At 62.6% G+C, this 56,624-nt stretch carries 49 protein-coding genes (1 of these 49 running past the window's edge); 25 read left to right on the top strand and 24 right to left on the bottom strand.

Annotated elements, in window-relative coordinates; genetic code table 11:
* From rnc to pdxJ, 4 genes are all read left to right on the top strand, one after another.
* On the top strand, positions 1-156 hold the end of the coding sequence (gene rnc, locus ACIPO9_RS27040) for a ribonuclease III (RefSeq protein ID WP_274135519.1). It extends 534 nt beyond the left edge of the window; only the last 156 of its 690 coding nucleotides appear in the window; its start codon lies beyond the left edge, outside the window; the stop codon is at positions 154-156.
* On the top strand, positions 149-1,051 hold the full coding sequence (gene era, locus ACIPO9_RS27035) for a GTPase Era (protein ID WP_274135518.1): 903 nt from the start codon (positions 149-151) through the stop codon (positions 1,049-1,051). Before rnc ends, era begins: the two co-directional genes overlap by 8 nt.
* A gap of 180 nt (positions 1,052-1,231) precedes the next feature.
* On the top strand, positions 1,232-1,921 hold the full coding sequence (recO, locus tag ACIPO9_RS27030) for a DNA repair protein RecO (RefSeq protein WP_274135517.1): 690 nt from the start codon (positions 1,232-1,234) through the stop codon (positions 1,919-1,921).
* Between the two features lie 58 nt (positions 1,922-1,979).
* The gene (gene pdxJ / locus ACIPO9_RS27025) at positions 1,980-2,726 is read left to right on the top strand and encodes a pyridoxine 5'-phosphate synthase (RefSeq protein WP_274135515.1); all 747 of its coding nucleotides are present in this window, start codon (positions 1,980-1,982) and stop codon (positions 2,724-2,726) included.
* 121 nt (positions 2,727-2,847) lie between these two features.
* On the opposite strand, the gene cmoB is transcribed toward pdxJ, so the two are convergent.
* The 4 genes from cmoB to lon all read right to left on the bottom strand — a co-directional run bounded on the left by cmoB (position 2,848) and on the right by lon (position 7,638).
* Positions 2,848-3,807, bottom strand: a complete 960-nt coding sequence (gene cmoB / locus ACIPO9_RS27020; protein WP_400784409.1) for a tRNA 5-methoxyuridine(34)/uridine 5-oxyacetic acid(34) synthase CmoB — start codon at positions 3,805-3,807, stop codon at positions 2,848-2,850.
* Positions 3,804-4,547, bottom strand: a complete 744-nt coding sequence (gene cmoA / locus ACIPO9_RS27015; RefSeq protein WP_400784407.1) for a carboxy-S-adenosyl-L-methionine synthase CmoA — start codon at positions 4,545-4,547, stop codon at positions 3,804-3,806. Before cmoA ends, cmoB begins: the two co-directional genes overlap by 4 nt.
* Positions 4,548-4,639: 92 nt before the next feature.
* Positions 4,640-5,032: a protease inhibitor I42 family protein gene (locus ACIPO9_RS27010; RefSeq protein WP_274135509.1), complete on the bottom strand. Its 393-nt coding sequence runs from the start codon at positions 5,030-5,032 to the stop codon at positions 4,640-4,642.
* 188 nt (positions 5,033-5,220) lie between these two features.
* Positions 5,221-7,638, bottom strand: coding sequence for an endopeptidase La (gene lon / locus ACIPO9_RS27005; protein ID WP_274135508.1), 2,418 nt, complete (start codon positions 7,636-7,638; stop codon positions 5,221-5,223).
* A gap of 268 nt (positions 7,639-7,906) precedes the next feature.
* On the opposite strand from lon, the gene ACIPO9_RS27000 reads away from it, so the two are divergent.
* From ACIPO9_RS27000 to ACIPO9_RS26985, 4 genes are read left to right on the top strand one after another with little or no spacing between them, the layout of a single operon-like run.
* The gene (locus ACIPO9_RS27000; protein WP_400784406.1) at positions 7,907-8,578 is read left to right on the top strand and encodes a methylamine utilization protein; all 672 of its coding nucleotides are present in this window, start codon (positions 7,907-7,909) and stop codon (positions 8,576-8,578) included.
* Entirely contained in the window at positions 8,575-10,926 is a 2,352-nt protein-coding gene (locus tag ACIPO9_RS26995) for an EAL domain-containing protein (RefSeq protein WP_400604591.1), read from the top strand. The genes ACIPO9_RS27000 and ACIPO9_RS26995 overlap by 4 nt, the downstream gene beginning before the upstream one ends.
* 13 nt (positions 10,927-10,939) lie before the next feature.
* On the top strand, positions 10,940-11,830 hold the full coding sequence (locus ACIPO9_RS26990; protein ID WP_274135503.1) for a DUF3034 family protein: 891 nt from the start codon (positions 10,940-10,942) through the stop codon (positions 11,828-11,830).
* Positions 11,830-12,261: a group 1 truncated hemoglobin gene (locus tag ACIPO9_RS26985; protein WP_400784405.1), complete on the top strand. Its 432-nt coding sequence runs from the start codon at positions 11,830-11,832 to the stop codon at positions 12,259-12,261. Before ACIPO9_RS26990 ends, ACIPO9_RS26985 begins: the two co-directional genes overlap by 1 nt.
* Before the next feature lie 417 nt (positions 12,262-12,678).
* Here ACIPO9_RS26985 and ACIPO9_RS26980 read toward each other — a convergent pair whose 3' ends face one another.
* From ACIPO9_RS26980 to ACIPO9_RS26970, 3 genes are all read right to left on the bottom strand, one after another.
* Positions 12,679-15,096 (bottom strand): glucose/quinate/shikimate family membrane-bound PQQ-dependent dehydrogenase, encoded by a 2,418-nt coding sequence (locus ACIPO9_RS26980; RefSeq protein ID WP_400784403.1) that lies wholly within the window; start codon positions 15,094-15,096, stop codon positions 12,679-12,681.
* Between the two features lie 117 nt (positions 15,097-15,213).
* Positions 15,214-16,578: a carbohydrate porin gene (locus ACIPO9_RS26975; protein WP_400784401.1), complete on the bottom strand. Its 1,365-nt coding sequence runs from the start codon at positions 16,576-16,578 to the stop codon at positions 15,214-15,216.
* Between the two features lie 405 nt (positions 16,579-16,983).
* Positions 16,984-19,014: a TonB-dependent receptor gene (locus tag ACIPO9_RS26970; protein ID WP_400784399.1), complete on the bottom strand. Its 2,031-nt coding sequence runs from the start codon at positions 19,012-19,014 to the stop codon at positions 16,984-16,986.
* A 278-nt stretch (positions 19,015-19,292) separates the two neighbouring features.
* On the opposite strand from ACIPO9_RS26970, the gene ACIPO9_RS26965 reads away from it, so the two are divergent.
* Together ACIPO9_RS26965 and ACIPO9_RS26960 are read left to right on the top strand one after the other, a co-directional pair.
* On the top strand, positions 19,293-19,520 hold the full coding sequence (locus ACIPO9_RS26965; RefSeq protein ID WP_274135493.1) for a VF530 family protein: 228 nt from the start codon (positions 19,293-19,295) through the stop codon (positions 19,518-19,520).
* A gap of 23 nt (positions 19,521-19,543) precedes the next feature.
* Positions 19,544-20,206: a Pr6Pr family membrane protein gene (locus ACIPO9_RS26960; protein ID WP_400784398.1), complete on the top strand. Its 663-nt coding sequence runs from the start codon at positions 19,544-19,546 to the stop codon at positions 20,204-20,206.
* A 178-nt stretch (positions 20,207-20,384) separates the two neighbouring features.
* Here ACIPO9_RS26960 and ACIPO9_RS26955 read toward each other — a convergent pair whose 3' ends face one another.
* The 4 genes from ACIPO9_RS26955 to ACIPO9_RS26940 all read right to left on the bottom strand — a co-directional run bounded on the left by ACIPO9_RS26955 (position 20,385) and on the right by ACIPO9_RS26940 (position 26,504).
* A complete protein-coding gene (locus ACIPO9_RS26955; protein WP_400784396.1) occupies positions 20,385-21,155 on the bottom strand; it encodes a siderophore-interacting protein in 771 nt (256 codons plus the stop codon).
* On the bottom strand, positions 21,152-21,745 hold the full coding sequence (locus ACIPO9_RS26950) for a PadR family transcriptional regulator (protein WP_400784395.1): 594 nt from the start codon (positions 21,743-21,745) through the stop codon (positions 21,152-21,154). The genes ACIPO9_RS26955 and ACIPO9_RS26950 overlap by 4 nt, the downstream gene beginning before the upstream one ends.
* Positions 21,746-21,953: 208 nt before the next feature.
* A complete protein-coding gene (locus ACIPO9_RS26945) occupies positions 21,954-25,079 on the bottom strand; it encodes a transglycosylase domain-containing protein (protein WP_400784394.1) in 3,126 nt (1,041 codons plus the stop codon).
* 282 nt (positions 25,080-25,361) lie between these two features.
* Positions 25,362-26,504, bottom strand: coding sequence for an OpgC domain-containing protein (locus ACIPO9_RS26940; RefSeq protein ID WP_400784393.1), 1,143 nt, complete (start codon positions 26,502-26,504; stop codon positions 25,362-25,364).
* A 283-nt stretch (positions 26,505-26,787) separates the two neighbouring features.
* On the opposite strand from ACIPO9_RS26940, the gene ACIPO9_RS26935 reads away from it, so the two are divergent.
* The 3 genes from ACIPO9_RS26935 to ACIPO9_RS26925 are packed head-to-tail and all read left to right on the top strand — an operon-like array spanning position 26,788 to position 29,640.
* The gene (locus ACIPO9_RS26935; RefSeq protein WP_274135058.1) at positions 26,788-27,159 is read left to right on the top strand and encodes a GtrA family protein; all 372 of its coding nucleotides are present in this window, start codon (positions 26,788-26,790) and stop codon (positions 27,157-27,159) included.
* Positions 27,156-28,136, top strand: coding sequence for a glycosyltransferase family 2 protein (locus ACIPO9_RS26930; protein ID WP_274135060.1), 981 nt, complete (start codon positions 27,156-27,158; stop codon positions 28,134-28,136). The genes ACIPO9_RS26935 and ACIPO9_RS26930 overlap by 4 nt, the downstream gene beginning before the upstream one ends.
* Positions 28,117-29,640: a glucosyltransferase domain-containing protein gene (locus ACIPO9_RS26925; RefSeq protein ID WP_400784391.1), complete on the top strand. Its 1,524-nt coding sequence runs from the start codon at positions 28,117-28,119 to the stop codon at positions 29,638-29,640. The genes ACIPO9_RS26930 and ACIPO9_RS26925 overlap by 20 nt, the downstream gene beginning before the upstream one ends.
* Positions 29,641-29,682: 42 nt before the next feature.
* Here the strand turns inward: ACIPO9_RS26925 and ACIPO9_RS26920 are convergent, their stop codons facing one another.
* On the bottom strand, positions 29,683-31,296 hold the full coding sequence (locus tag ACIPO9_RS26920) for an FMN-binding glutamate synthase family protein (protein WP_400784390.1): 1,614 nt from the start codon (positions 31,294-31,296) through the stop codon (positions 29,683-29,685).
* A gap of 78 nt (positions 31,297-31,374) precedes the next feature.
* Positions 31,375-32,187 carry a response regulator transcription factor gene (locus ACIPO9_RS26915; protein WP_400784388.1) on the bottom strand — a complete coding sequence of 271 codons (813 nt, stop codon included), beginning with the start codon at positions 32,185-32,187 and terminating at the stop codon, positions 31,375-31,377.
* Between the two features lie 132 nt (positions 32,188-32,319).
* On the opposite strand from ACIPO9_RS26915, the gene ACIPO9_RS26910 reads away from it, so the two are divergent.
* From ACIPO9_RS26910 to ACIPO9_RS26895, 4 genes are all read left to right on the top strand, one after another.
* Entirely contained in the window at positions 32,320-33,141 is an 822-nt protein-coding gene (locus ACIPO9_RS26910) for a carbon-nitrogen hydrolase family protein (RefSeq protein WP_274135066.1), read from the top strand.
* A gap of 146 nt (positions 33,142-33,287) precedes the next feature.
* Complete coding sequence (locus ACIPO9_RS26905) at positions 33,288-34,613, top strand: APC family permease (RefSeq protein ID WP_400784387.1); 1,326 nt, start codon at positions 33,288-33,290, stop codon at positions 34,611-34,613.
* 211 nt (positions 34,614-34,824) lie between these two features.
* Positions 34,825-35,916: a D-alanine--D-alanine ligase gene (gene ddlA / locus ACIPO9_RS26900; protein ID WP_400784385.1), complete on the top strand. Its 1,092-nt coding sequence runs from the start codon at positions 34,825-34,827 to the stop codon at positions 35,914-35,916.
* Positions 35,913-36,314 carry an NUDIX domain-containing protein gene (locus ACIPO9_RS26895; protein ID WP_400784384.1) on the top strand — a complete coding sequence of 134 codons (402 nt, stop codon included), beginning with the start codon at positions 35,913-35,915 and terminating at the stop codon, positions 36,312-36,314. The genes ddlA and ACIPO9_RS26895 overlap by 4 nt, the downstream gene beginning before the upstream one ends.
* Before the next feature lie 109 nt (positions 36,315-36,423).
* Here the strand turns inward: ACIPO9_RS26895 and metR are convergent, their stop codons facing one another.
* A complete protein-coding gene (gene metR / locus ACIPO9_RS26890; protein WP_274135070.1) occupies positions 36,424-37,341 on the bottom strand; it encodes a transcriptional regulator MetR in 918 nt (305 codons plus the stop codon).
* Between the two features lie 251 nt (positions 37,342-37,592).
* Here metR and ACIPO9_RS26885 point away from each other — a divergent pair, with 251 nt between their 5' ends.
* The 6 genes from ACIPO9_RS26885 to ACIPO9_RS26860 all read left to right on the top strand — a co-directional run bounded on the left by ACIPO9_RS26885 (position 37,593) and on the right by ACIPO9_RS26860 (position 43,898).
* Positions 37,593-38,585, top strand: a complete 993-nt coding sequence (locus ACIPO9_RS26885) for an alpha/beta fold hydrolase (protein WP_400784383.1) — start codon at positions 37,593-37,595, stop codon at positions 38,583-38,585.
* Positions 38,586-38,757: 172 nt separating this feature from the next.
* Positions 38,758-39,426: a DsbA family oxidoreductase gene (locus ACIPO9_RS26880; RefSeq protein ID WP_400784381.1), complete on the top strand. Its 669-nt coding sequence runs from the start codon at positions 38,758-38,760 to the stop codon at positions 39,424-39,426.
* A gap of 182 nt (positions 39,427-39,608) precedes the next feature.
* Complete coding sequence (locus ACIPO9_RS26875; RefSeq protein ID WP_274135074.1) at positions 39,609-40,322, top strand: GntR family transcriptional regulator; 714 nt, start codon at positions 39,609-39,611, stop codon at positions 40,320-40,322.
* On the top strand, positions 40,319-41,335 hold the full coding sequence (locus ACIPO9_RS26870; protein WP_400784380.1) for an ADP-ribosylglycohydrolase family protein: 1,017 nt from the start codon (positions 40,319-40,321) through the stop codon (positions 41,333-41,335). Before ACIPO9_RS26875 ends, ACIPO9_RS26870 begins: the two co-directional genes overlap by 4 nt.
* A gap of 177 nt (positions 41,336-41,512) precedes the next feature.
* A complete protein-coding gene (locus ACIPO9_RS26865) occupies positions 41,513-42,982 on the top strand; it encodes a cytosine permease (RefSeq protein WP_274135076.1) in 1,470 nt (489 codons plus the stop codon).
* Positions 42,972-43,898: a PfkB family carbohydrate kinase gene (locus ACIPO9_RS26860; protein ID WP_400784379.1), complete on the top strand. Its 927-nt coding sequence runs from the start codon at positions 42,972-42,974 to the stop codon at positions 43,896-43,898. Before ACIPO9_RS26865 ends, ACIPO9_RS26860 begins: the two co-directional genes overlap by 11 nt.
* A 112-nt stretch (positions 43,899-44,010) precedes the next feature.
* Here ACIPO9_RS26860 and ACIPO9_RS26855 read toward each other — a convergent pair whose 3' ends face one another.
* Genes ACIPO9_RS26855 through ACIPO9_RS26830 form a run of 6 tightly spaced genes read right to left on the bottom strand, consistent with a single transcriptional unit; the run spans position 44,011 to position 51,292 of the window.
* Complete coding sequence (locus ACIPO9_RS26855) at positions 44,011-45,408, bottom strand: sigma-54-dependent transcriptional regulator (RefSeq protein ID WP_400784378.1); 1,398 nt, start codon at positions 45,406-45,408, stop codon at positions 44,011-44,013.
* Positions 45,405-47,174, bottom strand: a complete 1,770-nt coding sequence (locus ACIPO9_RS26850) for an ATP-binding protein (RefSeq protein WP_274135079.1) — start codon at positions 47,172-47,174, stop codon at positions 45,405-45,407. The genes ACIPO9_RS26855 and ACIPO9_RS26850 overlap by 4 nt, the downstream gene beginning before the upstream one ends.
* Positions 47,171-48,298, bottom strand: coding sequence for a GNAT family N-acetyltransferase (locus tag ACIPO9_RS26845; RefSeq protein ID WP_400784376.1), 1,128 nt, complete (start codon positions 48,296-48,298; stop codon positions 47,171-47,173). Before ACIPO9_RS26845 ends, ACIPO9_RS26850 begins: the two co-directional genes overlap by 4 nt.
* Positions 48,299-48,301: 3 nt before the next feature.
* A complete protein-coding gene (locus ACIPO9_RS26840; protein ID WP_400784374.1) occupies positions 48,302-49,210 on the bottom strand; it encodes an alpha/beta hydrolase in 909 nt (302 codons plus the stop codon).
* Positions 49,207-50,601, bottom strand: a complete 1,395-nt coding sequence (locus ACIPO9_RS26835; protein ID WP_400784373.1) for an aspartate aminotransferase family protein — start codon at positions 50,599-50,601, stop codon at positions 49,207-49,209. Before ACIPO9_RS26835 ends, ACIPO9_RS26840 begins: the two co-directional genes overlap by 4 nt.
* Entirely contained in the window at positions 50,594-51,292 is a 699-nt protein-coding gene (locus ACIPO9_RS26830; RefSeq protein ID WP_400784372.1) for an HAD-IB family phosphatase, read from the bottom strand. Before ACIPO9_RS26830 ends, ACIPO9_RS26835 begins: the two co-directional genes overlap by 8 nt.
* 252 nt (positions 51,293-51,544) lie before the next feature.
* On the opposite strand from ACIPO9_RS26830, the gene ACIPO9_RS26825 reads away from it, so the two are divergent.
* Both ACIPO9_RS26825 and ACIPO9_RS26820 read left to right on the top strand, forming a co-directional pair.
* Entirely contained in the window at positions 51,545-52,330 is a 786-nt protein-coding gene (locus ACIPO9_RS26825) for a MipA/OmpV family protein (RefSeq protein ID WP_400784370.1), read from the top strand.
* A 63-nt stretch (positions 52,331-52,393) separates the two neighbouring features.
* Positions 52,394-53,263, top strand: coding sequence for a fatty acid desaturase family protein (locus ACIPO9_RS26820; protein ID WP_400604496.1), 870 nt, complete (start codon positions 52,394-52,396; stop codon positions 53,261-53,263).
* A gap of 250 nt (positions 53,264-53,513) precedes the next feature.
* Here the strand turns inward: ACIPO9_RS26820 and ACIPO9_RS26815 are convergent, their stop codons facing one another.
* Genes ACIPO9_RS26815 through ACIPO9_RS26800 form a run of 4 tightly spaced genes read right to left on the bottom strand, consistent with a single transcriptional unit; the run spans position 53,514 to position 56,379 of the window.
* Positions 53,514-53,927 (bottom strand): EamA family transporter, encoded by a 414-nt coding sequence (locus tag ACIPO9_RS26815; RefSeq protein ID WP_400604494.1) that lies wholly within the window; start codon positions 53,925-53,927, stop codon positions 53,514-53,516.
* Positions 53,920-55,080 (bottom strand): peptidogalycan biosysnthesis protein, encoded by a 1,161-nt coding sequence (locus ACIPO9_RS26810; RefSeq protein WP_400784368.1) that lies wholly within the window; start codon positions 55,078-55,080, stop codon positions 53,920-53,922. Before ACIPO9_RS26810 ends, ACIPO9_RS26815 begins: the two co-directional genes overlap by 8 nt.
* Before the next feature lie 7 nt (positions 55,081-55,087).
* Positions 55,088-55,462 (bottom strand): transporter, encoded by a 375-nt coding sequence (locus ACIPO9_RS26805; RefSeq protein WP_400784367.1) that lies wholly within the window; start codon positions 55,460-55,462, stop codon positions 55,088-55,090.
* A complete protein-coding gene (locus tag ACIPO9_RS26800) occupies positions 55,459-56,379 on the bottom strand; it encodes an arginase (RefSeq protein ID WP_400784365.1) in 921 nt (306 codons plus the stop codon). The genes ACIPO9_RS26805 and ACIPO9_RS26800 overlap by 4 nt, the downstream gene beginning before the upstream one ends.
* Positions 56,380-56,624 lie beyond the last annotated feature (245 nt).

Genomic DNA, 56,624 nt, shown 5'->3' with positions numbered 1-56,624 from the left:
CAGGGCGAGCCGCATTGCCGGACCTTCTTCGTCGAATGCGAAGTTACCTTACTGAATGAAAAAAGCCGGGGACAGGGTGTCAGCCGTCGCATTGCCGAACAGGTAGCCGCGGCCGCAGCACTTATCGCCCTTGGTGTGGAGAATGGCAATGACTGATACAACTGCAACACGCTGTGGCTATGTCGCCATCGTTGGCCGGCCAAACGTGGGCAAGTCGACGCTGCTCAACCACATCCTCGGCCAGAAGCTGGCGATCACCTCGCGCAAGCCGCAGACCACCCGCCACAACATGCTGGGCATCAAGACCGAAGGCGACGTGCAAGCCATCTATGTCGACACCCCCGGCATGCACAAGGGCAGCGACAAGGCGCTCAACCGCTACATGAACAAGACCGCTTCGGCGGCGTTGAAAGACGTCGACGTGGTGATCTTCGTCGTGGACCGCACCAAGTGGACCGACGAGGACCAGATGGTTCTGGAGCGCGTGCAGTACGTGACCGGCCCCCTGATCGTCGCGCTGAACAAGACCGACCGCATCGAAGACAAGGCCGACATGATGCCGCACCTGGCCTGGTTGCAGGAGCAGTTGCCCAACGCCCAGATCATCCCGATTTCCGCGCAGCAGGGGCACAACCTGGAAGCGCTGGAGAAGGTGATCGCCGAGCAGTTGCCGGAAAACGATCACTTCTTCCCGGAAGACCAGATCACCGACCGCAGCAGCCGCTTCCTGGCCGCCGAACTGGTGCGCGAGAAGATCATGCGCCAGTTGGGTGCGGAGCTGCCGTACCAGATCACTGTCGAGATCGAAGAATTCAAGCAGCAGGGCAAGACCCTGCACATCCATGCGCTGATCCTCGTCGAACGTGACGGCCAGAAGAAGATCATCATTGGCGACAAGGGCGAGCGCATCAAGCGCATCGGCTCCGACGCCCGCCGCGACATGGAAGTGCTGTTCGATTCCAAGGTCATGCTCAACCTGTGGGTCAAGGTCAAGGGCGGCTGGTCCGACGACGAACGTGCCCTGCGTTCGCTGGGTTACGGCGACCTGTAATCCCGTCCGCCGTCCTGACGTCATTTGATGGTTGCGGGACGGCCCAATATCCGTAGCAGCACGGCTTGCCGGCGGGAGCGGTGTGTCAGTCCAGGAAAGGGTGTCTGACACACCGCCCCGCCGGCAAGCCGTGCTGCTACGGGGCTCGCCGGGCAACTGTGTTCGTTCATCGAGAAGTGCATGTCCCCAAACGCTCCCGCCAGCCAACTCGCCTACGTGCTGCACAGCCGGCCCTACCGGGAAAACAGCGCGTTGGTGGATTTCGTCACGCCTCAGGGCCGGCTGCGTGCCGTGCTGCGCAGCGCCCGTGGCAAGGCAGGCTCGCTGGCGCGGCCTTTCGTGCCGCTGGACGTCGAGTTTCGCGGGCGCGGTGAACTGAAGAACGTCGGACGCATGGAGAGCGCAGGCATCGCCGCCTGGCTTGAAGGCGATGCGCTGTTCAGCGGCCTGTACCTCAATGAGCTGCTGATTCGTCTGCTCCCCGCCGAAGATCCCCACCCCGGTGTGTTCGAACACTACGCCGCGACCCTGGCAGCCCTGGCCGAAGGGCGCGCGCTGGAACCCTTGCTGCGATCTTTCGAGTGGCGTCTGCTGGACGACCTGGGTTACGGTTTCGCCCTCGATGCGGACGTCAACGGCGATCCGCTTTCGAGCGACGGCATGTATCGCCTCCAGGTGGACGCCGGCCTTGAACGGGTGTATCTGTTGCAGCCCGGCCTGTTCCAGGGTGCCGAGTTGTTGGCCATGTCCGAGGCCGACTGGGATGCGCCGGGCGCGTTGTCGGCGGCCAAGCGCCTGATGCGCCAGGCCCTGGCGGTGCACCTGGGTGGCCGCCCGCTGGTCAGCCGTGAACTGTTTCGCAAGCCCTAACCAACAAGACCCAGGCAGGCGCGATTCGCCTGTCCAGATGAAGTTTCAGGAGAACAAAGTGACCCACAGCACCCGCATCCTGCTCGGCGTGAACATCGACCACGTCGCCACCCTGCGTCAGGCCCGTGGTACCCGTTATCCCGATCCGGTCAAGGCGGCACTGGACGCCGAAGAAGCCGGGGCCGATGGCATCACCGTGCACCTGCGTGAGGACCGTCGTCACATTCAGGAGCGCGACGTGCTGCTGCTCAAGGACGTGCTGCAGACGCGCATGAACTTCGAGATGGGTGTGACCGAAGAGATGATGGCGTTCGCCGAGCGTATTCGTCCGGCGCACATCTGCCTGGTACCGGAAACCCGCCAGGAACTGACCACCGAAGGCGGCCTGGACGTCGCAGGCCAGGAAGCGCGGATCAAGGCCGCGGTCGAGCGTCTGTCGGCCATCGGCAGCGAAGTGTCGCTGTTCATTGACGCCGACGAGCGCCAGATCGAGGCCTCGGCGCGGGTCGGTGCACCGGCCATCGAGTTGCACACCGGGCGCTACGCCGACGCCGAGACCCCGACCGAGGTGGCCGAGGAACTCAAGCGCATCGCTGACGGCGTGGCCTTTGGCTTGAAGCAGGGACTGATCGTCAACGCCGGCCACGGCTTGCATTACCACAACGTCGAAGCGGTGGCGGCGATCAAGGGCATCAACGAACTGAACATCGGCCACGCGCTGGTGGCCCATGCGCTGTTCGTGGGCTTCAAATCGGCGGTGTCGGAGATGAAGGGGTTGATCCTGGCGGCTGCCAGCAAGGCCTGATCGCGTATATCGCTGAGCCCTGTAGGAGCGCGCTTGCCCGCGACTGCGGCGTGTCAGTCAATCTGGCTGTGACCGACATGACGCAATCGCGGGCAAGCGCGCTCCTACAGGTGGGCGGCCCTCAGGCCTTGCGCCCGACGATCACCGCTCTGCGCGGCGCAGGCAGGCCTTCCACGGTCTTGCTGTGGGCGTTCGGATCGAGGAAGTCGCTGAGCGACTGATACTTCATCCATTCGGTGCTGCGCTGTTCTTCGACAGTGGTAGTGCTGACATCCACGCAACGCACATCGACGAACCCCGCCCGGCGCAACCACAATTCCAGCGCAGGCACCGACGGCAGGAACCAGACGTTGCGCATCTGCGAGTAGCGGTCCTCTGGCACCAGCACCTGGTGCACGTCGCCTTCGACGACCATGGTTTCCAGCACCAGCTCGCCGCCCTTGACCAGGCAATCCTTCAACGCCAGCAAGTGATCGATCGGCGACTTGCGGTGGTACAGCACGCCCATGGAAAACACCGTGTCGAACCCTTCCAGCCGAGCAGGCAGGTCTTCCAGCGCGAACGGCAGGTGCCAGGCGGGCAGGTCGGGCAGGTAGCGCTGCATGGCCTGGAACTGGCAGAAGAACAGCCAGTTCGGATCGACGCCGATCACGCTGTCGGCTCCCGCGCCCAGCATGCGCCACTGGTAGTAGCCGTTGCCGCAACCCACGTCCAGCACGCGCTTGCCCACCAGATCCAGATGGGGCGCGACCCGCGACCATTTCCAGTCCGAGCGCCATTCGGTATCGACATGCACGCCGAACACGTCGAACGGCCCCTTGCGCCAGGGCGACAGGCCCATCAGCGCGGCGCGAGTCTGCTCGCGGGTGGCGTCGTCGCAGTCGGTGTCGAGGATGAACGCATCCTTGAGTTCGACCCGGCTCGGCGTCAGTGCGGGCAGGGCGTTCAGCGCGCCTTGCCAGCGCTCCAGATCGCCATGGCCTTTTTCCATCTTGGCGTCGAGCTGCGCTTGCAGGCCTTGGGCCCAGTTGGACAGCGGGGTGCCCGCCAGGCGGCGGACCAGTGGGGCGAGATCAATCATGGCAGGGCAATCAGAGAGGCGAAATTGAGGCACTGGAACCAGGGCACGACTTTACTGAACCCTGCGGCCAGCAGGCGTTCGCGATGCTGTTCGAGGCTGTCGGGCTTCATCACGTTTTCGATGGCGCTGCGCTTCTGGGCGATTTCCAGTTCGCTGTAGCCGTTGGCACGCTTGAAGGCCACGTGCAGGCCGGTGAGCAGGGCGTGTTCTTCGCTGTCGTCGAAACGCAGCTTCTCCGACAGGATCAGCGCACCGCCGGGCAGCAGCGACTGACGAATGCGCGTCAGCAAGGCCAAGCGTTGTTCGGGGGCGATGAACTGCAGGGTGAAGTTCAGGGCCACCACCGAAGCCGGCTGGAATTCGAGGGCGAGAATGTCGCCTTCGATGACGTCCACCGGCAGCAGTTCCTGGAACATCGAATCCTGTGCATTGAGGTACTCGCGGCAGCGCTCGACCATGGCGGCAGAATTGTCGATGGCGATCACTCGGCAATCGTCGGTGCGCACGTGGCGGCGCAGGGCCTGGGTCACCGCGCCCAGGGAACTGCCCAGGTCGTAGAGCACGCTGTGGGGCTGGGCGAACTGCGCCGCGAGCACGCCAAGGTTCTCGACGATGGTCGGGTAACCGGGCACCGAACGCTTGATCATGTCCGGGAACACCCGCACCACGTCCTCGTTGAAGGCGAAGTCAGGCACCTGGCCCAGCGGCTGGGCGAATATGCGGTCGGGTTCTTGGCTCACGGCGATTCCGAAGGATGAGGCGAAAAGTGCGGCATTTTAGCCAAATGTGCCGCGATGCTGAAACCTCATCTCATCGTTCGGGCGTTTGCCACTCAATTGACCGTAATTGCGCAATCGAAGGTGCGCTCGGGGCGGACCTCGGGTGCCCAGGGTTGTTGATAGACCATCATCAGATGCCCCGTCCCTGCACTGGCGGCCTTGTAGCGCCACACCGACTGCCCGGATGTGCCGACCATGCCGATGTCCTGCGGGCTGTTGAACACTTCCGGCCCCATGGCGTTAAGGATCGAGGGCGCAGGGTTCTGCATCAGCCAGCGGTGCCCGGTGGTGGGGTTGCTCGGCAGCATGAGCATCAGGGTCTGGCCGGTCTTGAGGGTGATGGGGCAGTCTTTCTGATCTTCCAGGGACACGATCTGTTTCGGTTGCTGGGCACAGGCGGCCAGCAGGGCGAGGCTGAACGGGACGAGCAGACGGGCAGGGGACATGGAGGCTCCGGACGTGGGCTACTTGCGTCGGAGCATAACTGAAGAACGTGTGAATGCTAATCGCATCTCGGTACGAACTGTAGGAGCGCGCTTGCCCGCGACGGCGTCGTGTCAGTCAACCAAGCTGTGACAGACATGACGCAATCGCGGGCAAGCGCGCTCCTACCGGTCTTGTGGAGGCCGGAAGGTTAGAACAACACCTTCGAAACATCCGAAAAACGCTTGGCGAAGTGCACGGTGATGCCTTCCTTGAGGTAGTCCGGCAGTTCTTCGAAGTTGCCGCGGTTGGCTTCCGGCAGGATCAGTTCGAAGATCTTCTGCCGCCGCGCCGCGATCACCTTCTCGCGCACGCCGCCAATCGGCAGGACATGCCCGGTCAGGGTCAGCTCGCCAGTCATGGCCACGCCTTTCTTCGGCGCCTGGTTGCGCGCCAGGGAAAGCAGCGCGCTGGCCATGGTCACGCCGGCGCTAGGGCCGTCTTTTGGCGTGGCCCCTTCAGGCACGTGCAGGTGAACGAAGGCTTCGTCGAAGAAACCCTTGTCGCCGCCAAACTTGGCCAGATTGGAGCTGACGTAGCTGTAGGCGATTTCCGCAGACTCCTTCATCACATCCCCCAGTTGCCCCGTCAGCTTGAAGCCACGGTTATGGGTGTGAATGCGCGTGGCCTCGATCGGCAAGGTGGCGCCGCCCATGCTGGTCCAGGCCAGGCCAGTAATCACGCCGGTGCCGGACAGCACCTGCTCGTTGCGGAACACTGCCATCCCCAGGGAGGCTTCGAGGTCTTTCGGCCCGATCTTGACCACGGTATCCGGGTTGTCCAGCAGCTTGACCACCGCCTTGCGCACCAGCTTGCCCAGCTGTTTCTCCAACTGGCGCACCCCGGCTTCACGGGCATAGCCGTCGATCACCGCCCGCAGGGCGCTGTCGCTGATGGTCAGGCTGGACTTCGACACACCGGCCTTTTCCAGCTGCTTGGGCCACAGGTGGCGCTTGGCGATGGCCAGTTTTTCTTCGGTGATGTAACCGGACAGGCGAATCACTTCCATGCGGTCCAGCAACGGGCCGGGAATCGAATCCAGGGTGTTGGCGGTGCAGACGAACAGCACCTTGGACAGGTCCAGGCGCAGGTCCAGGTAGTGGTCGAGGAATTCGACGTTCTGCTCCGGATCCAGCGTTTCCAGCAGCGCCGAGGCCGGGTCGCCCTGGTAGCTCTGGCCCATCTTGTCGATCTCGTCGAGCATGATCACCGGGTTCATCACTTCCATGTCCTTCAACGCCTGCACCAGCTTGCCCGGCTGGGCGCCGATGTAGGTGCGACGGTGGCCCTTGATTTCAGCTTCGTCGCGCATGCCGCCGACGCTGAAACGATAGAACGGACGACCCAGGGATTCGGCGATGGACTTGCCGACGCTGGTCTTGCCCACACCGGGCGGGCCCACCAGCAGCACGATGGAACCGGCGATCTCGCCCTTGTAGGCGCCCACCGCAAGGAATTCGAGGATGCGGCTCTTGATGTCATCAAGGCCTGCGTGGTGCTGGTCGAGCACCTTGCGCGCGTGTTTGAGGTCCAGCTTGTCTTCGCCGTAGACGCCCCACGGCACGGAGCTGGCCCAGTCCAGATAGTTGCGGGTGACGGCGTATTCCGGCGAGCCGGTTTCCAGCACCGAGAGCTTGTTGATCTCCTCATCGATGCGTTTGCGCGCCTGGGGCGGCAGGGTCTTGCCTGCCAGGCGTTCTTCGAACTGTTCGATGTCGGCGCTGCGGTCGTCCTTGGTCAGGCCCAGCTCCTGCTGGATGACCTTGAGCTGTTCCTTGAGGAAGAACTCACGCTGATGCTCGCCGATCTTGCGGTTTACTTCGGCAGAAATCTCTTTTTGCAGCCGCGCGACTTCGACTTCCTTGCGCAGCATCGGCAAGACTTTTTCCATGCGCTTGAGCACGGGCACGCAATCGAGCACTTCCTGCAGCTCAACGCCGGTGGCGGAGGTCAGGGCGGCGGCGAAGTCGGTCAGCGGCGAAGGATCGTTGGGGCTGAAGCGGTTGAGGTAGTTCTTCAGCTCTTCGCTGTACAGCGGGTTGAGCGGCAGCAGCTCCTTGATCGCGTTGATCAGCGCCATGCCGTAGGCCTTCACCTCATCGGTGGGCTCGTTGGGCTGGTGCGGGTATTCGACTTCCACCAGGAATGGCGGGCGATGGTGCTTGAGCCAGGTCTTGATGCGCACGCGGCTCAGGCCCTGGGCGACGAACTGCAGCTTGCCGTTTTCGCGGCTGGCGTGGTGCACCTTCACCAGGGTCCCGTACTCGGGCAGTGCCTTGGTGTCGAAGTGGCGCGGATCTTCTGGCGGCGTGTCCATGAAGAACAGCGCAAGGGAGTGGTGATCGGATTTGCTCACCAGCTCCAGAGTCTCAGCCCAGGGCTCTTCATTGACGATGACCGGCAGGACCTGGGCCGGGAAGAAGGGGCGGTTGTGAATCGGGATGATGTACACCTGGTCCGGCAGATTCTGCCCAGGCAGGGCGAGGCTTTTGCTGTCCGAGTGAAGAATTTCGTGCTCGTGATCGACGTCGTCTGAGGCGTGGTTCGAGTCGCTTTGCTGGTCGCTCATGGGGCACCTGCATAAATGGAGTTGAGGCTTAGATGGGGCAGTCTTGCTCAGGTTTCAATAGTTGAGGCCGATAGCATTGAATACGGACGTCGATAGAGAAATATAGGTGGCTTGTGCCATTCGTCGGCGACCGTTGAGTGATGGCTTTATAGTGGCCTTTATTGCATGATCTTTCTGCAGGGTGAGGTTACTCTGCGCGCGACGCTGCAACACAAAGCCAAGGCCGGCGCTATTCTTTTATCGACCACGCCGTTCTTGGATCCCACGTATGAATCCGGTTGTATCTACGTTCCTGCTGGCAGCGACCCTTCTGGGCGCCTGCGCCAGCCATGCTGCAGGTCTCACGGCTGACTTCGTCGATGCTCAGGGCAAGCCCCTGAACGATGTCGTGCTGACGCTGCAAGGTCCGGCGGGCAAGCCGGACCCGGCGCCCAAGGCCGACATGGACCAGCGCGACCAGCGTTTTGCGCCTCACGTGCTCGCAGTGCGCACTGGCACACAAATCAAGTTTCCCAACAGCGACAACATCCGCCATCAGGTGTACTCCTTTTCTGCGGCAAAACGTTTCGAACTGCGCCTGTATGGCGGTACGCCATCGGATCCGGTGCTCTTCGACAAGCCCGGCGTGGTGGTGCTTGGCTGCAACATCCATGACTGGATGCTCGGCTACGTGTATGTCACGGACGATCCATGGTTTGGCGTGAGCGATGAAAAAGGCACGCTGACCCTCGACCAGATGCCAGCCGGCCACTACGTGGCTACGCTCTGGCATCCCCAAGCGGTGGACATGCAACCGGTATCAGGCGGTGAAATCGACATTCCGGCCGCAGGCCTGCACCAGCACTTCAAGCTGGCGGTGCAGCCCAAGGCCGACGACATGCCCGCAGCGCCGCCGTCCAGCGCATTCGGCGATGCCTTTCACAAAGCAGCCCACGAATGAAATTGCGTATCGGCTTCCAGGCCCGCATCGCCAGCGTGCTGATTTTGCTGCTGCTGATCGTGGTCGTCGCGGTGTTCGTGGCCGTCAAGGCCGCGACCCAGGATGCCGTGCGCAAACAGGCCCAGGTTCAGTTGGAGGTGGGCACCCGGGTGTTCGAGGGCTTGCTGGAGATTCGTGGCAAACGGTTACGCGATGCCGTGCAATTGTTGTCCAGTGATTTCGGCTTTCGCGATGCGGTGGCCTCCGCCGACTCTGCGACCATTCGCTCGGTGCTGCTCAATCACGGTGCCCGCATCGATGCCTCGGACATGTTCCTGCTGGGCATGGACGGCAAGGTCCTGGCCAGCACCGTGGCGCAGATTCCCGAGGGCTCGCCGTTCCCGTACATGCAGGCGCTGCGTGAACTCAAGAGCAAGAACCAGTCGATGCTGATCGTGCCGCTGCAAGGCAAGCCGCACCTGCTGGTGGAAAGCACGGTCATGGCGCCCTTGCCCATTGCCCGGGTGGTGATGGGGTTCAGCATGGATGACGACCTGGCCCGGGAGTTGCGCTCGCTCAGCGGTTTGCAGGTATCGTTTCTGTCCATCGTGCATCAGGCCCCGGGGCAGATCATCAGCACCCAGCCAGAGGCCCTGTACGACAGCCTGCAAGGGCTGATGCTCACACCCGCCAGCGACCAGATGCAGATGACCACGCACCAGGATCAGAGCTTTCTGAGCAAGACCCTGCACCTGGGCACCATCAGCGACACCGACGGCGAGGTCGTGGCGCTGCTGCAGAGCCCGCTGGACACCGCCATGAAGGCGTTCGCGCCGCTGGACGAAAAACTCTACTGGATCACCCTGGTGGCGCTGGCCGGTTCCCTGGTGGGCACGCTGTTGCTGGCGCGCAGTGTGTCGCTCCCGGTGCGTGCCCTGGCCCGGGCCGCCAAGCGGATCGAGGAGGGTGACTACCTGACGCCGGTCATGCTGGCCCGCAGTGACGAACTGGGACTGCTGGCCGGCGCACTCAATTCCATGCAGACAGGCATCGCAGAGCGCGAGCAGCAACTGGCTCACAACGCCCTGCACGACGGCCTCACCGGGCTGCCGAACCGGGCGCTGGCGATGGAGCGGCTGGGCAGCGCAATTGCCGCTCAAAGGCCGGTGGCGCTGCTGTATCTGGGCCTGGAAAACTTCCGCGCAATAAATGACAGCATCGGGCCTGAGGGCGTCGAGCAGCTGTTGCAGGTCATCAGTGAGCAACTGCAACTGCCGCTGCGGCCGGGCGATACCGTGGCGCGGCTTTCCGGTCATGAGTTCCTGTTGCTGGTGCACCACGCCGAGACCGATTCTGCGGTGGCGGTGGCCGACCGCTTGCAGCGCTTGCTGCTCAAGCCCCAGCGCATCGCCGACCACGATATTTCCCTGGACGCCTGCATCGGCATCGCCGCCTACCCGCTCAACGGCGATTCGCCGTCGGAGCTGGTGCGCCGCGCCTCCATTGCCCACCAGGATGCAACGCAAATGCCGGGGCGCCTGCAAGTGTACGAAGACGGCCGCGACCTGGCCCACCAGCGGCAGATCTGCCTGATTCGCGATCTGCGCCACGCCGCCCGCAATGGCGAACTGGCGCTGCATTACCAACCCAAGCTGGATATCCGCAACGGCCGCGTGCGTCAGGCCGAAGCCCTGCTGCGCTGGCAACATCCGCAGTTCGGCAATGTTTCGCCGGCCGAATTCATCGTGCTGGCCGAGCGCACCGGCAGCATCCAGATACTCACCGGCTGGGTGATCGAAGAAGCCATGCGCCAGTTGGCCGAGTGGGGGCGCCGCGGCCTGCACGTGCAGCTGTCGGTGAACATCTCGGCGGACGATCTGCTCAGCGGCGATCTGGCCCACCGCGTCTCGAGCCTGCTCAAGCTGTACCGCGTGCCTGCCGAACAACTGGTCTTCGAGATCACCGAAAGCGCCGTGATGCGCGAGCCCGAGCATGCCCTCAAGGTGCTCAATGGCCTGCGCGAGTGCGGCATTAGCCTGTCGGTGGATGACTTCGGCACTGGCTACTCTTCCCTGGCGCACCTCAAGCGGCTGCCGGTGCAGGAGCTCAAGATCGACCAGTCGTTCGTGCGCAACCTGGACGAAACCAGCGAGGATGCGGTGATCGTGCGTTCCACCATCGAAATGAGCCATAACCTGGGGCTCAAAGTGGTCGCCGAGGGCGTCGAGTACGAACACAGTTTGCGCCTGCTGGAGCGCTGGCATTGCGACACGGCGCAGGGCTATCTGATCAGCCGGCCACTCACGGCGGTCGCGTTTGAAGCATGGATCGCCAAATCCCACCATTCCCCGAGCATGATGGTTCACTGATTGGTTCACGTTTATGGCACGTAGTCTCTCGGCTGTTTTCAGCCCTGTGGTGTTGGCAAGTCTGGTGGGCGGTTGCGTGACAGCAACAGCGCCTTTTGTTGCGGCCGATCAGGGGCGCCTGATCGCGACCGGGGGCGCCAGCAGTATCGAAGGCGCCGCCGGTGGCGGGATCATCCCGTGGGCGGTGCTGGCCAATTACGACGAAAAGGGCGAGTGGGGTGCAAATGCCTTCGCCACCCACGTCAATTTGCCGGACTACACCCTGGACGTGGTCGGGATGGCCGCTTCCTACGGTAACCGCGTGGAAGTGTCCTACGCCCATCAGCGGTTCGACCTGGGGTCACTGGTCAATAAATTCAGCCTGCCCGAAGACAACCTCACCCAGGATGTCTTTGGTGTCAAAGTGCGCCTGTTCGGTGACCTGATCTACGATCAGTTGCCGCAAGTTTCCTTGGGCGTCGAGTACAAGCATCAGAACGATTTCCTGATCCCGAGCCTGGTGGGCGCCCGGCGCGATTCGGACGTCGAAGGCTACCTCACCGCCAGCCGCCTGTTCATGGGCGCAGCCTTTGGCTACAACCTGGTGGTCAACGGCGGCGTGCGTTACAGCCGGGCCAACGAAACCGGCTTGCTGGGCTTCGGCGGTGATCGTCGCGACACGCGCAGCGTTTTGAAAGAAGGCTCGGTGGCGCTGCTGTTCAACCCGCGCTGGGCGGTGGGCGTCGAGTACCGGGAGAAGCCCGACAACCTGTCATTTGCCGGGGAGAGCGATTGGGCCGATATGTTTGTCGGCTGGTTCCCCAACAAGCATGTATCCGTGGTACTGGCCTACGCACGGCTGGGAGAAATCGCCACGCTGGATAACCAGAACGGCACGTATCTGTCTGTGCAGGGGAGTTTCTGATGGGTTGGCCCCTACGTTGGTTCGGTGCGCTGGGCCTGGCGCTGCTCGTCGGCTGCGCCCAGCAGCCGCCCAGGGATGACAGCCTGTATCAGGCCCTTGGGCAGCGCGCCGGGATCCAGAAGATCGTCGAAGGCATGTTGCTGCACATCGCGAAAGACGAGCGCATCGTCGAGCATTTTCGCAAGATCGATATCGTCCGCCTGCGCGACAAGCTGGTGGAGCAGTTTTGCGTCGAGGCGGGCGGCCCCTGTCGGTACACCGGCGACAGCATGGCCGAAACCCACAAGGGTCAGAACCTGACCCGCAGTGATTTCAATGCGCTGGTGGAGGACCTGATCGATGCGATGGACGAGCTGAACATCCCGGTAGCGACCCAGAACCGTCTGCTCGCGCGGCTCGCGCCGATGCGTGGGGATGTGATCGAGAAGTAACCACCGCACCACAACCCCGTAGCAGTCCGGCTTGCCGGCGATTGCGACCTTGAGTACGCCGTCGCGGGCAAGCGCGCTCCTACAAGGGTGGGGTACACACATCCGTAGCAGCACGGCTTGCCGGCGGGGGCGATCTTGCGGACGCCATCGCGAGCAAGCTCACTCCTACAGGGTTGAGGTCAGCCACACCCGTAGCAGCACGGCTTGCCGGCGTCGGCGCTCTTGAGGACGCCATCGCGGGCAAGCGCGCCCCTACAGTAACAGGCACCACACACCCGTAGCAGTCCGGCTTGCCGGCGTCGGCGTTCTTGCGGACGCCCCCGCCGGCAAGCCGTGCTGCTACGGGATTGGCGGCGGCAATGAAAAAGGCGGTCACCTTTCGATGACCGCCTTTTTGTTTACCGCGCTACCGAATCACTACGGCAGTTTGTAGGCAATGATGTAATCGCCCATGCGGGTGCCCAGCGAGCCGTGGCCGCCTGCAACGATCAGCACGTATTGCTTGCCGTCCTTGCCGGTGTAGGTCATCGGGGTGGCCTGGCCGCCTGCTGGCAGACGTCCGGCGAACAGCTCCTTGCCGGTTTTCACGTCATAGGCACGCAGGTACTGGTCCAGGGTGCCGGCCAGGAAGCCGACGCCGCCTGCGGTGACCATCGAACCGCCCATGCTTGGCACGCCCACTGGCAGGCCAATCGGCACTGGCGTGTTGTCGCGGCTGGTGCCGTTCTTGTGCTTCCACACCACCTGGTTGGTGGTCAGGTCGACAGCGGCCACGTTACCCCACGAAGGCGCCTGGCATGGCATGCCGAACGGCGACATCAGCGGGTGCATGATGACCGCGTAAGGCGCGCCGGTGTTCGGCTGCACGCCGCTGGTTTCGCTTTCACGCTTGCTGCCGGCTTCCACTTTGGCGCGCGGCACCAGCTTGGAGACGAAGGCCATGTAGTTGGGGCTGGTGAACATCAGCTGACGCACCGGATCGACCGAAACGGCGCCCCAGTTGAACACGCCCACGTTACCCGGATAGATGATGCTGCCCTGTTCGGACGGAGGCGTGTACTGGCCCTCGTAACGCAGTTCCTTGAACTGGATGCGGCACAGCATCTGGTCGAAGGCGCTGCCGCCCCACATGTCTTTCTCTTTAAGCTCCGGCGGCAGCATGTTCAGCTGCGAACGCGCTTGGGTCGGCGAGGTGTGGTCGCCTTGTGCGGCACCGCTCGGCGCAGGCACTTCGTCGATCGGCACGATCGGCGTACCGTCGCGGCGGTCCAGTACGTACAGGCTGCCTTGCTTGGTCGGCTGAATCACGGCCGGCTTCACGCCGTCCTTGGTTTTCAGGTTGATCAGGGTTGGCTGGCTCGGTACGTCCATGTCCCACAGGTCGTGGTGAGTGAACTGGTAGTTCCAGCGCACCTTGCCGGTGTTGACGTCCAGCGCGACCAGGCCTGCGCTGAATTTCTCGGCGCCAGGGGTACGGTCGCCGCCGTACTGGTCAGGCATCTGGTTGCCCAGAGGCAGGTAGACCAGGCCCAGTTTCTCGTCGACGCTGGCCAGCGACCACATGTTCGGCGCGTTGCGCGAATAGAACTGGTCCGCCGCGATAGGAGCGGTGGCGTCCGGGTTGTTCGGGTCCCAGTTCCACACCAGCTTGCCGTCGTGCACGTCATAGGCGCGAATCACGCCGGAAGGCTCGTTGGTGGACTCGTTGTCAGTGACGTGGCCACCGATGATCACCAGGTTACGGGTGATCGCGGCAGGCGAGGTGGAGTAGTAGCCACCAGCAGTGAACGGACCGATGTTGGCGCGCAAATCGACCGCGCCCTTGTTGGCGAAGTCTTCACAGACTTTGCCGGTGTCGGCGTTCAGGGCGATCAGACGGGCGTCGGCGGTCGGCAGGTACAGGCGGCGTGGGCACGACGTGGCAACGGCCTTGCCGGCGTCCGACAGCTCGGCAGCCGGAGCGCCTACGTCGGTCTTGGAGTAGGCATCTTCGTCGTAGTACGAAACGCCACGGCAGGTCATGTGCGCCCAGCCGGTGAAGTTTTTCGCGCCTTCCTTGGAGATCTGCGGATCGTAGCTCCAGATCGTCTTGCCGGTGTCAGGGTCCAGCGCCAGCACCTTGCTGTGCGGCGTGCAGGCATAGACCATGCCGTTGACCTTGAGCGGGGTGTTTTCGTTGGTCAGTTCGACCGGGTCTTCAGCCGTTGGCAGGTCGCCGGTGCGGATGCGCCACGCTTCCTGCAACTTGCCGACGTTTTCAGGGGTGATCTGCTTGAGCGGCGAGTAGCGGTTGCCGTGCTCGGAGCGGCCATAGGCCTGCCAGTCGCCTTCAGGCATCGGCTGCGGGTCGTAGGCGACGCCTGCGTCGTCACGGTCCAGCGTGCCCTTGATTTCACCGGGGTTGGTGAACTGGCTGGCCAGTGCGGTCAGGCCTGCCAGCACCACGGCGATGCTCAGTGCAGTGCTCGGCATGCCGCCAGGCTGACCACGCAGCAGCGGGCGGCGGAACCATGGCAGCAGCATCACCAGGCCCAGCACGAACCACAGCGACAGGCGCGGCACCAGTTGCCACCAGTCCAGGCCCACTTCCCACAAGGCCCAGACGGTGCTTGCGAACAGCACCAGCGCGAACAGGCCCAGCGCCGAGCGACGGCCCATCACCAGCAACACGCCGGTGCCGATAAAGCCGATGCCGGCCAGCAGGTAGTACAGCGACCCGCCCAGTGTCAGCAGTTTGATACCCCCGGCCAGCAAGGCCAGGCCCATGACCAGAATCACCAGTCCGAGCAAGCTCGGCAACAGGCGACCCTTACTGAAAGCACCGTCAGTGCTCATAGTGTCGTACTCCGTAACGATTAATTGGTTGACGCCAAGTCCCTTTGCAGCGTGGGGCTGAAGCTTTGAAGCCACAGCCTTCACGCTAGTTCCTCAAATGCGGTATAGAAAGGTGGATCAGAACGAGGACTGAATCTTCAGGCCGGCCACCAGCGCGTCATCGACCTGGCTCACGCCGCCCGGATGACGAATGAATTGCAGGTTGGGGCGCACGGTCAGCCAGTTGGTGACGTGCACGCCGTAGTACAGCTCGGCGTTGTATTCGGTGTCCTGAACGGGCAGGAAAGACGAATCGTTGTAGTCGCTGAGGTTTTTGGCCTGGTTCTGCAGGTTGATGTTCTTGCGGTAGGCCGGGTTTACGTGGATGCGGCCGACTGCCAGGCCGACGTCATCCTTGGGACGCGCGTCGAACGGGCCGGTGTAGGTGGCGCCCAGTGCGACGTAGTTGTCGATCATGTTGGTTTTCTTGTCGTGCAGGGTGCCGTTGGCGAACAGGCTCAGGCCCCGGCTGTTGTCGCTGGCCTGGCTCGTCACCTGCTGGCGCAGGGTCAGCCACATGCCGTGCTTGCTGGACGACGACGCATGCTCTTCACCGCTCAACGCTGCGTAACCACCATTGCTGTCCTTGTAGACGTCCGTGCTGTCGGCGGTGCTGTAGTAGTAACCCAGGCGGTATTCGCCCGGCAGGTCATTGACCTTCGGCGCCCAGACCAGCTCCACCGGCAATACGGCGCCCTGGGTGCCGCTGCCGCTGAGCTTGAAGTTGTTGTCGTTTTCCAGGTTCGACGGGTTCTGCTCGAACGCACCGACCTGCACGAACAGCTCGGGAGTGAGCTGGTATTTGACGCGCATGGCCCACTGGCTGATCGGCCAGTTGTACCAGATGCCGCCGCCCCAGTTGCCCACTTGCGAACCGCAGAACGACAGGTTCTGGAAGTCGCAGGGGAAGGTGTTGAAGTCTTCGCCTTCGTTGAAGCGGCCGACCTTGACGCTGAGCTTCTGGTCGAAGAATTTCTGCTGGTACCACAGGTCGGTCAGGCGCGTGACGTTGCCACGGCCCCAGACTTCCTGGGACGAGGAGATAGTGCCCACGCGCGGGTCGCCGATGCGGTCGTTGCTGATGTTGTCGCCGTTGCGGTTGGTCAGCGTCACCTGGAACTCGGCGTCCTGCCAGCCGAGGATCTTCTGCAGGTCCATGTGCGCGCCGAGGGCGAACTGGTCGGCGTAGCGGGTCGCCTTGTCATGGCTGTAGCCGCCGTGCAGGTTGGAACCCACTTCCACGACCGTGTCGAGCTTGAAGTCATAGCCCTGCTGCGAAAGCTCCGTGCGCTTGCCGCCCCAGTCGCCCAGCATCCAGGGAGATTCACTGTCGAACGCGGGTGTGGCCTGGGCGCAGGTGGCGAGGGTCAGCGTGGCGAGCCCCAGAAGGTGGCGATGACGAATCGGGCGAAGGTGGGTGCAGCGTTTCGAATGGAAAGGCATAGGGCGATGAATTCTTTTTGGTGATCTGGATACGGCGCAGCCGCGTGCTGCGTCGATAAGCCGCGTGGCAAAACTTGACAGATTGCGAAGAGAAACGATTCAGCTCTCAACGCGGCGCGATGATAGGGGGCTAATCATTTTTTAAAAAGACGATTTTGCGACATGAATAGTTACATATCGCGCAACAGTGTTGAAACGGTGGGGTAGCGCTGTCCCTTAGTGTGGGTAAGGGTTGGGCAGAGCGACAGATGTAATGGGGGATGGATAACCTTTACAAAGGCTGACACCAATCCCCGTAGCAGCACGGCTTGCCGGCGGGGGCGGTGTGTCAGTGACGAATGTTCTGTCTGACACACCGCCCCGCCGGCAAGCCGTGCTGCTACGGGGCCGAGGTGAATTCGCGAATCAGAACGTTGTGCGCAACCCCACTTCAATGCTGCGCCCCTGCGCCGGGGCGATGTCGCGCAGGATGGAGCTGGCGTAGCGCACGGTCTGGTTGGTCAGGTTCTCGCCGTTGACGAACGCCAGCCACTGACTCTCACCCACGTTGAATTTGTAACCGGCGCTGGCCCCCAGCGTTGTATAGCCGTCGGTGCCGCTCTCGTTGCCCGGCACCCGGCCTTGGGAGGCGGCGTGTTCGACGTCGATCCGCGCCTGCCACTTGTCCAGCTCCCATACCAGACCGCTGTTCAAACGCAGCGGGGCGATGCGCGGCAGGGCTTCGCCAGTGTCCAGATTGGTAGCGCGGGTATAGTCGCCCGAGAGCTCCAGCGCGAATTTTCCGTACTGGCTTTCGCCCAGTTTCCAGCGATCTTGCGCCTCGAATCCGACAAAGCGCGCCTTCACGCCCGAGTAGGTGTATTCCGGAATGCCGTCCGCGTCCTCCTCGCCGTCATCATTGAGCGTACGACCTGTCCCCAACAGCCCGATGTAATTGGAGAAGCGGCTGTAGAACACGCCGAAGCTGCCTTTGTGCGTGCCATTGTCGAAGCGCAGCGCCAGGTCGCTGGAGACGGCCTTTTCCTTCGACAGATCGGCGTTGCCGAGTTCGTAGGTGCCGGTCGCGACGTGGGCGCCGTTGGCGTACAGCTCGTAGAAGGTCGGCGCGCGTTCGGTGTAGCCCAGGGTTGCTGCCAGCGACCACACCGGTGTCAGGGTATAGACCGCACCGGTGGACAGGCTGCCGGCGGTGAAACTGCTGGAGCTGTCGGCGTTGGCGAAGCGTTCCTTGCCTTGGGCGTCCGGATCCACCGTGGTGTGCTCCAGGCGTCCACCCAGGCTCAGTTTCAGGCGTTCGGTGGCTTGTAGTTCTTCGAGAATGAACAGAGCGCCGGTGTCGGTATCGGTCTGCGGCACGAAAGCTTCTTCGCCCAGCGCCGAGAACTCGCTGCGGCTGACCTGCGCGCCGATCACCCCGTTCAACGGACCGATGGGCTGGTGGCGCGCTTCGACACGGGCCTCGTAACCCTTGTTCTTGAAGGTGGTGCCGACTTCGCCGTCCTCGATCTCCATGTGCTTGTATTCGGTGTAACCGGCGTCGAGCTTCACCGAGCTGAAGGGGCCCGCCAGGTTGCGGATTTCCGAAGCGAACGCGTAGTGATCCTGCTTCATCCGGATGCGCACGTCCTGTTCGGCGGGCGATCCGTAGTTGGCGTCGTAGTTGCTGTAGGAAAGCCCCGCGTAGCCATCGTCCCAGGTGTAGGAACCACCGATGGCTCCGCCGTCCTGACGCCCGTCGCTGTTGCCCAGGCGATGTTTCTTGTCGCCGCCATCGGGGTCGCGGGCGCGTTCGTCGGCGGTGCGGGCGTAGCCTGGAATCTTCAGATCGTTGAACTCTCGGGCATTGGCGTCCAGGTGCAAGGCAAAGGTGCCATTGCCCGCTTCCAGCTTGCCCGCACTGCTGCGGGTAGTGTCAGCGCCGCCGTAGCGCAATTCGCCGGCACCGTGAATGCCTTCGATGGCCTCGGTGGGGATGCGGTTGTCGAAAGTGTTGACCACGCCGCCGATGGCGCTGCCGCCGTACAGCAACGCAGCCGGCCCGCGCACGATTTCGATGCGGTCAACGTTCACCGGGTCCAGCGGCACCGCGTGGTCGTAGGACAGCGACGAGGCATCCAGCGCGCCCACGCCATTGCGCAGCAGGCGAATGCGGTCGCCGTCCAGCCCGCGAATGATCGGCCGGCTTGCACCGGGTCCGAAGTACGACGAAGACACACCCGGCTGCTTGTTCAGGGTTTCGCCCAGGCTGCCTTTCTGTTGCAGGGTCAGGTCGTCACCGGTGAGCACGGTACTGGGTGAGGCCAGTTGATCGCTGCCCAATGGGTTGGCAGTGATGGTTTGCTGTTCAAGCTCGATGGCGAATGCGGGGGAGGCGACCAACAGGGCGGTGGCCAGTGGCGTGAGGCGCCAGAGCCGGGATTTCGAGGGGCGGGACATGCAGCGGTTCCTTGGCGGGGGTGAGACTCAATGGTTAGTTTTTTATTGTTATAACATAACATTAAAAAAGCAATCATTTTGCAATTGCCCGTTTCCGCGCGATGCCTGTAGGACCGCGCTTGGTCTGGGCCGCATTCGGACGACCGCGGTGCGTCAGACACTACATCGGCGACTGCCACACCGCACCGCGGGCAAGCGCGCTCCTACAATGTCTTCACACCCATCGCGTGCTCCGCTAAGGTGCGCACCTCTCGACCTCATCACTGCACAGGCCTGCCATGACCACACCCAACACCGACCCGCTGCACGGCGTGACCCTCGAGCAGATTCTCAACGCGCTGGTCGAGCACTATGAGTGGTCGGGCCTGGCCGAGCGCATCGACATTCGCTGCTTCAAGAGCGACCCCAGCATCAAGTCGAGCCTGACCTTTCTGCGCAAGACGCCCTGGGCGCGGGAGAAGGTCGAGGCGTTGTACGTGAAACTGGCGCGCACCAAGCGTTGGTGATGCCTGTACAGGGATCGCCCGTGATGCACAGCCAGACACTGCAACTGAGGCCAGGACAACGCACCTACGCCACCGCCGCCATGCTGCTTGGCTGGTTCGCGCTGGCGGTGCAGTTGTATCTGGTGCTATGGGGGCGCTGGACCGATCAGGCCAGCCTGCTCGGCGGGCTGGTGAAGTTTTTCAGCTATTTCACGGTGCTGACCAACACCCTGGTCGCGACCGCGCTGACCTGCGCCATCACCGACCGGCACTCGGCGGGCCATCGTTTTTTCAGATCACCTGCTGCGTGCAGCGGCATCACCGCAAGCATTGTGGTGGTCGGCATTGCCTACAGCCTGCTGCTGCGCCATTTGTGGAGCCCGCAGGGCTGGCAGTGGCTGACCGATGAACTGCTGCACGACGTCATGCCGCTGGTGTTTCTGGGGTATTGGTGGCTGTTCGTGTGCAAGGGCATGCTCAGGTTCAAACACGTCCTGGCGTGGATGCTGTATCCGGTTTTGTATTTCGGTTATTTGCTGTTCCGGGGCGACATGATTGGCGATTATGTCTACCCGTTCCTGGACATTGGCACGCTGGGCCTTGCGGCGGCCATGACCAATGCGCTGGGTGTGCTGGCGGGGTTCGTGGGGGTCGGTTTGCTGATCTGGCTGGTAGATAAAGCAAGATCGCCCCACCCAGCCCCGTAGGAGCGCGCTTGCCCGCGATTGCGGTGTGTCAGACGACACACACCTCCCTGAACTGACTCGTCCGTAGCAGCACGGCTTGCCGGCGGGAGCGGTGTGTCAGTCAACTTATTCATCGCTGACACACCGCCCCCGCCGGCAAGCCGTGCTGCTACGAGATGGCGCTGAGTTCAAGGGCGGTTTATTCTTCCTCGGAACCCGCAATACGCCAATAGCCCGCCGCCTTCACCGCCGCTTCATCGAGCTTGAACTCATCGAGCAGCACCCGGCGGACCTTGCGCGACAGCGAGGACTCCGTCGCCACCCAGGCGTAAAGATCACCCTCGGGCAGCGTCAGTTGGCGTGTCACGTCCAGCAGGTCCCGCTCACCGCGCACCACCCAGATCACCTCCACCTGGGCCTGGCTTTCCAGCGTCTGGCGCTCGGCATTGTCTTCGATTTCCACCACCACCAGCGCACGGCGATTGCCTGGCAATTCCTCCAGGCGGCGGGCGATGGCGGGCAGGGCGGTTTCGTCGCCGATCAACAGGTAGCTGTCGAACATGTCCGGCACGATCATCGACCCGCGGGGACCTGCGATGAACAGAAACTGACCGACCGCAGCCTGCGACGCCCAGGTAGCGGCAGGCCCGTCACCGTGCAGCACGAAATCGATGTCCAGCTCGCCCGATTGCGCATCGTAGCGGCGCGGCGTGTAGTCGCGCATGGCAGGACGAGGGCCGTCGTTGTTCGAACCGGGCATGAAGTCCTCCAGCGCGGCCTGCTCTTCTGGCGTGGTCGCGAACAGCAGTTTGACGTGATCGTCGCTGCCCAGGCTGATGAAGCCTTGCAGTTGCGGACCGTGGAGGGTAATGCGGCGCATGCGCGGGGTGATGTCGGTGACGCGCAACACTTGCAGTTTGCGCCGCTTGATTTCATGGCTGACGCGATGGATCGATTGCTGTGAATTCATACCGGCTTCTCCGAACGGGTGTGGGGGCCGTCGACAACGGCTTTGGCGGTTTCGTTGAGCAGGTCGCGCACGCGGATGATTTCGTCCGGAGTCCAGCGACCGTGATGCATTTGCAGGGCATGGCGCAGGTTGTGCACCGCCTCGTGGATCTCCGGCGGGCGGTCATGGCCGCGCAGTGAGCGTTTGCTGACCTCGATGCGCATCTTCACGCCGTCCAGCGCCACGGCCTGTTCCACCAGGAACTGCTGGCCGGCTGCGGTGATCTGGTAACGCTTCTTGCCGCCTTCGGCGTCGCCGGTGATCAGCTCGCTTTCTTCAAGAAAGGTCAGGGTCGGGTAGATCACGCCGGGGCTTGGGCTGTAGGCACCGTCGAACAGGCCTTCGATCTGGCGGATCAGGTCATAGCCGTGGCAGGGCTGGTCGGCAATTAATGCCAACAGCAGCAGCTTCAGGTCGCCGGGCGCGAAGACCCGGGGGCCGCGTCCACCGCGCTCGCGGCCGGTACGTTTCTCGAATCCATCACGCCCGTCGCCGTGATCGCCGAAGTGCGGGCGGTGGTGATGAGGGTGGTCGTGTGAGTGGTCTCTCATCGTCTTTCATCTCTCTCTCGTTACGTTAGATATACCTTAAGATATATCTTAAGAAAGATGCAAGGTGCCTCAAGACGAACGGTTCTCATTTGTGGGAGGTGCAGGGGGCTCGTAGCAGCACGGCTTGCCGGCGGGAGCGGTGTGTCAGTCAACTCATTCATCGCTGACACACCGCCCCCGCCGGCAAGCCGTGCTGCTACGGGGGGAATTATTGCGACAGGCTTGCCACCTGCATCGCAGCAGGCGCCTTGCACTGGGTGTAAGTGCCCGCCTGAAGGTACGGATTGAGAATCGGCGCCATGCCCTTGAGCACCTGGACGGGCAGGGCCGAGGTGAACTTGAAGGCCTCAGCGGCGCGGCCCGGCACGTAAGCCGTCAGCGTGCCGAAGTGGTTGTCGCCGATGTAGAACACGAACGTCGCCGTGCGGTTGATCGCCTTGGAGGCCAGAATCCGCCCGCCCGAGCCAAAGCTTTCGATGCGGTTGTCACCGGTCCCGGTCTTGCCGCCCATGGCCAGCGTGGTGCCGTCCGGCGTCTTGAACGTGCCCGACACCCTTCGCGCAGTACCGGCGTCCACCACCTGCGACAGGGCCTCGCGCATGGCCCCGGCTACTTGCGGCGACAGCACGCGCTTGCCCAGTTCCGGGTTGTTGTTGAGCAGCGTTTCATAGGGCGTATCGGCGGCGAAATGCAGACTGTCGATGCGCAGCACCGGCAGGCGAATCCCGTCGTTCTGAATGATGCCGATCAGCTCGGCCAGCGCCGCAGGACGGTCGCCCGAACTGCCAATTGCGGTCGCCAGCGAGGGCACCAAGTGGTCGAACGGATAACCCAGGCGCCGCCAGCGCTGGTGGATGTCGAGGAAGGCTTCGATCTCCAGCATCGTGCGAATGCGGTTGTCACGGGCGCTCTTGTGCCGGCTCTTGAACAGCCAGCTGTACACCTCCTGACGCTCGAAACGGCTGGCGGCCACGGCGTCCTTGAAGCTCGCTTCGGGGTTCTGCAACAGGTAACCCACCAGCCACAGGTCCAGCGGGTGAACGCGGGCGATGTAGCCTTGATCGGGCAGGTCGAACTTGCCGGGGCCGTAGGCGTAGTACAGGTCGTCGAGGCGCTTCTCGGTGAGCGGCGGCTGGGTCTTGTCGATCACCACATGGGCTTTGACAAAGGCGCTGAAGGCACTCTGGCTGGCGTTGGGCAACAGGTAACGATGCACCGCCGCAATACGGCTGGCGGACGGATGAACGCCATCCATGAAGGTATCGAGTCGATCCTGTGTGGTCTTGTTGCGGTAGCGCTTCCAGAACTTGAGCAGGAAGGAGGTGCCCTCGCGGTCAGCGAAATCCGCGAGATACTCCTGACGCCGAGGGTCGCTGTCGTCCTTGAGCAGCACGGCGCTGTTGTTCGGGCCCTGATAGGTGACGTAGCGCACCACATCGCGCATCAGGCGAATGAACGGCAGGTTGATCGACTCGCGCAGGGCTTCGCGCAGGGTCGGGTTGCGGGCGTTGTCTTCCTTGCGGAAATTGTTGAAGTGATGCAGCCCGCCGCCGGTGAAAAAGTTCTCGCCGGGGCTGGCCGAGTATTTGCGGTCCAGGGCTGCGGCCAGCATCTTCGACAGGTCACGGTCGTTGTTCTGCATCAAATAGTCCAGCGCCCAGCGGCTCAACTGGTCGGGGGGCTCGACCGGCACTTTCTTGAGATCGGCAGTGCTCATGCCCGAGTACTTGTCGTGCAGTTCCTGAATGATCTGCAGGTAGGTGGTCAGCACTCGCATCTTGGCGGTCGAGCCAAGCTCCAGCTTGCTGCCTTCGTTGATGTCGAACGGCTGGTCGGTGCTGTCGGTCTGCACCCGCACGCGGGAGCCGTCGATGTCGCGCTCGAACAGGGTGAAGCTGTAGCGCACAGCCTGGGTGCTGGTAGGTGTCAGCAGGTGTTCGCCTAGCAGCCCCAGTTTGCCAGCCACTTCCGGATTGGCGAGGTCACGCAGGTACTGGCCGACGCTGACTTGCAGATCATTCTGCAGGGTACTGGTGGCCGACAGGTCCAGGCGGTCGAGGTCGTACAGTGGCCGGTCGAGCATGTTGGACAGGCGCGTGCGGGCGACGGTGATGCCCTTGTTGGTCTCGATGGGCTGCACGGTGGGTTGCTGCACCCAGTCGCGATAGGTGACGGTGGCGCCCAGCGCGGCATCGGCCAGGGATTGCTCGATCACATTGTTTTGCGCCAGCACACGAATGTGGCTGTCTGTCAGGTCAGCTAATTCCTTGCGGCCCTTGGCCAGGTAATGCGAAGGACGGCGTTGGGCGATCACCAGCGACAGCACTTCGCGCAGGGCCAGGCCTTGCGCGGCGAGGGTCTTGGCGTCCTTGGCGGGGCTTGCCAGCAACTGGTTGGTGCGGTCGAAATCAGCGCCATACCAAACCCGCAAACCCTCGGCCATCCCGTGCACTTCGCCGTGGCCTGGCACTGCCGAGAGCGGCACGCTGTTCAGGTAATCGCGCACCACCCGCTGGCGAGCCTCCATGGTTTCCTGACCTGGCTGGTAGGCTCGCACACTGGCCGACACCATCTGGCGGATTTTCTCGGCGCCGGATTGAGTCAGGCCGTCGGGGGAGTGGCGGTACTTCTCCAGTTGGGTGGCCAGGGTGCTGCCGCCTGCCGACTGACCGGGCAGGCCGACCAGTTTGGCGACCTGGGAAACGGCAGCCTTGAGAAAGCGCGGCCAGTCCACGGCGGGGTTGGCCAGCGGATGTTTGCTGTCGAGCAGGTCGCGGTTTTCGATGAACAGTAGGCTGTTGACCAGCACGGGCGGGATCGAGGCGAAATCCGGATAGAGCTGTTGCGGGTAGGTGAATTGATACAGCGCATCGCCGCGGCAGTCGGAGATGGTCAGGCCGGACTGGCTTTTCTCCTGATAGGGCACGAAAAAACCGCGTTTCACGTAGGAAACCAGTTCTGGTGAAAAGCGCGATTGCTCGGTGACGCGGTAGTCGCGCTTGAGCAGGCGCGGCAGGAAGTCGCCCAGAGCCGAATAGCCCAGGCGCTTGTCGAACGGGCCATCACCGGGATAGATGATCGCATCGCTTGGGCCGCTTTCGACGCGATAGTTCAGGTCCCGGGCCAACTGGCTGAATTCCCGGGCCTGCAGCCTTGAAGAACGGCTTTCCGTGGCGATCACAAATCCCAGGATCACCAAGGCCACCAGAATCAACACCAGCAGCGCCCGCCACACATGACGACCATGGCCTGAGCCTGCTGGCACCGGAACCTTCCCCTGACTGTCAGCCTTGACCGCAGCCTTCTTTGCATCGGAATGCCACAAAGCGCCCATATCGTTGGCCCGGTTAAACCTGTTAATCGCACCTGACTACAAGCTTAGACGCTGGGCGGGGAGGGTGAAAAATTTGTGAACAAGTTGTACCAGAGCGGGCTGCGGATTAACGCCACGACTGGCCAGCGATGCGCCCTCAAGATCGCTCCCGCCGGCAAGCCGTGCTGCTACGAATCTGCGGCGTTACACAAATCCCAAGCACACCCCAACTCCCCGTAGCAGCACGGCTTGCCGGCGGGGGCGGTCGTGAATTCGCTACCTGCGGTCAGCCGTGCGGGGGCCTCAAACCTTCACCACCTGCGCAACCTTCGGGCTGCCCAACCGCTTGTTGAGTTCCAGCCAGTTGGACAGCAGCAACATCAGCCCCAACCCGAGCAGAGCGGTGATGACGCGCATTTGCCATACGTCGCCTGCCAGCGCATTGACCCCGTCGGCCAGTGGCGCGAGGAGCACGCCCAGGCAGAAGATTTCCAGCGAATAGCGGCCCATGCGGCAGGTCTGCCGGGCGGGCCAGTTGTCCAGCCAGGTCTGGGTGGCGGGCAGCAGTTTGGCGACGACGTACACCAGCGCGATGAAGTGGATCAGGCGCAGGGGCGAGAGGTCGGTTTTGCTGATCGGGTAGATCAGGTCGGTGAACGCCTTGGGCAGCAGAGCGTCGTGGACGGTCGGGAATTTCCACAGGAAGGTGATGCTGCCCGCGATCAGCATGTACAGCGCAGCGATCAGAAATACCGGCTGTTGCCACACTGGCCGCGCCGCCGGACGAGGCTCTACAGCACGCTGGGTGTACATGGCAAAAGCGCCACCGAGCACGAAAATCAATTGCCAGGCCACCGGGTTGAAGTACCAGTACCCACCACCTTCATAGGCGCGCAGGTTCCAGCCGAACAGCGGCACCATCAGGTACAGCGCGAACGACAGCCCCACCGCGACCGCCGCGTTGCGCAGCATGATCGGCAGGATCAGCGGCAGCGCACCCATCAGCAGGATGTACAGCGGCAGCGGGTCGGTCAGGTTGGGTTTGAAGCGCAGCAGCAGTTCGTCTGCCAGCGCCTGTTGCGGGTTGCCGACGAAATACTCCAGGCCCATTTCGCGCACCATGTCGCGGGTGTCGACATGGTTGTTGGCGACGAACACGATGCCCATCAGCAAGGTCAGCAAAAAGATGTGCGCGACGTAAAGCACCCAGGTCCGCTTGAGGATTCTCAGGCAGGCGACCACGTAGCCATCACGCTGCGCCACTCGGCCATAGGCCGTCACGGCCGCGAAACCGGCCAGGAACACGAAGACCTCCGCCGCATCGCTGAAGCCGAAGTTACGCAGGGTCAGCTGCGCGAAAGGGTTTTCCGGTACGTGATCCCAAAAAATGAAGATCAGCGCCAAGCCTCGAAAGAAGTCGATTCGATGGTCGCGTCCGTTCGTCATGACGGTGAACTCTTGCAAGACTGTTTAAAGAAGATAGCCATCAGTGGCTCAGGTTCAACGCCGGCCAGGGAGGCTGATCGGCGGCGCGAAGGGTGGCGGTTTTGTCACATAATTGCAAAGATTGCGTATTACAGGATGTCTCCGGCCCCAACGGGCACAGCCGACAGCCGGTCATGCGCAAGTCATGCCGAGCGACTTCACTGCAAGGACTGGACGATCATGATCCGGCCCCGCACCGGATCAGCAGTTGACCAGGACGGTCACCCACTCCGGAACGTCAATCATGGCACCGCTGCACAGGTTCGCGCGCTACAGCCTGGTCGGGTTGGGTAATACCGTTCTCCATGCGGCCGTTTTTGTCGCGCTGCATGGGGGCTTCGGCCTGTCGCAGACCCGCAGCAACCTCGCGGGCTTTCTCGCCGCCGCCTCCCTGTCGTTCTGCCTCAACGCGCGTTTCACCTTCCAGACTTACCGCTCATGGCGTCGCTATTGGGTGTTCATGGCGTTTATGGCCTTGCTGAGCCTGGTGATCGGCGCTCTGGGCGACGCCTTTGCCTGGTTGCCTGCGGTGACGATTGTGGTTTTTTCAGCCAGCAGCCTGGTGATCGGTTACCTGTTCTGCAAACGCGTCGTGTTTGCCGGAGGCCAGTCATGAAAGTCTCGCTGGTGGTGCCGCTGTACAACGAGGAACATACGGTCGAGCTGTTTTATCAGGCCATCCGGCAGGATCGCGGCCTGCAGGGTTGGCGCATTGAAATCGTCTTTGTCGACGACGGCAGCCAGGACTCCACCGGTCGCCGCGCCAAGGCCCTTGCCGATGCTGATCCGGATGTCGTGCTGCTGACCTTTTCGCGCAACTTCGGCAAGGAAGCCGCGCTGTTTGCCGGCATCGAGTACGCCACTGGCGATGCGGTGATTCCGGTGGACGTGGACTTGCAGGATCCGGTCAGCGTCATCGGCCAGCTCATCACCGCCTGGCAGGCAGGTGCAGAGATCGTGCTGGCCAAGCGTCGCCATCGTGATGCCGAAAGCTTCTTCAAGCGGCATTCGGCCGCTCTGTTCTACAGGGTACTGCGCCGAATTTCCTCGACCCGGATCGAAGAAAACGTCGGTGATTTCAGGTTGCTGGATCGCAAGGTCGTGGATGTCATCAAGGGGATGCCCGAACAGCAAGTGTTCATGAAGGGCATGCTGGCCTGGGCCGGATTCGACACTGTGACCGTGGAATACGACCGTGTCGCCCGGGTCGCGGGACGCAGCAAGTACAACGTGTGGAAGTTGTGGAATCTGGCCCTCGACGGCATCACGTCTTTCAGCACTGTGCCATTGCGCATGTGGACGTACATCGGCGGTCTGATTTCCATGTCCACGCTGTTGTTCGCCGGATACCTGCTGCTCGATTACGCCGTTAACGGCAATCCGGTGCCGGGTTATTCCTCACTGATGGTTTCGATTCTGTTTCTGGGTGGGACGCAACTGATCGGTATCGGCATTCTCGGTGAATACATCGGGCGGATTTATCTGGAGAGCAAGCATCGGCCACGGTATGTGATCAAGGACGTTGTTATCCATAGAGGTGATTTCCCGGCCGGCGATAACCTGACAGACAGAGATGCCAGTCGCCATGTTTGACAAGTGCCTGAATCCCTTGGGTTCGCGACAGTTGATCATGGTATTTGCCATCGCGACGCTGTTGTTTGTCTACCCGATCATCCAGGCGGACTATCCCTACGGCGATGATGTGCCACGTCAACTGTTTCTGGGGGAAGACCTGTGGCGAAGTCAGGGTCGCGGGTTGATGCAGGTATTCCAGACTGTAGTGGGCTTCAGTTCGCACTCAGTGGATGTATTTCCATTGCCGCTCTTGTTGATGCTGCCCGTGCTGGTATTGGCGCTGGCCTCATTGACACGCCACTACTTTCGCAAGCCTTGCCTGTTCGATTGTTCAGTCGTTCTGCCGCTGCTGTACAGCCCATTCTTTCTCGGCAACCTGAGTTATCAATACGACGGGCCGATGATGATTCTGGCGTTATGCTGCGTCATCTTTGCCATTACCTTCAAACATCGGCACTTGGGATTGCGCACAGTAATTCCCGGCCTGCTGCTGGTGGCGGCTGCCAGTCTTTATCAGATTACGCTGCAGGTGTTCGTTGCCCTGTGTTGTATCGAATGCCTGCGCGGCATCTGTGACGGCGTTGACTTGAAGTCAATATTGCTGGGGATTGCCGAGCGCATCTTGCAATTGTCGGTCGCCTGCATTCTCTACTACTTCACGGCCTTTCAATTCTATGCCAGTTGGCGCGGGACGCTGGCCCATGACGGCGAGGGCTGGGGCGCATTGATCACAGCACGGCTGAGGAAAGTGGCTGAAGTCATCGGCCTGCTCATTACCGATGGCAACCGGATGATCATGGCGTTGCTGGGCGTGGCAGCGGTGGCGGGTATCGCGCTGATGCTGGTTGCCGTACTGCGCTCGGAACGCAGGCTGACGGAACGGATGGCGTGCGTCGTCCTTTGCGCCATTGCGTGGTTGGTGATGATGATTGCGGTGCCAGGCATCATTTTAGTCATCGAAGATTTCGCACTTAACTGTCGATCACTGATGGCAGTGTCCTGTGTGATGGTTGCGGGGTTTTATTTCGCTCGCAAAGCGCTTGGGGAAATACATCCGGCAGCGTCTGGGCTGTTGCTGATCCCGTTAGTGTGCATGCTGTCTTTCTCCTTTGCGTACGGCCGCGTCCTTGTGGCGCAAAAAACACTGGAGACAAGTGTGGTGCAGAGCATCGGCTACGATCTCTCTTCTCGCGCTGAACTGCGCAAGATTCAGGACTTCTACCTGATACCTCCAGAAGATTTGCGACTGTGGCTGCCGGCGGTGGCGGGCACTCTGGAGCAGATGCCGGCGTTGGCGTTCATTCTGGACAAGACGCAAATAACCATGGCCGAGAGATTTGCAGTGGCGGGTTTCAATAATGTGGCTTCGAAAACGCGGCAGTCATTCATGGACGCGACTGTCGACACGCATCCTCAAGTGCTGGTCAATAATCTGTTCTACGACATCGTGCGGATCGGGAACATCGGTTATATCGAGTTGAAAACACCAGAGGGCAGTGGCCGGTACAAGTTCCACTGGTGATGCCGCGATCAATGGCGCCCCATTGATCGCGGCGTATCAGGCTTAAATGATCTCGTTCGGCTCGAAGCTGTCCGCCCGCGCCATGCGCCACATGCGCGAATAGAAGCTGTCGTCGACGATGCCGTTGAGCAACTGCCCCGGTTGCAGGAACACGTGGGACTGGGAGAACAGCTTGACCTCGGTCGGCGACTGGCGACGCACCAAATGCTTGGCTTCCAGTTGCGACGGCGAGTCCAGGCCGGCGGCGGCGATCATCTCGGCCAGGGCGTGCAGCGTGCTGCGGTGGAAGTTGAACACCCGCTGCGCCTTGTCCGGCACCACAAGTGCGCGCTGGCGCAATGGGTCCTGGGTGGCGACGCCGGTCGGGCATTTGTTGGTGTGGCAGCTCTGGGACTGGATGCAGCCGATGGCGAACATGAAGCCCCGTGCCGCGTTGGCCCAGTCGGCGCCAATGGCCAGGACGCTTGCGATGTCGAACGCGCTGACGATTTTGCCGCTGGCGCCGACCTTGATCTTGTCCCGCAGGTTCAGGCCCACCAGGGTGTTATGCACGAACAGCAGGCCTTCGCGCATCGGCAATCCCATGTGGTCGGTGAACTCCACGGGGGCTGCGCCAGTGCCGCCTTCGGCACCGTCGACGACGATGAAGTCCGGCAGGATGCCGGTTTCCAGCATGGCCTTGGCGATGCCCATGAACTCCCACGGGTGGCCCAGGCAGAATTTGAAGCCCACCGGTTTGCCACCTGACAGCTCCCGCAGCTTGGCGATGAACTGCATCATCTCGGTCGGGGTCGAGAAGGCGCTGTGCCGCGACGGCGAAATGCAGTCCTCGCCCATGGGAATGCCGCGGGTGTCGGCGATTTCCCGGGTGACCTTGTGCTTGGGCAGGATCCCGCCGTGGCCTGGCTTGGCGCCCTGGCTCATCTTGATCTCGATCATCCGCACCTGCGGGTCTTGCGCCTGCTTGGCAAAGCGCTCCGCGTCGAAACGACCATCTTCGGTGCGGCAACCAAAATAGCCGCTGCCCAGCTCCCAGGTCAGGTCGCCGCCGTTTTCACGGTGGTAGGGGCTGATGCTGCCTTCACCGGTGTCGTGGGCGAAGTTGCCGAGCTTGGCGCCCTTGTTCAGGGCACGAATGGCGTTGGCACTCAGGGAGCCGAAGCTCATGGCCGAGATGTTGAAAATCGACGCCGAGTACGGCTGCGTGCACTGCGGGCCGCCCACTGTGACACGGAACTGATTGGGGTCGGCCAGCGGCGCCGGGCGCATGGAATGGCTGATGAACTCGAAGCCCGTCTGGTACACATCGATCAGGGTGCCGAAGGGTTTGTCCGCCGACTCGTTCTTGGCCCGGGCGTACACCAGCGAGCGCTGGGCGCGGGAGAAGGGCAGGGCGTCGCTGTCGGATTCGAGCAGGTACTGGCGGATTTCCGGGCGGATCTTCTCCACGGCATAGCGGATGTTGCCCAGGATCGGGTAGTTGCGGCGCACCGAATGCGGCACCTGGATCAGGTCGAAAATACCGATCAGGCTCAGGATTGCAGTGGCGAGGGTGAAGGGCCACAGCCATTCGTGGTGCAGGAATGGCAGGCTCAGAAGTGTGAACAGCACACAGCCGACAAAAAAGGCGTAGCGGCTTAAAAGGGACAGGCTCATTGGCGATCCTTTAGGTCTTAACACGGTTGAAGGATTAGCGCTGTGCCGCGCTTTTTTTCGGCAAGACTTTGTTTCACTTCAAGCGCTCTGCGCCTGAAGAAAAATCGAAAACAGTTCGGACTGCGATTTGATACCCAGTTTGCTGTAGATATGTTTCTTGTGTACGCGCACGGTCTCGGCGGAGATATCCAGCTTGCGTGCGATCTCCTTGCTGGAGCAGCCGCTGAGCATCAGCCGGCCGACGTCCAGTTCCCGGGCGGTCAGTTGTGCGCCGCGACTCTGCTGCACCGAGACCTCCAGTTGCGTGCGCCAGTCAGCGGCGGGCAGCGGGGCCATTACCGGCTCCTCGTCCGAGGCAGGTTCAGCCAGCTCGAAGGGTAGACGCTGGCGCAGCAATGCGATGACCCAGGGTTGAATCATGGAGAGCAGGGCAATCTGTTCGGCGGTGAAACGACGGGTCGAGCCCAGTGAGAGGCACAGCGTGCGGTCGTGATCGAGCTGGCAATTGAACTGGATTTCGTCGGCCACCACATTCAGACGAAAGTATCGTTGGTAATACTCAGTCAGTTCAAAATGCTCCGGCGCCACTTCCGCCAGTCGGAACAGGCCGCCCTGCGAGCGCTCGCGGCTGGCGATGTAGAACGGGTCGAGCAGGTACAGGCCCTTGAGGTAGTCCTGGAACAACTGGTCAGGGCTGCCGTCTTCGGCCGGGCTTTCGGCGAACACCAGTGGTCGCTGGCCGGAACTGAATTGCAGCGCCACCCAGCTATCGAATTCGACGTACTGATTGAGCAGGCGCACCAGTTGGGCCCAGAAGTTCGGCCGGTCCAGCGCTTCGATCAACTGTGCGACCGAGCGGTGCCAGGCGATGTCCGCAAGTGCGAGTGTCATGGATCTACCCCTATTGGGTTACTACAGCTGCGTAATACCCCGTAATACTTGGCTTTGCGCATACTGCCCGCAGAGCAAGGGTCAGGCCAGCTTTTTGTACCTGACCGGTATGCGACTCGATAAGGAGAACCCATGAAGGTCGAATTCGCCCAATTGACGGGCCAGGACAATGGCACTGCCCATAACCTGAAAAACGCGCTGAACGCGATTGCCGCCTGCGCCAGCGACACGGCGTTGATCGTGTTCCCGGAAACCCACTTGATGGGCTTTCCGTCCAGCGAAACCGTCGGCGAGATTTCCGAGCCGCTGGACGGCCCCACCGTTCAGGCGGTGCAGCAGGCCGCCCGGGCGCGCAACGTCTCGGTGGTGATCGGCATGGCCGAAAACGACGAAGGGCGCTTCTACAACACTACGCTGCTGATTACTCCCGAGGGCATTGCGCTGCGCTATCGCAAGACCCACCTGTGGGCGTCCGACCGTGGCGTGTTCACCCCTGGTGATCGCTACGCGACCTGCCTGTGGAACGGCCTGCGCGTGGGCATGCTGATCTGCTACGACATCGAATTTCCCGAGTCGGCCCGTGCCCTGGCGCAACTGGGTGCCGAGCTGATTATCGTCACCAACGGCAACATGGACCCCTACGGCCCCACCCACCGCACCGCGATCATGGCCCGCGCCCAGGAAAACCAGGCGTTCGCGCTGATGGTCAACCGCGTGGGCGAGGGTGATGGCGGCCTGGTGTTCGCCGGCGGCAGTGCGCTGGTGGACCCGTTCGGCACGTTGCTGCACGAAGCCGGCCGCGAGGAATGCCAGTTCAGTGCCGAACTGGACCTGAGCCAGTTGCAGGCAGCGCGTCGTGACTATCGCTACCTGGACGACCAGCGCCTGCGCCTGCCGGGCGAAGTGGTCGAGCACGCCAATGGCGTACGCGAATTGTTGATTCCAAAACGCTGAAAAAGAAGAAGGGAGGGCCGGTCGCTCTGGCACTTTGCACAGAGCATCGGTCGCCATCTCTCTCGTTAGCTGTTCATAAAAAGAACGCCTCAAGTTCTGCCGCACTTTTCTCTGCCATAAAACCTATAAATTCGGAGTAGTCGCTCATGGCTCGTTTGCAACGTACCCTTTCGCTGGGGTCGGTGGTGCTGTTTGGCATCGCCTACATGACCCCCATCATCGTGCTCGGCACCTTTGGCATCCTCGCGCAATCCACCGGCGGCATGGTTCCGGCGTCGTACCTGGCGGCGCTGGTGGCGATGTTCTTCACCGCCATGAGCTACGGCCGCATGGCGTCGGCGTTCCCGGTGGCCGGTTCGGCCTACAGCTACGTGCGCAAGGCCATCAGCCCCAAGCTGGGTTTCATCGCCGGCTGGGCGGTGTTGCTCGACTACCTGTTCCTGCCGATGGCCATCTGGCTGATCGGAGCTGCGTACCTGGGCTCGGCATTCCCCTCGGTGCCGCAACCGGTCTGGGTGCTGGCGTTCATCGTCATCACCAGCCTCATCAACATCGTCGGCCTGAAGCTGGCCAACACCGTCAACGCCCTGTTGATGATCGTGCAGTTCCTGGTGCTGGCCGCGTTCGTGGTGCTGTGCATTCATTACATCGGCGGCGACGCCAGCAAGCCACTGTGGACCCTGGCGCCGTTCATCAACGGTGACATGCAGATGCCGCTAATCATGAGCGGTGCGGCGATTGCCTGCTATTCGTTCCTGGGCTTCGACGCGGTCAGCACCCTGACTGAAGAAACCCGCGATCCGCGCAAGACCATCCCCAAGGCGATCATGCTGATTACCCTGATCGGCGGGCTGATTTTCGTCGGCGTGTCCTACTTCGTGCAGCTGGCGCATCCGTCGGCGCAGTTCGATAACGTCGACTCGGCAGCCTATGAAATCGCCCGCAACATCGGCGGCGATCTGTTCGTCACCATCTTCCTGATCGGCCTGATCGTCGGCCAGTTCGCGTCGGGCCTGTCGGCCCAGGCCAGCGGTTCGCGCCTGCTGTACGCGATGGGCCGTGACGGGGTGTTGCCCAAGTCGTTCTTCGCAGGCCTGAGCGAGCGCTTCGGCACGCCGGTCAACAGCATCCTGCTGTGCGCCGTGGTGGCCTTGCTGGCACTGAAACTGGACGTGACCACCTCGACCTCTTTCATCAACTTCGGTGCCTTCCTGGCGTTCAGCCTGGTCAACCTGTCGGTGATTTTTCACTACTGGATTGGTGGCGAGAAGCGCGGCCTGCGTGAGCTGCTGTTGTTCCTGATCTGCCCGCTGATCGGCCTGCTGGCGGACCTGTGGCTGATGGTCAGCCTCGACAAGCTGGCGATCATGCTGGGCGTGAGCTGGCTGGTGATCGGTTGCATCTATCTGGCCTGGCTCACCGGCGGTTTCCGCCGCCAGCCGCCGGAGATGGATTTTCAGGAAGCTACCTAAAGTCCAAACCGCGACTCTGTAGGAGCGCGCTTGCCCGCGACGGCGGTGTGCCTGCCACTCTTTGGGTGGCTGATACACCGCGGTCGCGGGCAAGCGCGCTCCTACAGGGTGGGATTTCGTTCTGCATTCCGTCCAACAAAGGTGCCGGGGGCTGGACTAACGGCGCAAATTGCTTTTAGCTCTGCGACCTGAAATCCAGGAGCTTCCCCCTTTGAAAAAGTCAGTCGCCATCGTTTTCGGTGGGCAATCCTCCGAACATGAAGTGTCGTTGCAATCGGCGCGCAACGTGATCAACGCGATTGATCGCAACAACTATTACGTCACCCTGATCGGCGTCGACAAGCAAGGCCACTGGCTGCGCTTCGACGAGCGCGACTATCTGCAGAATGCCAACGACCCGGCGCACATCAAGCTCAGCGAGTCCGGCCGTCTTCTGTCCCTGCGCCCTGGCGCCCAAGGGCCGCAGTTCGTGGAAGCGGAAACCGGCCTTGAAGTGCCGCGCATCGATGTGGTGTTCCCGCTGATTCACGGCAGCTACGGCGAAGATGGCGCCTTGCAAGGTCTGCTGCGCATGCTCGACATTCCCTTCGTCGGCCCCGACGTGCTGGGTTCGGCGGCGTGCATGGACAAGGACGTGACCAAACGCCTGCTGCGCGACGCGGGTATTGCCGTGGCGCCGTTCGTGGTGCTGCATCGCGGCGAAACGGTAGATTTCGTCAACGTTTCCGCGCAACTGGGCCTGCCGCTGTTCGTCAAGCCGGCGTGCCAGGGTTCGTCCGTGGGCGTGAGCAAGGTCACCGATGAGGCCAGCTACGCAGCGGCCCTGAAGCTGGCGTTCGAATACGACAACAAGGTGCTGATCGAGCAAGGCATCGTCGGGCGTGAAGTCGAATGCGCGGTGCTGGGCAACCACGAACCGCAGGTCAGCGTGTGCGGCGAAGTAGTCGCCAACGACGATTTCTACGCCTACGACACCAAATACCTGAACGACGGCCAGGCGCGCATCGCGATTCCCGCCGAGCTGCCGGATGACCTCGCTGAGCAAGTGCGCGAAGTGGCCTTGCAGGGCTATCGCGTGCTGGGTTGCGCGGGCATGTCGCGGGTGGATTTCTTCGTCACCGACGCTCGGGAAATCATCATCAACGAGATCAACACCATCCCCGGTTTCACTTCCATCAGCATGTACCCCAAGCTGTGGCAGGCCAGCGGCTTGAGCTACCCGGAGCTGATCGACCGGCTGATCGTGCTGGCGCTGGAACGCGCCGCTGAAACCCGCGCGCTGAAAACCGAGGTGGTGCTGTGAAGGTGATTCGCATCGCCGCAGCCTTGCTGATTGGCGCCGACGGTCGAACCCTGCTGGTGCGCAAGCGTGGCACCCAGGCGTTCATGCAGCCGGGTGGCAAGATCGATGCGGGCGAGTCGCCTGCCCAGGCGCTGGCGCGGGAGCTGCACGAAGAACTGGGACTGGTGGTTGCGGCGGAACAGGCGCAGTTTCTCGGCGAGTTCTCTGCCGTGGCGGCCAATGAGCCAGGTTTTGAGGTGAACTGCCAGTTGTATCGGCTGGATGTTGCCCAGGACCTGGTGCCTGCGGCCGAGATCGAGGAGGTGGTGTGGATCGATGCCGGGAGCGTCGATCACCTGCACCTGGCGCCGTTGACCCGGGATTCGATCTTGCCGTTGTATCGCCAGATGATCGCCTGACCCATACCTGTAGGAGCGCGCTTGCCCGCGACAGCGGTACACCTGTGCAAAATGTCGTCGCTGACACACCGCCGTCGCGGGCAAGCGCGCTCCTACAATTGGAGTTTGCTTATCTGACGGCACTCACCCCATCCAGCGTCGAGAACGACGTGTCCTTGGCCGTCAGCAGGAAATCGCGCATGTACGGCGCATCCAGCATGTCGGCGCGGACGGCGGCGTAGAGCGTCGCGAACAGGCCTTTTTCCCCCAGGCGCTTGGCTTTGACATAGCCCCGCGAGCTGTATTCATGCAGCGCCCAGTGCGGCATCCCGCACACGCCACGGCCGCTGGCGACCAGTTGCATCATCATCACCGTCAGCTCCGAGGTCCGCACCTGCGCAGGTTCCACGTCGGCGGGCTCCAGGAAACGGGTGAAGATATCCAGCCGGTCACGCTCCACCGGATAAGTAATCAGGGTTTCGCTGGCCAGGTCACCGGGCACCACGAACGGCTTGCCTGCCAGCGGATGCTGATTGGCGACCGCCAGCATCGCCTCGTAGGTGAAGAGCGGCACGTAGGTAATGCCCGGCAGATCCACCGGGTCGGAAGTCACCACCAGGTCCAGATCGCCACGGGCGAGTGCCGGAAGCGGGGCGAAGGCAAAACCCGACGCCAGGTCCAGCTCCACTTCAGGCCAGGCATCGCGAAACTGGTCGATGGTCGGCATCAGCCACTGGAAACAACTGTGGCACTCGATGGCCATGTGCAGACGCCCGGCCACACCGCCCGCCAGGCGTGAAATATCACGCTCGGCGTTGCGCAATTGCGGCAACACCGAATCGGCTAGTTGCAGCAGGCGCAAACCGGCGCTGGTAAAGCGCACAGGCTTGGTCTTGCGCACGAACAGCGGCATGCCCATGCGTTCCTCCAGCTCCTTGAACTGGTGCGAAAGCGCCGATTGCGTCAGATGCAGACGATCAGCCGCGTCCACCAGGCTATCGGCCTCACGCAGGGCATGAAGGGTTTTGAGGTGACGAATTTCAAGCACCGGGGCGCTCCATGAGCAAATTTTGTGATAACAAAGAATACGATGAGTTTGCCTCATGAAGAATGCGCTGTCGACATACCCATCTCAAGGTACTCACCGAACCGCTTTTTCTTGCAGCTTGAAGCTTGCCACTTGAGGCTGCCGCTACCGTTGGTACATCTTCATCAAACTGTCACGCAAGTGTGGCAGCGCGCCTGACGAAACTTCATCAGACTCGCGGCCTACTGGGGTTCTGCGTTTCGGTGTTTTTCATGCGGGTTTTATTCTTCCTGGCTGCCTTGTTGTGCAGCCTGCCGTCTTTTGCGGCTTCTCGATGCGATGTCAACGTTCCCACGCAAGTGGCCGAGCTCGATGAGGTGCACCTGGCGTATCAAAGTATCGGTCGTGAGTCCGATCCGGCATTGCTGCTGGTCATGGGCCTGGGCGGGCAGTTGATTCACTGGCCGGACGAAGTCGTGGTCGCACTGTGCCAACAGGGTTTTCGGGTCATTCGCTACGACAATCGCGATGTAGGCCTCTCCACCTGGGTTCAGGCACCGGCCACTGCCAACCTCACCTATGAGGTGCTGCGCTACAAGATCGGTTTCCCGGTGTCGGCGCCGTATTCGCTGACCGACATGGCCCAGGATGCCCTGGGTCTGATGGACGCGATGCACATTCAGCAGTTTCACGTGCTGGGCGCGAGCATGGGCGGGATGATCGCCCAGCATCTGGCTGACATGGCCCCAAAGCGGGTTGAGAGCTTGACGCTGATCATGACCAGTTCCGGCGCACCGGGCCTGCCGATGCCAAGCCCCGCGTTGCTGCAGTTGCTGGCGCGCCGTGGCGCACCTGACCGGCAGACCGCCATCGAGCAACAGGCCGATCTGCTGGCGGCGCTGGGCAGCCCGGAGGTGAAAGACGACCGGCAGAAGTTGCTGCAACAGGCGGCGATTTCCTACGACAGAGCGTTCAATCCGGAAGGCGTGAAACGGCAGATTCTGGCGATCCTGGCAGAGCCCAGCCGTGTCGAATTGTTGAACCGCCTGCGGGTGCCGACCCTGGTGGTCCATGGCACGGCGGACCCGCTGTTGCCGGTGATGCATGGCGTGCACGTCGCCGCGCACATCCAGGGCAGCCAGTTACGGCTGATCCCGGGCCTGGCCCACAGGTTTCAGGAAGCGTTCAAGGCGCCGTTGCTGGCCGCGGTGTTGCCGTACCTGCGCGAGCACCGTGAAGACGTGTCCCACGTCGCCCAGCTCTGAAACGCACCACATCTGTAGGAGCGCGCTTGCCCGCGACGGCGGTGTGTCAGTCACCTGATTCGTCACGGACACTACGCCTTCGCGGGCAAGCGCGCTCCTACGGGTGCAAGCACAGGTTTTTCTCTGAACCGGGATCGGCGTATCGTGCAACTTTCCTTTGCACGAGACTGCCATGAGCACTCCACTGAAAATCGATTTCATCTCCGACGTGTCCTGCCCTTGGTGCATCATCGGCCTGCAGGCCCTGGACCAGGCGCTGGATCATCTGGGTGCCGAGGTGCAGGCACACGTCCATTTCCAGCCTTTCGAACTGAACCCGAAGATGGGCCCGGACGGTCAGGAAATCTTCGAGCACATCTCTGAAAAGTACGGCTCGACCCGCGAGCAGTATCAGGCCAACGCCGAGAACATCCGCCAGCGCGGCGCGGAGCTGGGGTTTGTGTTCAAGCAGGGCGAACGCCGCATCTACAACACCTTCGATGCCCACCGCCTGCTGCACTGGGCCGAAGGGGAGGGCAAGCAACACGCCTTGAAACTGGCGTTGTTCACCACCTATTTCAGCCAGCACGCCAACGTCTCCAGCCACAAGGTGCTGGCCGATGTGGCCGAGAAAGTCGGCCTGGACCGCGCCCGTGCCGAGCAGATCCTGGCGTCGGACGAGTTCGCCGGCGAGGTCCGCCAACTCGAACAACTCTGGACCTCCCGCGGCGTCAGTTCAGTGCCCACCATCGTGTTCAACGACCAATACGCCGTGTCGGGCGGGCAGCCGGTGGACGTGTTTGTCGGCGCCATTCGTCAGATCATCAGCGAGCAGGCGAGTGTGGTGAACCCGGCCGAATAACCCCCGGTCCCTGTAGCAGCAGGGCTTGCCCGCAGGGCGTTCTTGAGGACGCCCCCGCCGGCAAGCCGTGCTGCTACAGAGTGTGTCATTGGCGTTCCTGCGCGCATTTTTCCCCTATCGTCTACCCAGCGCTTGAAAAAATCGCTTGCTCCCACCCACCTCTTTCGGATATCAATTTGTACATGATTAGACAGGTTCGATTTGACAAGAAAAAACGCGTGGTCGACGAACTCGCCCGACGCATCGAAACCGGCCAGATGGGCTCCGGCGAACTGTTGCCCGGCGAGAATCTGCTCGCTCAGGAATTCAACGTCAGCCGTGGCACGTTGCGCGAAGCTTTGTCGGAGCTCAAGCGCCGCAACTACATCGCGACCCAGACCGGTGTCGGTTCGATCGTGACCTTCGACGGCATCTCGCTGGACCAGCGCGCCGGCTGGGCTCAGGCACTGGCCGACACTGGCGCCCGGGTCAGCACCGAGATCCTGCGCCTGGTCGCGGTCCGGCGTCCCGATCTGTCGGCCCGTTTCGGTACCGAGGAGTTCATCGCCCTGGATCGTCGCCGTACCTCGTCCGACGGCAGCGTGGTGTCGCTGGAGCGGGTGCTGATCCCGGCAGTCAACGGTCTGGAAAACCTGCCCCGTGACGGGCTGATCGATGACTCGTTGACCGTGACCATGGCCGCCCATGGCTACGTGGGTGATCGCGGTGACCAGTGGATTGGCGCCGAGCCGCTGAGCGCCGACGACGCCGCGCTTATCTTGCGCGAGCCAGGCACCGTGTTTCTCAAGGCCATACGCACCACCTTTGACCGGCAACAACGTTTCATGGAGCACGTGGAGAGCTGGTTGGACCCCGTGCATTTTCGTCTGCATCTGGCATTTGGATCTTCTACATGACCGCATTGATCGACACTCGCGACCGCGCCCTGGCCGCTTTTTACGGCCTGGCACTGGGCGACGCGCTGGGCATGCCCACGCAATCACTCAGTCGCGAACAGATCAAACAGCGTTTTGGCCGCATCACCTCGTTGACGGCCGCCGATGCCGACCAGCCCATCGCGCCGAACATGCCCGCAGGTTCCATCACCGACGACACCGAACAAGCCGTGCTTGTCGCTGAATTGCTGGTGTCCGGTGGCGGCCGCATCGATCCGTCGGACCTGGCCCAGAGCCTGATCGACTGGGAAGCGGTGATGCAGGCCAAGGGCTCGCAGGACTTGCTTGGGCCATCCACCAAGCGCGCGATTGAAATGATCCTGGCCGGCCACAGCCCCGAAGAGGCAGGGCGCTTCGGCACCACCAACGGCGCGGCCATGCGCATCACGCCGGTGGGCATCGCGGCGGACGTGCTTGACGAAGGCGCGTTCGTCGAGTCGGTGATCCAGGCCTGCCAGGTCACCCACAACACCACGCTTGGGATCGCCAGCGCCGCCGCAGTGGCCGCCGTGGTATCGGCGGGCATCAACGGTGCAAGCCTGGTCGACGCACTGGACATCGGCGTGCGCATCGCCTCGCGCGCCGAAGGTCATGGCCACTGGATTGCCGGCGGCCGCATTTCGGCGCGGATCCGTTGGGCGAAGCAACTGTGCGAGACGGCGGACAATCACCAGCTCGCCGACCTGATCTACGACGTCATCGGCACCTCGGTGGCCTCACAGGAATCGGTGGTCGCAGCCTTCGCGCTGGCCCATCAGGTCGCATGCGGCCAGTTGCCGGCCTTCGATGCGCTGTGCACGGCGGCAAGCCTGGGCGGCGACACCGACACCATTGCAGCGATCCTGGGGGCGATGCTCGGCGCCTGCCAAGGTATGGGCGCCTGGCCTCACGGGCTGATCGAACAGATCAAGGCCGTGAACAGCCTGGACCTCGATGAGCTGGTCGAACACCTGCTGTCCCTGCGTGCAGTCTGAATCAGCCTGATCTGACCACTGCACTACCGAACAAGAGAAACATGCATCGCCCCTGAACTCAGCGGTGATCCGGGGTCGATTCGCGCCGATATCGGTGTGGATGGCCCAATCGACACGGACGTCACTTGCTTTGCGTACTGCCCACAACCAGAACAAATGGCAACAGGAGCATTTCCCATGACGTCATCCAACGCCAATCAAGGCGCAGGACAGCTTGAAACACGCGGCATCGAGCCGGTTCCGGAAAACGAGTGCAACGGCCATCCGCTGCAACTGTTCTGGGTCTGGTTTGCGGCCAACATCAGCATTCTCGGCTTGCCCCTGGGCGCGACCCTGGTGGCCTTTCGCGGGCTGTCCATCGGCCAGGCCATCATCGTGGCGATTCTCGGCGCGGCGGGTTCCTTCGCCGTGGTGGGGGTGATCTCCATCGCTGGCCGTCGCGGCCGTGCGCCAAGTCTGACGCTCTCGCGCGCCATTTTCGGTGTGCGCGGCAACATCGGTCCTACCATCGTTTCGTTGATGTCGCGCCTGGGCTGGGAAACGGTCAACACCACCACGGCGGCCTTCGTGCTGTTGTCGTTGTGCTCGATTCTGTTTGGCACTGCGGTGGAGGCGAAGAACTCACCGGGCCTGACCCTGCTGTTCATCGCCATTTTCGTGCTGATGACCCTGACCGTATCCGGCCTGGGCCATGCCACGCTGCTGGTCATCCAGAAGTGGGCGACCTACATATTCGGCGCGCTGAACATCGTGGTGGGCGGCTTCCTGATTGCTCACATCGACTGGACCGCCGTGTTCAATGCCACCCCGGCACCGCTGAGCGCGATGATCATCGGCGTCGGCACCATGGCGGCGGGCACCGGCATCGGCTGGGCCAACGCAGGCGCCGACATGTCGCGCTACCAGCACGCCAGCGTCAAGGCCACGCGCCTGGTCGCCTCGGCGGCTTTCGGTGCGGGCATTCCGCTGGTGCTGCTGATTACCCTGGGCGGCCTGCTGTCGGTGGGCAATGACCACCTGGCCTCGGCCACTGACCCGATCATCGCCATTCGCGAACTGCTGCCTACCTGGATGGCCGTGCCGTACCTGATCACCGCCTTCGGTGGCCTGCTGCTGTCGAACAACCTGTCGGTGTATTCGGCGGGCCTGACCACGCTGACCCTGGGGCTGAAGATCAAGCGCGTGCATGCGGTGATTGTCGACATCGTGGCGATCTTCGCCGGCTCCATCTATTTCATGCTGATCGCCGACAGTTTCTACGGCCCGTTCATCACCTTCATTTCGATGCTCGCCGTGCCGATCACCGCCTGGGTCGGGATCTTTGTGGTTGACCTGATTCACCGCCACTACTATTCGGCCAAGGATCTGATGGACGTCACCCCGAGCAGCGCCTACTGGTACAGCGGCGGCGTGGAATGGCGCGCGCTGGGTGCATGGGCGCTGGCCATCGTGCTGGGCTTCAGTTTCACCACCGTCGCCACCACGCCGGAGAACGTGCTGTTCAAGGGCTTCCTGTCCGACTCCTGGTTCGGCCATAACGGCCTGGGCTGGATCGTGACCTTCGTGGTCGCGGGCGGTCTGTACGCCATTCTCGGTGGTTCCCGCGACCGCCGCGTCGTTGCCAAAGAGGCTGCTCATGCCCGCTAGATTGCTGTACACCGGCCAGGTCGTGGTTGACCTGGTCATGGCCCTTGATGCGCTGCCCCGTTCGGGCGGCGACGTGCTCGCAAGCTCGGCGGCGTTCGAGACCGGTGGTGGCTTCAATGTGATGGCCGCGGCCCGTCGCAACGGTTTGCAGACGGTCTACCTGGGGCGTCATGGCAATGGGCGTTTCGGTGATCTGGCGCGTCAGGCCATGACCGCTGAAGGCATCGAGGTGGCCACAGCTGCGTCGAGCGATCAGGACACTGGGCTGTCGGTGGCGCTGATCGAACCGTCGGCGGAGCGTTCGTTCATCTCCTATGTCGGGGCCGAGGGCGGGTTGTCGGCCCAGGACCTGCGAAGCGTTGTCGTGCAGCCGGATGACTTCGTGTTTGTCAGTGGCTACAGCCTGCTGCACAAGAACAAGGTATCGACACTGCTGAGCTGGCTGGGCGAACTACCGCAAGGCGCGGACGTGGTGTTCGATCCGGGCCCGCTGGTGAACTCGCCGGACGGCGCCGAGATGCAGGCGGTGTTGCCGTTGATTACGCTGTGGACCAGCAATTGCGAGGAGGCGCTGCGTTTCACCGGGTGCGAGGCGATAGCCGATGCGCTTGAGAAGCTGGCGCAATGGCTCAACGATGATGCGCTGATTGTCGTGCGGGACGGCCCGCAGGGTTGCTGGATCCGCCAAGGCAGCGACGCACAGCATGTACGCGGTTTTCCGGTCACGGCCATCGACACCAACGGCGCGGGCGATGCCCATGCCGGGGTGTTGCTGGCGGGGTTGGCGTCGGGGCTCTCGGCGCAACAGGCCGCCTTGCGCGCCAACGCCGCAGCGGCCATTGCCGTCACCCGCTGGGGCCCGGCAACCGCGCCCCTCGCGGCCGAGGTCGACGAAAAGGTCGCAGCAAACCCGTAGCAGCGCGGCTTGCCGGCGGGGGCGGTGTATCTGTGACGGATGTGTTGACTGACACACCGCCCCCGCCGGCAAGCCGTGCTGCTACGGGTCGTAGGCGCCAGTCGTATGGTGATCAGCGCACGATCTTGTCCACGTGAATCTCCAGCTTCTTGAGCCGGTACCACAGGCTGCGCTCGGATATCCCGATCAACTGCGCAGCCGCGGCCTGCACCCCGTTGGTCTCGTGCAGCGCGGCGAGGATGTAGGCCTTTTCGACTTCTGCCAGCGCGGCGTCGAGGTCCTTGGGGATGCCCGGCCCTTCGCTGAGAATGCTGGCCGCCGAGCTGTCCAGCGGTTTGGAGCCGAACAGGTACGCTGGCAGATCCGATTCTTCGATGGTCTGTGAGGAGGCGACGATGGTCGCCCGTTCAACGCAGTTCTGCAGCTCGCGGATATTCCCCGGCCAGGGATAGCGGGCCATCGCCAGCAGCGCTTCGGGGCTGAAACCGGTGATGCGCTTACCGGCCGTGGCGCCGAGCACGTGGGCGAAGTGGCGGGCGAGGGCGGGGATGTCTTCGACCCGCTCGCGCAAGGCGGGCAACGGGATCGGGAATACGTTGAGGCGGTAGTACAGGTCCTCGCGAAACTCCTTGCGGGCCACCGCTTCGAGCAGGTTCTTGTTGGTGGCCGCGATCACCCGCACATCGACCTTGCGCTCGCGAGGATCGCCCACCGGCTCGATCACCCGCTCCTGCAAGGCACGCAGAATCTTGGCCTGCAACGCCAGCGGCATGTCGCCCACTTCATCGAGAAACAGCGTGCCCTTGTCGGCCTGTTGAAAGCGCCCGATGCGGTCGGACACAGCGCCCGTGAACGCGCCTTTCTTGTGGCCGAACATCTCGCTTTCCAGCAGGCCTTCGGGAATAGCCGCGCAGTTCACCGCCACGAAGGGTTTGTCCGCGCGATTGCCATGCTTGTGGATGGCCCGTGCGACCATCTCCTTGCCGGTGCCGCTTTCGCCGGTCAGAAGAATCGTCGCGCTGCTTTCACGCACCGAATCCACGGCCTGCAAGACGCGGCGAAACGCAGGGCTTTCACCCACCAGGCTGTCGATCTGCTGGTGCTCGTTGAGTTCGGCGCGCAGGCGCTGGTTGTCGCGCAGGATGTCGCGAAACTGCAGGGCTTTCTGTACCGTGATGTCCAGCTCGTCGATGTCGAACGGTTTGCTGATGTAGTCATAGGCGCCGTTGCGCATCGACTGCACGGCGTTCTTCACCGTGCTGTAGGCGGTCATGACGATCACCGGCAACTGCGGAAAGCGCTGCTTGATCTCGGCCAGCAGTTGCGGGCCGTCCATGCCGGGCATGCGCCAGTCGCTGATCACCAGATCGATCTCTTCGCGTTCGAGCACGGTCAGCGCGTGCAGCCCGTTGCCTGCGGTGAACACCTGAATGCCGTTCTGGCCGAGGGCCGAGGCCAGCAGGTCGCACAGCTTGGGTTCATCGTCGACCACCAGCACGTTGTGGCTCATGCCTGTTCTCCTTCATCGGCCGGCAGATAGAGATTGAATGTCGCGCCAGCGCCGTGTTCGCTGATGCACTCTACACGACCGTCGTGGTTCTCCATGATCGAAAACACCTTGGCCAGCCCAAGCCCGGTGCCCGACGCCTTGGTCGTGACGAAGGGGTTGAAGATGCGCTGGATGACTTCCGGATCGACGCCCTGGCCGGTGTCGGTGATGCTGATCCGGGTGATGGGGCGCTCGCTGTCCGCCGTTTCCAGCGCGATGGATAAGGTCAGCCGTCCACCTTCGGGCATGGCGTCGATGGCGTTGAGGATCAGGTTCAGGCAGGCCTGGGTCAGTTGCCGTGCATCGGCGTATACCGTGGCGCCTGGCGTCTGCTCATCGATCACTGCCTGCACGTTGTGGGTCGCCAGTTCCGGTGCGCAGAAACCCAGTACGTCTTCCAGCAGGCCGCGTGCAGATTGCGTCGAGCGGATCGGCGCACTGGGTTTGGCGAAGTCGAGGAATTCGGTGATCAGGTCGTTGATGCGCGTGACCTCGCTGATCACGTACTCCAGATGCCGCATATCAGTTTCCGGCAGGCTGGCGCGGCGGTGCAGCAGTTGGGTCGCGGTCTTGATGATGCCCAGCGGGTTGCGGATTTCATGGGCCAGGCCCATCGCCACTTCGCCCAGGGTGTGCAGCCGGTCGCGCCTGCGCAGTTGCGCTTCCAGATGCTGCAGCTCGCGCAGGCGCTCGGTCATGTGATTGAAAGTCACGCTCAGTTCGGCCAGTTCGTCGCCGCCGATGACCTCGACCTGGCGATGATAATCACCCGCCGTGACTGCTCGAACGCCCTCTCGCAGGCCGCGCAACGGACGCGTCAGGTGCTGGGAGACCAGCGAGCCAACCCCCAGCGACAACGCCGAGCCGACCAGGAAAATCGCCAGGAAGAGGTTGGTCTGGTTGACCAGCCCCACCAGTGAAGAATGGCGCAGCAGGCCGCTGAATATCACCCCTTGCAGCTCGCCGTTGTCGTTGAGAATCGGCGAGTACAGACCGCTGTAGCGCGGTGTCGATTGCTCGCTGGCGGCCTTGGTGTCGCGCAGGATGGCTTCGATGCGCGGCGGCACCTGGGGCGGGTGGTCTTCGAAGCGCTGGGTCGAGAAAATCTCGCCGAAGCCTTCGCTGTTGCGCAGGTACAGGCGCAGGTCCAGGGAGTGCACATCGGCGACGCTGGTGAGAAAACTGTTGTCCAGGTAAGTCGCGATCACCAGCTCGTAATCGACCCCGCCCTGCAGCGTGTGAAAGGTCGAGACCACGGTGCCGACGGCGCTGCCGCCTTCGTGGATGGTCTGCAGCACCGCCTTGGGCGAAAGGCTGATCTGACTGACGATGTCGTCGGCGGCGGTGGAAAACATGACCTTGTGATCGTCGCTGCGGATCAGCGCCACCACATCGATGCCCATGGCGTCCGCGACATCGGCGATCAGCTTGTCACGCTTGCCGCCGGTCTCGGCGTCGGGCCGTGCGTAGGCCTGGAACAACTGCGCCACGCGGGCGTTGTTGTGCATGATCTCGGTGGTTTCGTCGATGACGATCTTGGTCGATTCCTGCAACCAGATGCGCACGTTGCTCTCGAAGATCTGCGACAGCGTGGAGGCCGCCAGCTCGGCAGCGATCATGGTCGGGATCACGCTGACCAGCCAGAACGCCAGCACCAGCTTGCGCTGCACGCTCCAGCGCGAGAGGGAAAACAGTGAACGGGCGGAGCGTTCCGGAAATTCAGTCATCGATGTTCGCTTAGTGCCGCAGCCATGGCAGGATCGGAACGGTCGGGGCGGATGACCCGTTTGACCAGTTTGAGCACGGTGTTCATTACCCGGTTGCGATGGCGGAAGAACAGCAGGTTGGGCTCGAAGCGACACCCGAAGCGAATCTTGCTCGCGTACCCCGCCTGACCTGCCTCGTACACCGGAATGCGATTGTGGATGCAGTACTCGACATTGGCCAGCCAGCTGCGTGCATAGAGGTTGTGCTCCCGGGTGCGTTCCAGGTCGTGGGCGAAAATCTTGTCGATCAGGCGTTGCTCGTTCAGCAGCATCAGGTTGAACGCCACCAGGCGGTTGTCGATCCAGTACAGCACGCACACCGCGCGCTCGCCGAGCTGTTCGAGGATGCCGGTGAAGTAGCCAGGCCCGAGCCGTTCGAATTGTAGATCACTGCGCGCAAGCGTCGCTTCATAGAGCTGCATGATGTCCGGCAGCACGTCGTCGATCTCTCGCCGCCACTCGATACGCGGTGCCGGACCGCGCAAGGTGCGACGCAAATCCTTGCGGGTGGATTTGCCCAGTGACCCCAGGTAGGCATCCATCGACGGGTAAGTCACCGGCAGCAGGGCGCTGGGCAGGCTGGGCATCGCCTGCAACCCTGCACGGCGGCAGGTTTCGGCCCAGAGCGGTTCCTCGCTGGGCGCATCCTTCACCGCCAGCAGGCCCACGCCCAGGCTGTCGGCGTCCTGCCGCGCCCGCTGCAACAGCCGGTTGAACACCTCCTGACGCCGATGCCCGGGGACGTGGCTGGCGATCCCCGCGTTGCAGCGTTCGGCCACCGGCGAGCCGACGGCGTACAGCTGCAGATCGAACACCCCGGGCCACAGGCGGTTGAGCTGTTCGGTCAGGCGCTTGCCCACGCCCTGCATGGTGGTATCGAGGCTGTAGCGGGTGACGAACGCAGGCGCCACGCCCAGCAGCAGCGGGCCGTCGAACACCGCAAGGTAGCGCCAGGTGAAACGCTCGATACCGGCCTGCTCGACCGCCAGATAGAAATCCCAGTCCTCCAGTTGGCCGGGAAAGCAGTCGTTCCATTCCTCACGGGCGATGAAACGGATGCTGGAAAAGGCATGGGTGCTGATCATGATTCAGGCCAGTTGAGGTTGATCGTCAACGCCGAGCGGTTGACTCGCTGGTGCGGGGTCCAGCTGTGATCCGGCCTGCACCTGAGTCTCGATGAAAGAGGCGCTGAGGTCGATGACCTGCCGGTATTCCAGGTCCACAGTGATCATGTGATAGCAGTTGTCGAGCAGCACCTTGACCACCGGTGCGCCCAGGTGACGCTCGACGTAATCGGCGTTCCAGCGGCTGGTGATGTCGTCTTCAAGGGAATGCAGCACCAGCGCGGGGGCGTCTACGTAGGGCATGTCACGCTTGGCCACGGCGATCAGCCGATGCAGTTCGCGCACGCTGACCCCGGACATGGTCAGAAGCCCGGCGTTGCTGCTTTCGCCTTCCTTCATCTGCTTTTCGACGATGGCGCGCAGGCGCGGGTTCTTGATGCCGTAGGGCGGCTTTTCGTTGAAGCGGCAGATGTGCACGCCGAACGGCACCATCATGTAAATGTGAGTGAACTTGGCCACGAACGGCATGTTCCAGCCGTCGTAGCGCAAGGTCGTGGAATACAGCAAGAGCCCGGCGATTTCACCGGGGTGCTGCGCGGCCATGTGCATCGACATCACGGCGCCCATCGACAGGCCGCCGACGAACACCTGGCGGTGCCGCTGGCGAATGCCGACGAAGGTGCGCAACGCGCTCTGGTACCAGTCATCCCAGCGAGTGCGCTGCAGGTCGTCGTTGTCGCCGCAATGCCCGGCCAGGGTCGGCACGTACACCGTGCAGCCCCGGTCGGCCAGGCCCTGGGCCACCCGACGCAACTCCGTCGGGGTGCCGGTCAGGCCGTGGATCAGCAACACCCCCACGGCGCCGTTGCCGAGAATGAACCCGGCATCGCCTTCGCCCAAGTCGATCGCAGTGTGCGAGGGTGTCGGGCTCATCGTTTCATGGCCCGGTGCAGCAGGCGGTCGAGCAGGGCGATGCCGAGGTCTATCTCCGGGTAGCTGATTTCCAGCGACGGCGCGAGGGTGATCACGTTCTTGTAGTAACCGCCCACGTCCAGCACCAGCCCCAGGCGTTTGCCGTCGATTTCGATGTCGCCTTTCATGCCTTCCTCGACCATGAAATCCAGTGTCGCCTTGTCCGGGGTGAAGCCGTCCGGCGCGCAGATTTCGGCACGTAGGGCCAGGCCCAGGCCATCGACATCGCCGATGATCGGGTAGCGTTTCTGCAGGTCGCGCAGGCCTTCGAGGAAGTACTTGCCCTTGTTCATGACCATCGAGCCGTAGTCGGTTTCCGAGGTCATCTTGAACATTTCAAGGCCCACCGCCGTGCCCAGCGGGTTGGAGGCGAAGGTGGAGTGGGTCGAGCCTGGCGGGAAGATTTTCGGGTTGATCAGCTCTTCGCGGGCCCAGATGCCGCCCAGCGGGTTGAGGCCGTTGGTCAGCGCCTTGCCGAACACGATCACGTCGGGTTTGACGTCGAAGTGTTCGATCGACCACAGCTTGCCGGTGCGATAGAAGCCCATCTGGATTTCATCGACCACCATCAGGATGCCGTGCTGGTCGAGCACGTGCTTGAGTTCGCTGTAGAAGTTCATCGGCGGGATTACATAGCCGCCGGTGCCCTGGATCGGCTCGACGTAAAACGCGGCGTATTCGCTCTGGCCGACTTTCGGGTCCCAGACGCCGTTGTATTCGGTCTCGAACAGGCGGGCGAACTGCTTCACGCAGTAGCTGCCGTATTCTTCCTTGGTCATGCCTTTGGGGCCGCGAAAGTGGTACGGGAACGGGATGAACTGCGCGCGCTCGCCGAAGTGGCCGTAGCGGCGGCGATAGCGGTAGCTGGAGGTGATCGACGAGGCGCCCAGGGTGCGACCGTGGTAGCCGCCTTCGAAGGCGAACATCAGGCTCTTGCCGTTGCTGGCGTTGCGCACGACTTTGAGCGAGTCCTCGATGGACTGCGAACCGCCGACGTTGAAATGCACGCGACCGTCCAGGCCGAATTTGTTCTTGGCGTCCACCGCAATGGTTTCCGCCAGCTCGATCTTGCCCTTGTGCAGGTACTGGCTGGCGATCTGCGGCAGGGTGTCGATCTGCTGTTTCAGGGCGTTGTTCAGGCGCGGGTTGGCGTAGCCGAAGTTCACCGCCGAGTACCACATCTGCAGGTCGAGGTAGGCCTGGTCGCTGGTGTCGTAGACGTACGAGCCTTCGCAGCGGCTGAAAATGCGCGGCGGGTCGATGTAGTGGACCGTGTCGCCAAAGGAGCAGTACTTGGCTTCTTTTTCCAGGAGGAGCTGGTCTTCGGCGGTGGCGATGCGGATATCAGACATGGTGGAAGAGTTCCTGGGATTCATTGGAGAGGTGAACGACGGGTGCCGGCAGGCTGTGAGGCAGCAGGGCCAGCAAGGCAGGGAGTTGGGCGAAAGAGTCGAAGCGCGCATGGGGGATACCGTTGTGCACGCAGTGGTCGGCCAGCCGGCCCTTGGCGAAGACGAAATCGGCGGTGCCGGCCACGCACATGTCGGACTTGCCGTCGCCGATCACCAGCACGCGTTTGTCAGCGGGTGTGGATTTGCATTTGCAGTTCCCGGAGGCCGCGCGACAGGCGTCGCTGGCGTGGGGGAAGACGATGCGCCAGCTGTTCTGGTCCACCTGACGCAGGCCGTTGGCGATGATCGGCAGCAGCGGCACCTGGTGGCGCGAGAGGATGCGGGCGATGCCTTGTTCCAGGCCGTCGCTGACGATGTCCAGGGTGGCGCCCAGGCCGATCACGTGTTCGACGAACGCCGGGAAGTCGGGGTCGATGGTGACGCTGTCGAAGTAGTCCAGCAATTGCGCCGGAAACGCCTTGACCAGCGCCAGTTGGCGGCTGAGGCATTCCCGCGAGCCGATGCGGCCGTTGAGCCACTCGTCTTCGATGTCTACCCAACTGGGATCGGCGAAGCGTTCGAGAATGTTGTCGATCACGTCGGTCGGGGTGATCGTCCCGTCGAAATCACACACGATATGCCAATGCATCATCTGCGTTTGCCTGTCTTGTCCAAAGAGAGAGCGGGGCGAAGGGCTCGCCGTGTTGCTCGTGGCAGGGCAAGAGCAGGGACTGTGCCAAGGGCATGAAAGCCCGCAGGGCCGGGGTTGTGGCAGTTGCCGGAGGTGGCTGGAGGGGTGCGAAGCTACAATTTTTGTAGCTTGCTACAAACAACATCAGTGCTTGCGCTGGTGGTCGCCTCTGGGGATTGATGCGCGCATGTTCGCTGCCCCGAGACCTCTGCGATGACTCTTCTGCCGACCTGTTTCAAACGCCGCCTGTGTGTCGCCGGGCTGCTCTGCGCCGCGTATTTCAGCCCGGCGTGTCACGCCGATCCGCTGACCGGCGACGTTGGCGCGGGTGTCGCGTATCAGCCCCACGACCCCACCGGCACGCGCTATGAAACCCGACCGATTCCCTATCTGGACCTGTCCTGGGGGCGGGTCAATCTGAGCTCCGACGAGGGCTTGTCCTGGGATGCGCTCAAGGCCAACGGCTGGAGCGCCGGGCCGTTCGTCAACTACGTCGAGGGGCGCACGGCCAACGGCGCGCTGCACGGTCTGCATGACGTGTCGGACATGGGCGAGGTGGGTGGCTTCGTCGAATACAGCCCTTCGGATGCCTGGCGTGTGTTCGCTGAAGTGGGCCGCACCTTCGGCGGCAGCAACGGGCAGGGCGGGGTGCTGGGGCGTGTCGGCGGCGAGCTGGATTACCCGCTGGGCCGCGGGATATTCGGCGGCACGACGCTGGCTGCGCGCTACGCCAACGCCGAGCAGGCGCAGACCTTCTTCGGCGTCAGCGGCGCAGAATCACAGGCCTCCGGCATTCGCGCCTACAACGCCAGCGGCGGTTTCCAGAACCTGACCCTGACCCAGAGCGTAGCCTTCCCGCTCGCGCCGAACTGGTCGCTGATCACCAGCGCCAGTTGGATTCACCTGGTGGGATCGGCCGCCGACAGCAGCATCGTTCGCCAGCAAGGCCGTGTGAATCAAGGCGAGCTGGACGTCGCCGTGGCGTATCACTTCAAGTAGCTCGCGGGTTGGTCTGGCCCTTGCAATGAGCCGAAGCACTCATCGTTTTCGAGGAAGTTCTTCATGGCTCGTCCCGTTTACCGCTGGCTTGCATACTCGCTCTGGGACATCGTCCCGATTGCCATGGCGCTGGCCCATTTCGCTTTCGTGCTGTGGCTGGTCATGGCCTTTCATAGCCTGTCATGGTGGGCCATCGTGCCGCTGGCGCTGGTGTATGCCGTCAGTCTGTCGTGGAGCATCAACAGCATCTCCCACAACCAGATCCACAACGCCTATTTCACTCACAAGGGCATGAACCGCGCGTTCGACTTGCTGCTGTCGGTGACCATCGGCTTCTCCCAGACCATGTACCGCGACATCCACAACCGCCACCATCGCGGCAACTCCGACCGGCCCAACGACAAGGGCGAAACAGTCGACCCGTTGTCGATCTACCGCTATGGCCACAACGGCGAGCCCGAAGCCTTGTGGCGCTACGTGTTCCTGAGTGCCTTCCGTGATGAGCCCAAGAGCTATTACGAGGACATGAAGCGCAAACACCCTGACGATGCGCGCTGGGCGAAAGTTGAAATCTACGTGACCGTCGCGGCCTACATCGCGCTGGCGTTCCATGACTGGCATGCGGTGTTGCTGTTGCTGCCGTTCTGGTACCTGGGGCAGTCGCTGTCGTCGTTGAACGGCTATTACGAGCACCTGGGCGGCAACCCCGACCTGCCAATTGCCTGGGGCGTGAGTTCGTACAGCCCGCTCTATAACCTGATCTGGATGAATAACGGCTACCACGCCGAACACCATTACCGCCCCAAGATGCACTGGACCAAGGTCAAGGCCTTTCACCGGGAGATCAAGGAGCAGCAGCGGATGATGGGCGTGAAGGAGATACCGGTGTCCCATGGGTTGGGGTTTTTGTTGGATCATTCCGGGACGAAATAAAAATTCTTAATTTGTTGCCCTGCGGGCGTTATCGCGGGCAAGCGCGCTCCTACATTTGTTGCAACGTGCCATGGTCTGATGGACCGAGTGCGTAGCCTTAGTGCCCAGCTCGAGTTCCGTGCCGTCAGCTTAAAAGGCTGTGCACTCGGTATGCCGGATGCGGCACGTTGCAACAAATGTAGGAGCGCGCTTGCCCGCGATAGGCCCGCAGGGCATCAACGTAACAATCCAAAGCCAATATAAAGAGCCTTCACGACTCTCCCTCTGCCAACAACGCTATCCCGCCAATAATCACCCACACCCCCAGCCAGTGCAGGGCGCTGATGTGTTCGCCCAGCCCCAGCCACGACCCCAGCAGCACCACCACGAACACCAGCGAACTTAACGGAAAGGCCAGCGACAGACTGCTGCGCCGCAGGATCAGCATCCAGCTCAGGAACGAGCCCACATAACAGCCCACAGCCCCCAGCACCGCCACATTGCCCATCGCCGCCAGCAGCCAGTCCAACCCAAATGGCATCGCTGCCAGCCCATCGCCCCCGACCTTCAGCGCCAGTTGCGCCGCGCTTTCGAAGCCGATCAACAGCCCCCACAACCCAATGCTCGCGGCGCGGCTTTCCAGCCAGCGCCAGGCCGGTTTTTCATTCAGGATTTGCTCATTCATCTATGGATTTCCTGGCCACAACATTCGACTGATCCAGCCCGGCCTTGCGCACCAGCCAGCCCAGCAATCGGGTGACCCACGCACGGCGGTGATGGAGATAATGGTCATTGCCCAGCAGCCGACAACCCAGCCGCAGCTTCTCGTCATAGGCCGCCTGGCTGGCTTCGAACGCCGGAATGCCCTGGGCAATGCAACGCTGCACATGGGCCAGCCAGGTGCGGTGGTAGAGGTTGTGCTCACGGGCGGCTGCGCCATCGGAGGCAAACACCTTGTCGATCTGCCTCAACCCGTCGCCCAGCAGCAGGTTGAAGCCGATCAGCCGGTCGCCAGACCAGAACAGGTAGCAGGTCGCACGCTCGCCCAGCATGGCCAGCACCGAGCGGAAGTAGTCGGCGGTCAGCGGTTCGATCTCCTCGCCGCTACGGCCCACGGTGTCGGCATACAGCGCCAGCATGGTTTCGATTACATCGTCCACCTGATGCTGACGCGCTTCGATGCGCAGGTCCGATGGCGCCGCCAGCTTGCGTTTGAGCCCCTTGCGCGTCACCCGGCCGAGGCTCGCCAGATAGCCCTGCAGATCGGCGTAGGGCAACGGCAGCAGGGTTCTCGGCATTCCGGCCACGCGGGCAAAGCCCAGATGTTCCAGCGCGCTGCGCAAAGTCACACGCTCTTCGGCTACGTCCTTGAACAGGTACAGCCAGGTGCCGTCCAGTCGCGACTGGCGATCCAGGGCGTCTATCAGCACCGGCAGGATTTCAGGCGTGCGCGCCAGCCAGTCCGGGGCGCAGGCGATGGAGCAGGTTTCGGTGACGGGTGAACCCACCGCCAGGATCGGCAGCGATAGCTGCCCGAACAGCTTCGCCAGCAGACCGTCGAGCACCTGGTTCAGCGGCAGCCGATGGCGATAAGCCGGTGCCACCGCGATCAGGCGCTGGCCATCGCGGATCATGAAATAACGCGGCTCGACGCCAGGTAATCCGGCGTCTTCGATGGCGGCGTAATAGTCGTAGCCTTCGAGATCGTCGCTGTCGAGTTGCGCCCAGTCGCTGCGCCTGACCCGATGAATGCTGTGGCTGACTTCGACGCTCAGCGCAGAAGTGTCACTGAGCGTGACCGGGTTCCCTTGGGCGTAAGTCGATTGAATCTGTGTCATGAACACCTCACGCGCCGGTGGCGCACACCAGCATGACGCCGAACGTAATGACCATCGTGCCGAGCCAGCGGCGCCGGCTGACCCGCTCGCCAAGCACCAGCCTCCCGCCCAGCACCACGCCGACGTAACTCAGGCTCGCAGCCGGAAACACCAGCGACAGCGGCGCCAGCGACAGCACCAGCAGCCAGGTGATGAACTCGACCACATAGGCGCCCACGCCAAACCAGAGCATCGGCGCGCCGGCGATCTGCACCCAGAAACTGCGCAGGCGAAACCCGCCTTCCTGGGCAGGCAGCCGGTCCAGGCCGAGCTTGAATGCCAGTTGGCCGATGACGTCGAGCAGGATCGAAAAGGCCGTCAGCAGCACCACGGTCGGGGTCATGGGAACAGCTCCTCGAACAGGGTGATCAGGACCGCGTTGGTCTGGGCGTTGCGGGCAATGTCCGCTTCACTCCAGCGCTCTGCGGGCGGCTGATCGGATCTTGCCTCCCAGCGCTTGAGCGGGTTGCTGAACGCCGGGGGCGCGAACTCGCCGCAGACGTCGATGCCCAGCACCCGGGTGTTCGCGGCCAGGGCGCGGATGGCGTCGAGCAGATGGCTCAGGCGCATGCCGCCCTGGTCCCAGTTGGTGGCGGCGTCTTCGCAGGCGAGCACGTCCTTGTCGATGGTGATCCACACCGCATCGGTGGGCAGGCTGGCGACCAGTTGTTCGAGGAACTCCGGCCAGTCCACCTCGGCCAGGTTGTGCCAGTGCAGGTGACCGTCGATTTGCCGATGGCCGGGGCCGTCGCCGACCTTGCCCCAGACTTTCGAAGGCGGATGGCGCCAGGGGAACAATTGCAGGTCGCCACGCCTGAGTGCGCCGAGATTGCCGCCCTTGAGCTGCGGGCTTTGCAGGTCATCGCTGCAAGGTCCGAGGGTGATGACGCGTTGTACGTTGGGCAGCTTGAGCGCGCGATTGACCCACGAGCCGCAGTGGCGGCGGGGCGCGAAGTGCACCCAGTCCGGGTGGTTGTCGAAGTGGATCAGCGTGACCGGCTCGGGCAGGTCGGCGAGCAGGGCCGGGGTCAGGTGGTGATAGTCGCCGGAGCCGACGAAGAAGATTTCCGGCCGGTTGCCCAATGGCCTGGCGCGGTGATCCAGATGCCCGGCGAAGCGCTGGTAATTGTTTTCAGTGGACCAGAGCCGCAATACCGGCCCCAGGGCCAGCAGGTCAAGCCGCGTGGCACGTCCGTCCTGCAGCCGGTCCTTGATCGGTGCCTGCTGCGTGAGGCTGTGATCGAGATCGAGAATGTTCAAGGTTGCCTTCACCCATCAAATGCCGCCCCGGACACCGGGTCCATGGCCATGAACACCGGCCGGGCGGGCCTTTCAGGGGGATTGCAAAGGGTGGGCCAAGGGAGTGAATCTCAGGCCTGTAGGAGCGCGCTTGCCCGCGATGGCGGTGTGTCTATGACGTTGATGGCGCCTGACTCACCGAGGTCGCGGGCAAGCGCGCTCCAACCAGGAATGGGGTGTGAGTAACACCAACACGGACGAATTAA

The sequence above is a fragment of the Pseudomonas sp. NPDC090203 genome (assembly GCF_044746765.1).
Taxonomy (GTDB): Bacteria; Pseudomonadota; Gammaproteobacteria; order Pseudomonadales; family Pseudomonadaceae; genus Aquipseudomonas; species Aquipseudomonas putida_AD.
The sequence above is the reverse complement of the archived record's forward strand: the minus strand, read 5'-3'. Positions and strand labels throughout refer to the sequence as shown.

What these genes read in the sequence shown, in the direction of transcription:
- ACIPO9_RS26965 (WP_274135493.1), top strand. Translation starts at nt 19,293, where the DNA reads ATGACCACACCCAACACCGACCCGCTGCACGGCGTGACCCTCGAGCAG.
- ACIPO9_RS26810 (WP_400784368.1), bottom strand. Translation starts at nt 55,080, where the DNA reads ATGACACAGATTCAATCGACTTACGCCCAAGGGAACCCGGTCACGCTC.
- ACIPO9_RS26985 (WP_400784405.1), top strand. Translation starts at nt 11,830, where the DNA reads ATGGGTTGGCCCCTACGTTGGTTCGGTGCGCTGGGCCTGGCGCTGCTC.
- ACIPO9_RS26955 (WP_400784396.1), bottom strand. Translation starts at nt 21,155, where the DNA reads ATGAATTCACAGCAATCGATCCATCGCGTCAGCCATGAAATCAAGCGG.
- ACIPO9_RS26995 (WP_400604591.1), top strand. Translation starts at nt 8,575, where the DNA reads ATGAAATTGCGTATCGGCTTCCAGGCCCGCATCGCCAGCGTGCTGATT.
- ACIPO9_RS26820 (WP_400604496.1), top strand. Translation starts at nt 52,394, where the DNA reads ATGGCTCGTCCCGTTTACCGCTGGCTTGCATACTCGCTCTGGGACATC.
- ACIPO9_RS26880 (WP_400784381.1), top strand. Translation starts at nt 38,758, where the DNA reads ATGAGCACTCCACTGAAAATCGATTTCATCTCCGACGTGTCCTGCCCT.
- ACIPO9_RS26980 (WP_400784403.1), bottom strand. Translation starts at nt 15,096, where the DNA reads ATGAGCACTGACGGTGCTTTCAGTAAGGGTCGCCTGTTGCCGAGCTTG.
- ACIPO9_RS26945 (WP_400784394.1), bottom strand. Translation starts at nt 25,079, where the DNA reads ATGGGCGCTTTGTGGCATTCCGATGCAAAGAAGGCTGCGGTCAAGGCT.
- ACIPO9_RS26970 (WP_400784399.1), bottom strand. Translation starts at nt 19,014, where the DNA reads ATGTCCCGCCCCTCGAAATCCCGGCTCTGGCGCCTCACGCCACTGGCC.
- ACIPO9_RS26865 (WP_274135076.1), top strand. Translation starts at nt 41,513, where the DNA reads ATGACGTCATCCAACGCCAATCAAGGCGCAGGACAGCTTGAAACACGC.
- cmoB (WP_400784409.1), bottom strand. Translation starts at nt 3,807, where the DNA reads ATGATTGATCTCGCCCCACTGGTCCGCCGCCTGGCGGGCACCCCGCTG.
- ACIPO9_RS26830 (WP_400784372.1), bottom strand. Translation starts at nt 51,292, where the DNA reads ATGATGCATTGGCATATCGTGTGTGATTTCGACGGGACGATCACCCCG.
- ACIPO9_RS26850 (WP_274135079.1), bottom strand. Translation starts at nt 47,174, where the DNA reads ATGACTGAATTTCCGGAACGCTCCGCCCGTTCACTGTTTTCCCTCTCG.
- recO (WP_274135517.1), top strand. Translation starts at nt 1,232, where the DNA reads ATGTCCCCAAACGCTCCCGCCAGCCAACTCGCCTACGTGCTGCACAGC.
- ACIPO9_RS26915 (WP_400784388.1), bottom strand. Translation starts at nt 32,187, where the DNA reads ATGACACTCGCACTTGCGGACATCGCCTGGCACCGCTCGGTCGCACAG.
- lon (WP_274135508.1), bottom strand. Translation starts at nt 7,638, where the DNA reads ATGAGCGACCAGCAAAGCGACTCGAACCACGCCTCAGACGACGTCGAT.
- ACIPO9_RS26920 (WP_400784390.1), bottom strand. Translation starts at nt 31,296, where the DNA reads ATGAGCCTGTCCCTTTTAAGCCGCTACGCCTTTTTTGTCGGCTGTGTG.
- ACIPO9_RS26910 (WP_274135066.1), top strand. Translation starts at nt 32,320, where the DNA reads ATGAAGGTCGAATTCGCCCAATTGACGGGCCAGGACAATGGCACTGCC.
- ACIPO9_RS26990 (WP_274135503.1), top strand. Translation starts at nt 10,940, where the DNA reads ATGGCACGTAGTCTCTCGGCTGTTTTCAGCCCTGTGGTGTTGGCAAGT.
- ACIPO9_RS26960 (WP_400784398.1), top strand. Translation starts at nt 19,544, where the DNA reads ATGCACAGCCAGACACTGCAACTGAGGCCAGGACAACGCACCTACGCC.
- ACIPO9_RS26835 (WP_400784373.1), bottom strand. Translation starts at nt 50,601, where the DNA reads ATGTCTGATATCCGCATCGCCACCGCCGAAGACCAGCTCCTCCTGGAA.
- ACIPO9_RS26840 (WP_400784374.1), bottom strand. Translation starts at nt 49,210, where the DNA reads ATGAGCCCGACACCCTCGCACACTGCGATCGACTTGGGCGAAGGCGAT.
- ACIPO9_RS26940 (WP_400784393.1), bottom strand. Translation starts at nt 26,504, where the DNA reads ATGACGAACGGACGCGACCATCGAATCGACTTCTTTCGAGGCTTGGCG.
- ACIPO9_RS26855 (WP_400784378.1), bottom strand. Translation starts at nt 45,408, where the DNA reads ATGAGCCACAACGTGCTGGTGGTCGACGATGAACCCAAGCTGTGCGAC.
- ACIPO9_RS26815 (WP_400604494.1), bottom strand. Translation starts at nt 53,927, where the DNA reads ATGAATGAGCAAATCCTGAATGAAAAACCGGCCTGGCGCTGGCTGGAA.
- ACIPO9_RS27000 (WP_400784406.1), top strand. Translation starts at nt 7,907, where the DNA reads ATGAATCCGGTTGTATCTACGTTCCTGCTGGCAGCGACCCTTCTGGGC.
- ACIPO9_RS26870 (WP_400784380.1), top strand. Translation starts at nt 40,319, where the DNA reads ATGACCGCATTGATCGACACTCGCGACCGCGCCCTGGCCGCTTTTTAC.
- ACIPO9_RS26935 (WP_274135058.1), top strand. Translation starts at nt 26,788, where the DNA reads ATGGCACCGCTGCACAGGTTCGCGCGCTACAGCCTGGTCGGGTTGGGT.
- ACIPO9_RS26825 (WP_400784370.1), top strand. Translation starts at nt 51,545, where the DNA reads ATGACTCTTCTGCCGACCTGTTTCAAACGCCGCCTGTGTGTCGCCGGG.
- ACIPO9_RS26905 (WP_400784387.1), top strand. Translation starts at nt 33,288, where the DNA reads ATGGCTCGTTTGCAACGTACCCTTTCGCTGGGGTCGGTGGTGCTGTTT.
- ACIPO9_RS26885 (WP_400784383.1), top strand. Translation starts at nt 37,593, where the DNA reads ATGCGGGTTTTATTCTTCCTGGCTGCCTTGTTGTGCAGCCTGCCGTCT.
- ACIPO9_RS26805 (WP_400784367.1), bottom strand. Translation starts at nt 55,462, where the DNA reads ATGACCCCGACCGTGGTGCTGCTGACGGCCTTTTCGATCCTGCTCGAC.
- ACIPO9_RS26860 (WP_400784379.1), top strand. Translation starts at nt 42,972, where the DNA reads ATGCCCGCTAGATTGCTGTACACCGGCCAGGTCGTGGTTGACCTGGTC.
- ACIPO9_RS26875 (WP_274135074.1), top strand. Translation starts at nt 39,609, where the DNA reads ATGATTAGACAGGTTCGATTTGACAAGAAAAAACGCGTGGTCGACGAA.
- ACIPO9_RS26975 (WP_400784401.1), bottom strand. Translation starts at nt 16,578, where the DNA reads ATGCCTTTCCATTCGAAACGCTGCACCCACCTTCGCCCGATTCGTCAT.
- era (WP_274135518.1), top strand. Translation starts at nt 149, where the DNA reads ATGACTGATACAACTGCAACACGCTGTGGCTATGTCGCCATCGTTGGC.
- ACIPO9_RS26845 (WP_400784376.1), bottom strand. Translation starts at nt 48,298, where the DNA reads ATGATCAGCACCCATGCCTTTTCCAGCATCCGTTTCATCGCCCGTGAG.
- ACIPO9_RS26925 (WP_400784391.1), top strand. Translation starts at nt 28,117, where the DNA reads ATGCCAGTCGCCATGTTTGACAAGTGCCTGAATCCCTTGGGTTCGCGA.
- ACIPO9_RS27010 (WP_274135509.1), bottom strand. Translation starts at nt 5,032, where the DNA reads ATGTCCCCTGCCCGTCTGCTCGTCCCGTTCAGCCTCGCCCTGCTGGCC.
- ACIPO9_RS26950 (WP_400784395.1), bottom strand. Translation starts at nt 21,745, where the DNA reads ATGAGAGACCACTCACACGACCACCCTCATCACCACCGCCCGCACTTC.
- ACIPO9_RS26930 (WP_274135060.1), top strand. Translation starts at nt 27,156, where the DNA reads ATGAAAGTCTCGCTGGTGGTGCCGCTGTACAACGAGGAACATACGGTC.